Source organism: Clostridiisalibacter paucivorans DSM 22131 (assembly GCF_000620125.1).
In the GTDB taxonomy this organism is placed as follows: Bacteria; Bacillota; Clostridia; order Tissierellales; family Clostridiisalibacteraceae; genus Clostridiisalibacter; species Clostridiisalibacter paucivorans.
Genome location: NZ_JHVL01000022.1, coordinates 1 through 56,713, shown reverse-complemented (window position 1 = coordinate 56,713; position 56,713 = coordinate 1). Strand labels below are relative to the sequence as shown.

Sequence of the window (56,713 nt, the reverse complement as noted above, 5' to 3'; positions counted from 1 at the left end):
AGTTAGTGGTTATTATTTAGTAGTTAGTGGTTGGTGATAGAAATCTTGCAGATTTCATCATTGGACTGGGAACTATTAACTAATACCTACTAACTTTTTTATTTTTCACAATGAAATCTAATGAAATTTAAAGGTATCTATATAGTACAGGAGGAAATACATATAAAGATATATATAATATGTAATAGAGAAGTAATATGTCTATAAAAAATATTATATACAAATGAAAATACAATAAAAATAGGATTAAAAATGGGAAGGAAATATATTATAATATATATTGAAGGAGGAAAATATGAAATATATGAGATTAAAGAAAAAAACCATATTAGAAATAATGCTAATAATAGTAATTCTTTTTGGTTCATTCTATTTTTTAAAAGACAATATTATATATGGTATAGGAAAAGTATATAGTTTTATGGGTAAAGAGGATTTAGCTAATGTATATTATAATAAAGTAATAGAGAGATATCCAGAAAAGGATATGGCTATAAAATCTGCAATAAGTCAGATAAAGGATATATTAAAGCATGAAGATTTAGGATATTTTCGTAATAGAATAGTTATCAATTCCTTTGGTTCTTCAACGAAAGGTAGTGGCGATGTATTTTATGGAAGTTTGGAAGATATAAATGCAAAATATAATAAAATAAAACAAAACTATCCTCAAAATATATTGTTAGATGAATATACTCTAGTAGTATCCATGATGAATTGGTTTGGTGGAGAAGGAGATAAAGCCATATCTATGCTTGAAGATATGGAAAAAATAAAAAATAATGAATTAGAGGATATAAAGAGATTAAATTTAGCGGCAATGTATATGAATTCTGGTGAAATCAATAAAGGAAGAGAAATACTTATCAAAGATATAAATAAAAAAGATAAATATGAATATTTGAGAAGAGATATGTTGTCTTTTATATACTTTATGGATAAAGAATATATGAGTTTTTATGAATATAAAGTAGAAGAAATATTACAAATAAATAAAATAAAATCTTTATATATAGAGCCTATTAAAGATATTACTGATGCAGTAAGCGATATGGATAGATATATAAAAGATGAAAAAGATAAAAATAAGATTGATAATATAGTAAATGGTAGAATTACTATGGATAAAAAACCATTACCCTATACCATGGTATATTTAAAAGATGTTAAAGACATGGGTATGGACTCGGGATTTATAGAGTATAGTGATATATATATGGATATAACCAATGAGAATGGAGAATTTTCTATAGAAAATGTACCTAAGGGTCAATATACATTATCAGTAAGTGTTGATTGGCAAAGGGCAAAAGGAAAGCAGTTCAATATAAAAAATAATATGATAAGAGTAGATGAAAAGAATACTGAATTAGGGAATATAAGTTTTTTTGAATCCATAAAAGATGTAAATATAACCGAATTAGAAGATGGAAAGATTAAATTCCAATGGAATTATTTTAAAGATAAGGATATAGAGAAATATATTATATATCTAGGAGAAGTAAGAAAATTAGAAGATGGAAGTGAAAGGGCAATATTTTCATATATGTCTAAAGAAATTGATGGCAATTCTTTTATATTGGATATAGAAAAAGAGAAAAGAAATGCAATGATAGGATTTTTTTCCTATGGTTCCGATGGAGTAGATCCTTATTATATATTGGAGCCTTTATATCACAAAGGAGAGTATGCCTATAAAATAGTGGGATATAGTGGCAGTAATATAGTATCAGATAATTTAGGTCTCTATTCAAATAGATCATATGACAAGGTATATATAGATGGTAATGAGTGGACAGAAGCCGATAGACTTGTCTTAGATGGTAATATAGACAAGGCAATAGAATTATATGAATCAGAGGTAGATAAGGATAAAGGAAATATACATGCGTTAAAGCCTTTAGCAGCTCTGTATTATAATGGATGGAAATATGACGAAAACACTCAAGAACTCAAAGGTAATGACTATATAAAGGCTAAAAAATATCTACAGCTTTTAGATATAGAAATAGGACCTAATGATACAATAAATAATAGATTAGCATATATTTACCAATACAATAATGAGTATGATAAGGCATTGGAATTTTATCAGGATTTAGCTAAAAATGGTTACCTATATCACTATTCTAGTATTGCAGATATATATTTATATAAGGGAAATTGGGATAAGGCTATTTATTATTATAATAAATATTATAATAATAATGGAGGAAATAGTGGTATTACCGATCTAATGATGATATATATTTTAAAAAATGATATTAATGCACTTGAAGATATAGGCAATAAATATAGTATTAGGTATTATTATGCAGATTATAATGATGTAATAAAAAAATATATACAAACTTATGATGCTGAAGAATTTTCAGATTTCTTTAAAAAGATAAATGATGGTGAAATAGATGAAGCTGAGAAATTATTACAGGATAATAAAGATGATATATCAAAATTTTATAGAGGCATCATGATATTGCAAGACGATATATCATATGAAGAAAAAGAAGATAGATATACAGAAATATATAATTTAGTGAAAGATTCAAATATAAAGATGTTTATGAAGTATTTGGGAAAATCAGGACTCAATACAGGATTTGGTGATAGATAGAGTATTGATTTTTATTGAAAATGTTATAGTATTGTGATATGATTTATTTAGTGCTAAAGGGGAGTAGCTATGACATATAGTCATAAATAGGGTCAACATCATGACTTAGGTCTGGTCCTATTTATATTAGAATATTCTAATAGAGCGAGACTTTTAGCTTGGTAAAGGACATCTTTACTGGGCTAAAAGTCTCGTTTTTATTTTTAGAGAGGAGATAAATATCATGGAATATATAATTTTAATCTTAGGTTTTATATTTTTAATAAAGGGAGCAGATTTTTTTGTAGATGGTGCATCGTCCTTTGCAAAAATATTCAATGTACCTATGATTTTAATAGGTCTTACCATAGTAGCATTTGGGACAAGCGCACCAGAAGCAGCTGTAAGTATAAGTGCAGTATTAAAGGGTTCTAATAACATAGCTGTAGGGAATATAATAGGCTCTAGTATATTTAATATCCTCGTGGTAGTAGGTATATCAGCAATAATAAAGCCCATAAACATTAATACGAAGACAATATCAAAGGAATTTCCATTTTTATTACTATCTTTAATAGTATTTTATATACTGATATCTGATATTTCTCTTCAAGGGGATACTATCAATATGTTGTCAAAGGGAGATGGTATGATATTATTGGCACTGTTTATGGTGTTTGTATATTATCTTATTGAAATGGCTGTAACCGATAAGAATGCCTTTGAAGATGACATAAAAGGATTCTCAATGTCTAAAAGTGTTATATTAACTGTTATAGGATTAGTTGGCATAGTTATAGGAGGAAATATGGTAGTTGATTCCAGTAGCAAAATAGCCATGAATTTTGGTATGGGGGAAACTCTAGTAGGGCTTACAATAGTAGCTTTAGGAACATCTTTGCCTGAGTTGGTAACGTCTATAGTAGCAGCATATAAAGGAGAAAATGAAATAGCTATAGGAAATGTAATAGGGTCTAATATATTTAATATGTTACTAATTTTAGGCATAACATCTATTATTAAGCCTATTTATATAGAGAGTAAAATATTTTTTGATATGTCTTATTTATTGGGAGCAACTGTACTCACATATATACTTATAATAAAAGAAAAAAAAGCTACAAGATATAGTGGAATTGTAATGTCTATTTTTTATATAGGATATGTAGGGTATATAATTATGAGAAACTAGAATATATATAATAGAAAATATATATTCTAATCGTGATATTGTATACTAAATTTGGGTATATAGATAACATAACGAAAAATCAGAAAATTATGAAGGATTTTATTGAAGCTACATAGAAAGGATATATATAATAATGAATTGGAGGGGTTGGAAATGGTTAAATTTATTTGTGGAGAGAAAGGAACAGGAAAGTCTAAAAAACTTATTGTTATGGCCAATGAACATAGAGAAAATATAAATGGTGATATTGTGTTCATTGAAGCTGGACAAAAACATATGTTTGACCTTCATCGTAATATAAGATTTATTAATGCCATGGAATTCGATATAGAAGATATTGAATCTTTCCATGGCTTTTTATGTGGAGTTATAGCTAATAATTATGATATAGAAAAGGTTTTCGTAGATGGTTTGTATGAAATTTTTGATTTAGATTTTAAAATATATCCAGAACTAATAAACAAGCTAGAAAAAATAAGTGATAGATTTAACACCGATTTTATTTTAACCATGAGTAATAATCCCAAAGATGTACCAGAAGAATTAAGAAAATATATTTTGAAGCAATAGATAGTAATTAGTGGTTAATAGTTAGTAGTCTAATGATGAAATCCATAGGATTTCTGCCATGAACTACTAACTATTATTATTTTTTGTTATAATAAATAATAGGTGGTGATTTTATATGGATGCTAAGGAGAGAAGAAATGAAATATTAAGAACACTTATAAACACTGATAACCCTATAAAGGGTATTGATATAGCCAATATATTTGATGTGAGTCGTCAAGTAATAGTACAGGATATTGCAATATTGAGAGCAAAGGGAGAAGATATAATAGCTACACCTCAGGGGTATTTGATTGTTAAGAAAAGTAATAAAAAGTTACTAAAGGCTATAGTTTCAAAACATCAAGGCTATGATGAAATAGAAGATGAATTAACTACAATAGTAGACTTAGGGGGAAAGATAATCGATGTAATAGTTGAACATCCATTATATGGAGAAATTAAAAGTCCCCTTATGATAGGTTCCAGATTAGATGTAAAATCTTTTATGGAAAAAATAAAAGAAGTTCAGGCAGAACCCTTGTCTTCATTGACCGATGGTGTGCATATACATACCATAGAAGTTCCCAGTGAAGAAGTCTTTCAACAAATAAAAATAAGATTAAAAGAAAAAAAATACTTGATTGATATCAAATAAAATGATATATTTTTTTATATACAGGTGACAAGACATAAGTAAAGACAAAAAGAAAGGAAGAGGAATATGTCAGATAAAAACACAAATATCAAGTCATATTTTATTAAAATGTTAAATGGCATGGCTTTAGGACTATTTTCATCTCTTATAATTGGACTTATATTGAAACAGATAGGAACTTTGTTTAATTTGCAATCAGTTATTGTATTTGGTAAAGTAGCTCAATATATGATGGGTCCTGCAATAGGTGCAGGTGTTGCCTATAGTTTGGGAGCTTCTCCATTGGGTATATTTGCATCTATTATTACTGGAGCTATAGGGGCAAATACTGTAGTATTTCAAGAAGGAATAGTTATACTTAATATAGGGGAACCTGTTGGTGCTTTAATAGCTGCATGGGTTGGAACATTAGCTTCTAAATTAATACAAGGAAAAACTAAGGTTGATATAGTACTAGTACCAGCAGGCACTATATTGATTGGAGGAATTGTGGGAAATTATATCGGGCCAGTAGTAGCTGAAGTAATGACTATATTTGGAATGATGATAAACAGAGCTACAGAGCTTCATAGAGTACCAATGGGGATACTAGTATCCGTTATTATGGGAATAACATTGACATTGCCCATAAGTAGTGCAGCGTTGGCTATCTCTTTAAAATTAGATGGATTAGCAGCAGGGGCAGCCACTATAGGATGTGCAGCACAGATGATAGGATTCGCAGTAGCTAGTTACAGAGAGAATAGATTTGGAGGTCTTATATCTCAAGGGTTAGGAACATCTATGCTTCAGATACCTAATATAATAAAAAATCCTAAGGTTTGGATACCATCCATAATTACATCGGCTATATTAGGACCAATATCTACAGTAATATTTAAAATGGAAAATAACAAAATTGGGGCAGGAATGGGTACAAGTGGGCTTGTTGGACAATTTGGAACGGTAGAAGTAATGGGAAGTAATGGTATTTTAGGTATAGTGTTATTACATTTTATACTACCAGCTATAATAACATTATTTATATCTGAATATATGAGAAGGAAAAATTGGATAAAAGATGGAGATATGAAATTATTAGATTAGAGAAATAGTTAATAGGTAATAGTTAGTAGTTAGTAGTTTAGTGATGAAATCCTATGGATTTTATCATTAACTATTAACTTTTTTTCTTTTAAATTAAAACTTTTTCGTATATTCAATCGTCTTAATAGTGTAGGCACATTTAAGATACGTATCTGAAAAGGAGTTATAGTAAATATGACAAAAAAAGAAATTGAAAAAGCAATAAAAGAATATATTCTAAAAGATAAAGAAAATTACTATAGGCTAGCATATAGTTATGTAAAGAACCAACATGATGCTTTGGATATTGTCCAAGAGTCAATTTATAAGGCTATGATGTCCATGAACACTCTTAAGAATCCAAAGCATGTTAAAACATGGTTTTGGAGAATAGTAGTCAATACATCATTAGATTTTTTAAAAAAGAATAAAAGAATAAATTTAGTAGATGAAGAAACACTGGAATTTTATAGTGATGGGGAAGGTGATAGATATAAAGATTTTGACTTGGAAGATGCTCTAAATAAATTACCACCTAATTATCGGAATATAATAATTCTTAGATATTTTGAAGATTTGAAGATAGAAGAAGTTGCAGAGGTATTAGAAGAAAATATAAATACTGTAAAGACCAGATTATATTCTGCGCTAAAAAAATTACGAATTAGTATTGAAGATTAGGAGGTAAAAATATGAATGATAAAAAGCTTAAAGAGATAAAACAAAAGTATAAAGATATACCTATTCCAGATGAATTGGATTTTATAGTTAAGAAAAGCATAAAAGATGGAGGTAAAAAATATATGAAACGTAAAAATAGATTTAGATGGATAGCTTTAATTGCAGGAATGACAACAATATTTACTATTGGGATAAATTCAAGTGTAACAATTGCAAATGCATTGTCAGAGGTGCCAATAATAAATGGTTTAGTCAAGGTGTTAACCTTTAGAGAATATAGTATAGATGAGGAAGGATTTAATGCTGATATAAAGGTACCAGCTGTAGAAGGGTTAGAGAATAAAGATTTAGAGGAGAGTTTAAATGAAAAATATATAGAAGAAAACAAGAAATTGTATGAAGAGTTTACTGATGAGATGGAGAAAATGAAGGAAAAAAATTCTAAAAATTTAGGAGTAAGCAGTGGATATGAAGTTAAAACAGACAATGAAAAAATTATATCCATAGCAAGATATGTAGTAATGACTGCAGGTTCTTCTTATGAACAAATAAAATATGATACCATAGATAAAGAAAATGAAATTTTACTTACATTGCCTAGTCTATTTAAAGACGATAGTTATATTGATGTAATCAGTGAAAATATTAAAACTCAAATGGAAAAAGCAATGAAGTCAGATACTGGAAAGGTATATTTTATTGAAGAAGACGATATGGATCCATTTAATAAGATAGATAAAGAGCAAAGTTTCTATATAAATAATGATGGGAAGCTGGTTATTTCTTTTAATGAATATGAAGTGGCACCTGGTTATATGGGTGTAGTGGAGTTTGTAATTCCAACTAATGTAATATCAGATATATTAGTAAGTGATGAATATATTAAATAAGTAAGTATTGTAGAGACAGTTAGTAGTTATTTAGTTAGTAGCTAGTAGTTTATGGTAGAAATCCTATGGATTTCATCGTTAGACTACTAACTACGAACTATTAACTACTAACTGTTTTTTTTGTCAACAATCTTAATGAAATAATGCTTAGTTTTTTTATGAAAACTTTAATTAACATGTTATAATATGAATGTTAAATATTAGAGAGGAGTGATTAAATGATAAAGGATAATAAGATTAGAGGATATATTTTCCTTTTAATATTAATACTGAATATACTTTTAATGGCATCTACAAACAATAATAGTACTCCTTTTATAGATAGAATTTACTATTTTATTGGTATACCATCATGGAGTGGCAATGGTAATGGATTACATTATACTGGATTTTTATCTTTATTTATAATAATTATATGTGGTATAGGTATAAAGATAAATTGGCAGAAGGTATATCCTAAAATATCTAGATATATAATATTTTTTATAATGGGAGTAATGATACTCACTTTTACGGCATTTAATAAAGGAGAAAAACTTTATAAGTACTTTCAAGGAGATTTAAATAGTATATATTGTTATAAAGATGATATAGAGTTGTCGTATGAGAAAAAAGATGGTGATGACAAAATATACATAGAGTGCATAATACCTGTTAAGAATTATAGCAATGAAGATTTAGAGTTTGGAATTTCCATAGAAAATTTTTCAGAGGTTAAAGAGGACAAATTAGTGACTACAAATTTATCTGGCAAAGAGATTATTGGATTGGATCCAAAGGAAATGAAATTATTAAAATTAAAGGCAGTTGGAACAACCTTTGAAAAAGATTCCAGTGGAAGTGGATGGTATAGTTCTTTTAATTTTACAATATATAATAATAATGAGAAAGTGGAGTTTCTTTTAGATAATTAGATTTGTATATTAAAGAATATCATTCAGTTTATGGTAAACTATTATTAAATAGGATATACTATATATAAGAACTTTATTAAGGAGATGTTTTTTTGAATAATGTATATAAAGATATAAAAGGAACAAAAAGGTATTCAATAAAAGAAGAAATAGCAAATAGTATAACCCATGGTATAGGGTTCATATTCAGTGTTGTTGCATTAACTATTTTATTGATATATGCAATTTATGAAAAAAACACTGTCTCCATTGTGAGTTTCAGTATATATGGAGGTTGTTCCATATTTTTATATTTATTTTCAACTTTATACCATAGTATACAAAAAGAGAAGGCAAAAAAGGTTTTAAGGATATTTGATCATTCATCTATATTTTTATTTATAGCAGGGACATATACTCCAGTAGCATTGATTTCATTAGAGGGTTATTGGAGAATTGGCATTTTAACTGCTGTATGGAGTATAGCTATTTTAGGTATTTTATTTAAAATCATTACATTTAATAAATATGAAAAGCATAAAAAATTTTCACTATTTCTGTATATATTAATGGGATGGATAGTTATAATAGCTGTAAAACCTATGTTACAGGCATTACCAATGAATTTTTTCATGTGGTTATTGGCGGGAGGATTGGTATATACTTTAGGTACTATATTTTATGCTATTAAAAAGATACCTTATAATCATGCTATATGGCACTTATTTGTATTGGCAGGGACAGTTTTACATTTTTGTGGTATCTTTATATATCTTAGATAGAACAATATAAGGGAATACATGGTTTAAAAAGCTAAAAATGGGGTAGTATAATGAAAGAAAACGATTATACTGCCTTTTTTTATCTATATATGATAAAATGAAGTACTTAGACTTTTCGAAATATTGAAAGGAGATGTTTCTTTGAGAAAGAAAAGGGGTTACATAGTAGCTGTAGTTTTAATATTATTCCTAATTTTAGCAAATTCGTTTACTACTATAATAAATTTTATAACGGACTATAAGTGGTTTAAAGAATTGGGATATACAAAGACATTTTTAACTAAAATTTTAACACAATTGAAGATAGGAATTCCCACATTTGTAATAATTTTCGGGATTATATATTCATATATAATGTTTATCAAAAAGAGATATTATAAGAAATCAAATATTAATCCACCAAAGGATGGGGAAAAACGACTTAATTTAGTATTTGGTTTAGCAACAGCATTGATTTCACTTTTTGTATCTACGGTATTTTCTAGTAATTTGTGGTTCACAATACTTCAATTTATTAATGGAACTAATTTTAATTTAAAAGATCCTATATTTAGTAAAGATTTATCTTTCTATATGTTTAGACTGCCTTTATTTAAAGAGGTAGCCAGTTTGTTATTTTTAGTTATAATAATGATGATAATACTTACTGTTGGTCTATATATGGTTATGTTTACATTTAGAAGATCTTCTCAGAGTACTTTTGACAATGAAAATATATTTGATATGAATGGTAGACCAATAGGTAAAAATATAAACACTATTTTAAATAAAAAGGCATTCAAAAATGCATTATTTCAAATTGGTATACTAGGATTTTTAGTTTTTATAATTGTTGCTATTAATTATTTTCTCAACACCTATGAATTATTGTATTCTCCTAGAGGAGTTGCATATGGAGCCAGTTTTACCGATGTACATGTAACTCTATGGGTATATAGAATCATGACTGTAGTAGCAATTATTTCAGCTATAGGATTTTTATTAGGTATTATGAAGAAGGATATAAAAAAGGCATTGATAGGACCTGTGGTTCTTATAGCTATATCTATTATAGGCAATGTAGGTAGTGGTATTGTTCAAAAATTTATAGTTGAACCCGATGAGATATCAAAGGAACAAAAATATTTAGAATATAACATAGAGTATACTCAGAATGCATACGGGTTAAATGAAGTGGAACAGAAGCAATTTCCTGTTAGTCAAGATTTGACTAAAGAAGATTTAATAGAAAATCAAGATACGGTAAATAATATTAGAATAAACGATTATAGACCTATAATACAAGTATATAATCAATTGCAAGCTATAAGACTATACTATTCATTTAATAATGTGGATATAGACAGATACAATATTGATGGAAAATATACTCAAGTGTTTTTATCTGCCAGGGAATTAGACCAAAAGAATTTACAGACGAAGACCTGGATTAATAAACATCTAAAGTATACACATGGATATGGAATGGTATTATCCCCAGTCAATGCGGTGACATCTGATGGTCAGCCTGAACTGTTGGTTAGAAATATCCCACCAGTTACTGATGTTAATTTGGATATAAAAAGGCCTGAGATATATTTTGGAGAATCAACCAATGATTATATCATAACAAATACTGATGAGATGGAGTTCGATTATCCTCAAGGCTCAGACAATAAGCAGACCATTTATGAAGGAGATGCAGGGATAGAGCTTGGAGGTATAAATAAACTACTATATGCAATAAAGCAAAAAAGTTTTAAAATTCTCATATCTAATAATGTAAATACTGATAGTAGGATTGTATTATATAGGAATATAAATCAGAGAATAAGGAAGATAGCACCTTTTATTGAGTATGATGAAAATCCTTATCTTGTATTGAATCAAGATGATGGAAAATTATATTGGATTATAGATGGATATACGGTAAGTGATAAATATCCTTATTCAGAGCCTTTTGCTAAAGAATCAAGTTTAAACTATATAAGAAATTCTGTAAAAGTGGTAGTAGATGCATATAATGGTACTGTAAAATATTATGTATTTGATGAAAAAGATCCTATTATACAGACATATAGAAAAATATTCCCTGATTTATTCTTAGATAAATCAGAAATGCCAAAGGGTATAATGTCACATACAAGATACCCCAATCTGTTATTTAATATTCAGGCAGAGGTATATAGGACTTATCATGTAGATAATCCTATGGTATTTTATAATGAAGAAGACTTTTGGGATATAGCACAAGAAAAATATATGGAATCTATACAGTATGTAGAACCTACTTATTTAATGTTTAAACTTCCTGGAGAGGATAAAGTTGAGTTTTTACTTACAGTACCATATACTCCTAAGACTAAGCCAAATATGACATCCTTATTTGTGGCTAGAAACGATGGAGAAGACTATGGAAGATTATTTATTTATAAATTTCCTAAAGGAAAGACTATAGATGGACCGATGATGATAGAATCTAGAATAGACCAAAATACCGATATATCTCAGCAATTAACTCTATGGAGTCAAAAGGGCTCTGCTGTATTGAGGGGTAATGTAATAATAGTACCAATTGAAAATTCTTTATTATATGTAGAACCTATCTATCTTCAAGCAGATAATGAAAATAGTCTTCCAGAAATGAAGAGAGTAATAGTATCATTTAAGGATAAGATAGTAATGGAAAGAAATTTAGATGAGGCATTAATTAAAATATTTGGTGCAACTGAGGAAGATATTGACCAAGCTGAACAAGATCAGGATACTGATATAGATATAGAAGATCAAGATGTAAATAATCTTGTTAAAAAGGCAAATGAATTATTTAATAATGCAAAGAGAGCATCTCAAGATGGAAATTGGTCAGAGTATGGTAGATATATAGAAGAATTAGAGGGCGTTTTAAAACAATTAAACAATAATGTTGGCGTAGATGTAAATTATGAACAAAACTTAGAAGAAGATATAGAAGTACAATAGCTCTTGAAATATATTAATAATTGTGCTACAATTACTGATAATTAAATAATAAGTATGTGAAGAAGGGAAGTAGTAGATAAATAGATTATTTATAGAGAGCTGATATTTGGTGAAAATCAGTATAATCTTTTGTCGAATCCGTCCTGGAGCAGTTTACTATAAAAGTAAACCCGAATATCGGTTAAAATATTTTAAGAGAGCCAATTAGGCTAATTAGGGTGGCAACGCGGGAAAAGCCTCTCGTCCCTTATGATGTAGGGATGGGAGGTTTTTTAATATTTTTTGTGTTTGTGATAAATATGATTGAAAAATAAATTATATAGAGGGAGTGTAGATAAAAATGTTGGATATTAAAAGAGTAAGAAATAATCCAGAGGGGATAAAAGAGGGATTAAATGCTAGGGGACAGGATTATTCTCAACAGGTAGATAAGGTAATGGCTTTTGATCAGAAAAGAAGAGATCTTTTAAAAAAGGTTGAAGAAATGAAGGCCGAGCAAAACAAAGTCTCTAAAAGTATTCCTAAATTAAAGAAAGAGGGTAAAGATATTTCAGATATATTGGCAGAGATGAAAAAATTATCTCAACAGATAAAGGATATGGATGTAGAAGTAAAAGAAATAGAGATAGAACTGAAAAATACCCTTTTGGGAATACCAAATGTCCCAAACCCTAATATTAAAGTGGGATTAAGTGATGAAGACAATAAAGAGATTAGAAAATGGGGAGAACCGAGGGAATTTGACTTTGACAAGAAGCCCCATTGGGATGTGGGAAGTGATTTAGATATATTAGATTTTGAAAGGGCTGCTAAGCTCACAGGTTCAAGGTTTTCATTATATAAGGGCAAAGGTGCTCTTTTAGAGAGGGCATTGATAAACTTCATGCTTAACATCCATACTATTGAACATGGATATACAGAGATATTGCCACCATTTATGGTTAATAGGAATTCAATGATTGGAACAGGACAATTACCTAAATTTGAAGACGATATGTTTGGATTAAGTGGGGTTGATTATTTCCTTATACCCACAGCAGAAGTGCCTGTTACAAATATCCATAGAGATGAGATATTAGATGAGAGGGATTTACCTAAATACTTTACTGCATATACACCTTGTTTTAGAAGGGAAGCAGGTTCTGCCGGTAGAGATACCAGGGGACTCATTAGGAATCATCAATTCAATAAAGTAGAACTAGTAAAGTTAGCAAATCCAAAGAATTCTTACGAAGAGTTGGAAAAACTAACTAATAATGCAGAAAAAATATTGCAATTATTAGGATTGCCATATAGAGTAGTTGAACTTTGCACAGGAGACGTAGGATTTTCTTCAGCAAAAACTTATGACCTAGAGGTATGGATGCCTAGTTATGATAGGTATGTAGAGATATCTTCTTGTAGTAATTTTGAAGATTTTCAGGCTAGAAGGGCAAATATAAGATATAGAGATAGTGAAACAGGAAATACAGAATATGTTCATACTTTAAATGGTTCAGGTGTTGCAGTTGGAAGGACTACAGCAGCTATATTGGAAAATTATCAACAAAAGGATGGATCAGTGACAATACCAGAGGTTTTAAGACCATTTATGGGAGGATTAGAAAAGATAGATTAGAGGGGCATTTATGCCCCTAGTCTAATGATGAAGGTATATTTATGACAAAAACATAAAACAGTTAGTAGTTTAAGAATGAAGTCCATAGAATTTCCATCATCAACTACTAGCTGTTTTATATACCTTATTTCTGATAGCATCTGAGATCCTTGACAAAACAATCAAAATATTGTAGTATATATAAGTGATTTATTGTGCACCTATAGCTCAGTAGGATAGAGCAGTGCCCTCCTAAGGCATGTGCCGGGGGTTCGAATCCTCCTAGGTGCACCATTTTTATTTTTTGACAGGTTGATGATAGTATGGATAGTTATTTTATGGGATTGGCTCTAAAAGAAGCTATAAAGGCAAAGGAAATTTTAGAAGTTCCAGTTGGGGCAGTTATAGTAAGAGCTGGAGAAGTAATATCCTCTGGATATAATAAAAGGGAATTGTTAAATGATCCGACGGCCCATGCAGAGATGATTGCCATAAGAAAAGCTGCTGATATTTTAGGAGGTTGGCGGCTTATAGGTTGTACTATGTATGTTACATTGGAACCATGTCCCATGTGTGCTGGAGCCATAGTAAATTCTAGGATAGAAAGATTGGTAATAGGGGCTAAAGATAAGAAAAGGGGAGCCTGTGGTTCTGTAATGAATATAGTTCAAAACCAGTATTTGAATCATAATGTTGAAGTTTTATTTGGCGTATTGGAAGAAAAAAGCTCTTTAATGTTAAAGGAATTTTTTAAAAATTTAAGAAAAAAATAGATATAAAGAAGTTAGTAGTTGGTAGCCAGTAGTTAACTACTAACTTTTTTATGTCTTTATTATAATTATATATTTGTACTATTGTTGGCCTGTATTTCACTATGGTATAATTTTTATAAGGGGATAGTTAAAAACCAAAAAGGAGATGAGGGATATTGGGAAAAATTATTTATCCAAGGATAGAAATAAATATAGGAAAAATAAGAGAAAACACAGAATATGTTGTGGATTATTGTGGTAAAAAGGGTATTGAGATCATGGGAATAAGTAAGGGCATATGTGCTATGCCTCAATTGGTCGAGGCAATGGTGGAAGGTGGTATAAGGAAAATTGGTGATTCAAGAATTCAGAATATAGTGAATATGGTAGAATATGGCATAAATGCCCAGATGTATCTTATAAGGATTCCCATGCTATGCGAGATAGATGATCTGGTTAAATATACACTTGGTAGTTTAAATTCAGAATTAGATACTATAAAAGCTATATCTGAGTCAGCAAAGATGCAGAACAAGATCCATAATGTCATATTAATGGTAGATGTTGGTGATTTAAGAGAGGGTGTTTGGCCCGATAAAGTACTAGATATAGTGGGTGAGATAATAAAACTACCTAATATAAAATTAGAAGGTTTAGGAGCTAATGTAGGATGTTATGGAGGGGTACTTCCCACATATGAAAATACTAAAATACTTGTAGACCTAGCTAATGATATAGAAAAAGAGTATGGACTTAATATAGAAACTATATCTGGAGGAAGTACTTTGACATTGGATATTCTAGAGAAAGGTGAAATTGCAAAAGGTATCACACAATTTAGAATAGGTGAGGCAATCCTTCTGGGAAGAGATACGACGAATTTTAGAATAGTACCTGGAACCATACAAGATACTGTAAAATTAAAGGCTCAAGTGATAGAGGTTAAAACGAAACCATCTGTACCTATAGGCAAGATAGGTAGAGATGCCTTTGGAAATATACCTAATCATAAGGATATGGGAAATATAAAGAGGGCTATAGTAGCAGTGGGGAAACAAGATTGTAGGATTGAAGCCCTTACTCCTGTAGACGAAGATATAGAGATAATGGGAGGGAGTAGTGACCATTTGTTATTGAATATTTCCAACGCAAAATACGATGTAAATGTAGGAGATATAGTAGAATTTGATGTGTTTTATAGTGCTATGTTAAGCCTTATGACATCAAAGTATGTAAATAGGTCAATAGTAGGTTGACAAAAGGTTGAATATGGAAAATTATTGTGATATCATCTAATTATAAAAGAATAATTTATGTGCTAGGGGGGCTGGAAAGGCCAGCTGAGATAGAGACCCAAAAAAGTCTTTGACCCTTAACCTGATCTGGATAATGCCAGCGTAGGGAAGTGAAAACTTATGTTATTTATAGGCATAAATCCTCATGGTTTGAGATTTGTGTCTTTTTTTATATGCCCTTAGTACATAAAAATTAGGGGGTTTATATGGATATAAAAAAGATTACACTATCATCATTATTGGTAGCTATGGGAACTATTACAGGACATATTATTTATATACCAGTTGGAATAGCTAAATGCTTTCCAGTCCAGCATACCATAAATGTAGTATCAGCAGTATTATTGGGACCATGGTATGCATTGGCCAATGCTTTTTTAATATCAGTTTTAAGAAATATACTTGGTACAGGTTCCCTTTTGGCTTTTCCAGGTAGTATGATAGGAGCATTTATTGCTGGTATAACTTATATGATTAAAGGAGAAAGGGCATACGCTGTTATGGGAGAAATATTAGGAACAGGCATAATAGGCGGGATATTAGCATTTCCTATAGCAAAATTTATACTGGGTAAAGAAGTAGCAGCACTATTTTTTGTAACTCCCTTTATGGTAAGTACTATTGGAGGGAGTATTATAGGATATATGGTACTTAAAATAATAGATACTAATAAAGCTATAACTAAAATCAATGGATAGGGAGGTAGTAAGCATGAAAAAGGTACTTACTATAGCAGGTTCAGATAGTAGTGGTGGGGCAGGGATACAGGCAGATTTAAAAACATTTTCTGCCCATGGCACATTTGGAATGAGTATAATAACTGCAGTTACAGCTCAGAACACCCAAGGGGTATTTGCAGTACAAGATATCACTCCTGATATTATAAAGGAGCAGATAAAGGCAATTTTTGAGGACATATCAGTAGATGGATTAAAGATAGGTATGGTATCTCAAATAGAGACCATAGAGACTATAGCAGATGGTTTGAAATATTATAATCCTAAAAATATAGTTTTAGATCCAGTTATGGTGTCCAAAAGTGGATTTCATCTGTTAAAGACGGAAGCGGAAAATACTTTGATAGATAAGTTATTGCCATTGGCTACTATAATAACTCCCAATATACCTGAAGCAGAAGTCATAACAAAACTTAAGATTCAACGGCTAGAGGATATGGAATTAGCTGCTAAGAAGATATATAATATGGGCACTAAAAATGTTTTAATTAAAGGAGGACATCTAGATGGTGAGGCAATAGATGTATTATTTAATGGTAGCGAATTTAAATATTTTAATGCGAAGAGGATAAATACTAAAAACACCCATGGTACTGGGTGCACATTGTCAGCAGCTATAGCATCTAATCTAGCTAAGGGTTATGGGATAGAAAAGTCTGTACTCAATGCTAAAGAATACATAACTACAGCTATAGAGCATTCATTATCTATCGGAAAGGGAGTAGGCCCTACTAATCATTTTTATACACTTTATAAAAAGGCAGGTATGCTTAAATAGATATTTTATTTTCAGTATATAATCTGGTCATATAATTAAATCAGTGAAAATATCTTAATTAATAATGGAGCTATTAAAACGGTTATTACAGCTGAAATACCTATAGAAAGACCGCTCATGGCTCCTTCAGTTTCTCCCATCTCCAATGCCTTTGATGTGCCAAGGGCATGAGATGCGGTACCCATAGCTAATCCACGAGCGATACCATTATGAATATTTAATATTTTAAATACAAAGGGTGCTATTATGGCACCAGTAATTCCAGTAGTTATAATAAGCATAACAGTTATTGAAGGGATACCACCTATATTTTCAGACAATACCATTCCCACTGGTGTGGTTATAGATTTTGGTATTAGGGATAGCACTAATCTTTTATCTAATTTAAACAATATAGCTAAAGATATAACACTTATAATTGAAGCTATAACTCCTGAAAATATACCTATAAAAATCGTATGAATATGCTTTTTTAGTAACTCCATCTGTTTATATAATGGAACAGCTAGTATAACTGTGGCAGGGCCCAAGAAAAAAGAGATTATTTCGCCACCTTTATTAAATTTTTCAAAGGGTATATTAAATCCAACTAATAAAGCAATTATTAATGATATACTTATTAATAATGGGTTAAATAGAGAAATTTTAGTTTTTTTATAAATATATAAGCTCAATTGAAATGTCAATATAGAAAGTAATATACCAAAAGCAGGACTATCTAATAAGGGACTCATTTGTTCTTCCTCCATTTAATCATATTTTCTACTATTAATCCTGTAATTCCCATAACTATAAATGTAGTCAGTAAAGTTATAATTAGAAGAGATAACCAAGCATCCTTCAAGACACCTATTGAGCCTATCAATGCTACGCCTGCAGGTATAAAAAAGAAGGCTAGATTATTTAATAAAAAATCTGATGAAATTTTCAAATCTTCAATTTTAATAATTTTAGTATTTAATAAAATAAAAAGTATAATCATACCTAAAACAGTTCCAGGTATAGGTAAATTGGTCCAATAAGATATTAACTCTCCTATCTGCCATATGCCCACTATTATACCAAATTGTAATAATATATTCATGATTCACCTCTAGTTTACATAATGAACTTTTCTAAGATTTCTTTTAATAGAATAACAAATTTGTATGACTAAATCAACAGAATACATATTTATATTTAAATAAAATGAAAATAAAAATTCCCCAAAAGGTAATGGGGATACTAAAGTCTAAATATTATATCAATTGCTCTGGTTTTACACCCTTTATATCCCATATAGGGCCTATAATGGGTATATTATATTTAAGATTTATATCAATCTTTTTATTAGTCTTTAAGGTTTTTAGAATAAATACCTTTATACCTTGAAACTCATATTTGTTATACATATTAGTATCAGGGATACTGGATGATGAGCTAATACTTAGCTCCTTCATTGTACCTGTTCAACCACAACTTATAGTCTTAATAGATATTTTTAAATTATATTCTTTTTTCTTAAAAAATTTAATGCTTTTTCATTTAAAAAAATCATTTTATCACCTCCATACCCTAAAGGGGTATATATAAATAATATTATATCTGGGATAGATTGTCAATAAAAAGAATATGTATATAAAAAATGGGTCTATGTATATCATATATAGGGGGATAGCATTATGAAGAAGAATTATTTTTATAAAGTAATTATAATAATAATTTTGATCATAATAGTATTACTTTTAATAAAAGATGATGTTTCTGAAGCATTAACTATGAAAAATTTTAATAAATATAAGACGATAATAGTTGAGTATGCCGACTCAAGACCTTTATTTTCTGCACTTATTTATATATGCATAAATACATTATTTGTAGCATTAGGAGTACCTGTATTCATATTTTCAGCTATGATTTCAGGTTTTTTATTTGGGATGTTTAAAGGTCTAATATTTGCAGATATATCTGTAGTAATGGGTTCCACTATAACCTATATTTGCTCTAGATATCTGCTGAAAGATTATTTACAGACAAAAAAATTAAAATATATAGAAAAATTAACAGAAGAAATGGCTGAAAATGGGAAATTTTATCTTCTAACAGTGAGACTTATACCTATATTTCCATTTATATCTATAAGTATATTTTCTGCTATTACAATGGTGCCCCTACCAATTTTTATTGTAACTACAGCTATAGGAATAATACCTGAGACTTTCATATGTGTATATACGGGAATAAATATGGCCTCTGTGAATTCTATGGAAAGTATATTTACTACAAAGGTGATAATTGCATTTTTATTGATGGGTATTATGTCTATTGTTCCAGTGATAGTAAAAAAGTTAAAAAATAAAAGGGAGTTATAGTATTCACCATATATATAGCTGTTAGAATATACTATATATGAGGAAATAGCTAATAGGTGGTGTGAATTAGTATGAGTAAAGATATTAATTGTCTTAAAATAGGTATGAAGGCTCCAAATTTTAGTGCAGATACAACATTTGGCCCTATTAAATTTTCTGATTTTAAAGGAAAATGGGTGGTATTCTTTTCCCATCCTGGAGATTTTACTCCTGTGTGCACTACAGAATTTCTATCATTTGCCAGATATTATCCATATTTTAAAAAGAGAAATGTTGAGCTTTTAGGATTGAGCATAGATAGCAATCCTTCTCATTTAGCCTGGGTATACAATATATACCGCAATACTGGAATAGAGATCCCATTTCCTATTGTAGCTGACAGGGATGGTAGTATATCTAGATTATATGGCATGATATCTCCAGATGTTAGTGATAAGGAAACAGTTAGAAATGTATTCATAATAGATGAAAAGCAGATTATAAGGGCCATATTGATCTATCCATTGACCAATGGTAGAAACATATCTGAAATATTAAGATTAGTAGATGCATTACAAATTTCAGATAAAGATAAGGTTGCTACTCCAGCAAATTGGATGCCAGGTCAAAGAGTAGTTGTACCTCCTCCAAAGACATATAAAGAGCTGAAAAAGAGAATAAATTGTCCTGGTGATTTACAGTGTATAGATTGGTATTTATGTTTTAAATAGGCAGATAAAATAGGGACTACAAGTCCCGTTTTATCTTTCTTTTTTGATGCGTTAAATCTTGTTTTAACTCTGTATAAATGATAGCATATATAGTATAAATATATGCTATTAGAAGGGGGTTTTGATATGAAAAGAATCGCGGCTATGTTCATGGTTGTCATTATGCTTATTGCCTGTTTGGGAACAGATTTAGCGTTAGCAGAAAGTAAAGATAAATTAAGTACAACTGAAATGAAAGCAGATTTAGACTATTTAATAGATACATTAAAGTCTGTACATACTTCAACTATAGAAGGCTTTAATAAAGTTCAAAAAAATAAGATAGAAGATGCATACGATAAAATAGAAAGACCTCTTACTAAAGATGAATTTTTTTTCGTAGTTAACGATATAATAACGTCGTTAAATGATGCCCATACAGTATTGGAACTAAATAAAGAGGATACAAGATGGATAGATATGCCTTTTGTATGGACTGAGGAAGGGATGATTGTAACAGAGGATACAGATAAACTATCTAGGGGAGATAAGATTCTCTCCATAGGTAAAAAAACAGAAAAAGAACTATATGTTGAGGTAAATAGAATAATACCTGCCGAAAATATATATTGGAAAAGAAATATGGCCAGATTATATCTGACTAATGAATTAATATTGGACAATTTAAAACTTATTAAGGATGATAAGGTAAGTATAAAATTAGAGAGAAGCAAGAGAATAATCAATGAAGAATTACCACTAATCTCTATGGAAAATATAGTAGATAAAAATAAACAGAGAAATGCCTATGGATGGCATCTAGAAGAAGAAAATTCTTTAGCTATTTTTTATATCGATAAATGCATATATAATAAAAAATATGAAGAAACAGTAAGGGATTTTTTTACAGCAGTAAGCAAAAATGATATAGAAAATATAGGTATAGATTTAAGGAGAAATTCAGGAGGAGATAGTAAAGCTATAGAAATCTTCTTAAAATATTTAGATATAGACAAATATGATGGTTTTAGTACTCAAATAAGGTATTCAAAACAGGCTAAAGAAAAAATAGGATATACCAAGACATCGGGATATTATATAGAGAAGTTTAAAGATATAAAAAATACTAATGTGGATGATAAAAGTCTAATATATGAAGATGATATATATATCCTTACATCACCTGATACCTTTAGCACTGGAAATTTATTTGCATTATTATTTAGAGATAATAAATTGGCAGAAATCTTAGGAGAACCCACTGGGAATGCTACTACTGTTTATGGTAGTGTACTAGAATTTAAATTAGCAAATAGTGGGTACAAATTTACTGTTCCCCATAAGAAATTGATAAGACCAGACGAATCCAAGGGATATAAGGATTCTGTATACCCTGATATATCAGTATATACTAAAAGAAAAGATATAATAGATGGTATTGACTCTCAAATGGAAAAGTTAAGGAGTTTGGCTAGTAAAGATGGTCCAAATGAGTATATAAAAATATTATTAGATGAAAAAGATGTAACAGTTAAAAGTACATTTTCTAAGAAGAACATAATTATGTCTTCTAAGCCTAAAATTATAAATGGAAGTACATTAATAGATATCGAGGGATTAAAAAAGATTACAGATATAGAAGTGAATATAACTAAGGATAAAATAAAAATAGAGAATAAAGATTCAGAAATTATTCTTATAAAGGGGTCTAAAGGAGCATTGATAAATAGTGAATGGGAAAATTTAGTCCAAGGTCCTACAGAAATAGATGGGGTATTATTAGTTCCTTTAAGATCAATAGCAGAAGGATTGGGATACAATATAAAATGGAATGGAGTTCAAAGAAAAATATTACTTATAAAATAGGTGTGATAAAATTTTAAAAATCAATGTTTCACAAAATTATAGAAGTGGTAATTATATTATAAAGTAAAAAAATTAAAGGGAGTGATTTTGTGAGAAAGGTAGCTATTTTGGTTGAGAATATTTATGAAGATATGGAATTACAATATCCATTATTTAGATTGAGAGAGGAAGGATTTCAAGTAGATTTAATAGGCACTGAAAAAGGGGTAGTATATAAAGGAAAGAAAGGATATCCTGCTAAAAGTGATCTTGCATCTAATGAAATAAGTGCAGATGATTATGATGCAGTAATAATTCCTGGAGGATATTCACCTGATCATATGAGGAGATGTCCAGCAACAGTAGATTTTGTAAGGAATATGGATAAGAAAGAGAAGGTTATAGCAGCAATATGCCATGGACCTTGGATGATGGCATCCTGTTGTGATTTAAAAGGTAAAAAATTAACAGCCTTTTTTTCAATAAAAGATGATTTAGTTAATGCAGGTGGAGTATTTGTTGATGAAGAAGTCGTTATAGATGGTCACTTGATAACATCTAGAACACCTAAAGACTTAATACCATTTACTAAGGCTATAATAAATAAATTAAAATAAGAAATTGAGATTTTTGAGTACTTTGTTCTTAGCTCTTAGAAAAAATTTGTAGTTAATAGGAAATTATAGAAATTAGATATTGTTTAAATATGTAAAAATGGGAGAAAATAGAATTGCTAAGGTCTATAAACCAATTGAGCAATTCTAATAATTTTCTCCCTTATTTTATTACATAATGAGATTTAAGACATATAATGTTATTAAATATGGAAATAGTATATAATTAATTGATCAAATAGTATATAATTAATGTATAAAAAAATATTTTATTGTATAATTTTTATAGGTTTGGGATAGAGGAAATGGGGGAAACAAATTATATAATAAGAGGTGGTATATATGGCTGCAAAACATATTATAGAGGAAGCCAATAGATGTCTACAGTGCAAAAATCCTAGATGTATAAAGGGTTGTCCTGTAGAAACTCCTATAAAAGAATCTATAGCAATGCTTTTAAATGGGAATATATTAGAAGCAGGTGAAAAATTGTTTTTAAATAATCCTCTGTCAGTAGTTTGTTCATTGGTTTGTCCCCATGAAAAATTTTGTGAGGGAAGTTGTGTTCTATCTAACAAGGGAAATCCTATTCAATGGAGTTCCATTGAGCATTATATTTCTGATTATTATTTAGATAAAGTAGATTTAAAACCTAATATAGATAAAAATAAAAAAATAGCTATAATAGGTTCGGGCCCAGCTGGTATAACTATATCTATAATACTAGCCCTTAAAGGTTATGATATAACAATATTTGAAATGCATGACAAAATAGGAGGCGTATTAAGGTATGGAATCCCAGGTTTTAGATTTCCTAAGGATATAGTAGATAGGATAAAGAATCAGTTGATAGAAATAGGAGTGAAAATAAGACCTAATATAACAATAGGGCCAGTAATAACTATAGATGATCTATTTAACGATGGATATAAAGCTATATTTATAGGTACAGGGGTATGGAGTCCTAAACCTTTGAGGATAAAGGGAGAGAGTTTAGGGCATGTACATTATGCAATAGATTATTTAAAAAATCCAAATGTATATAATCTGGGAAAAAAATTGTGCATAATAGGTGCAGGTAATGTAGCTATGGATGTAGCTCGAACAGCATTAAGAAAAGGAGTAAGGGAAGTATATATTATGTATAGAAAAGGTGCTGAAGAAATGTCAGCCAGTGAAAATGAAATAGATTATGCTAAACTTGATGGGGTAAAATTTGAGTATTACAAGACACCTATTGAGATAGTAGATGAGGGTATAAAATATTTAAAGACATCAAAGGTAGTAAAAGATGAAAAAGTAGAATTTATATCTGATCCAAGTAAAGAGTATTTATTTGAATCTGATTCGGTTATTATAGCGATAAGTCAAGGACCAAAAGCCAATATAGTATCTAATACAAAGGGTATTTCCATAAATAATAAGGGATTAGTATCTACTGATGAAGAGGGAAATACAACTAGGGAAGGAGTATTTGCATCAGGAGATGTGGTAACTGGAGCAAAAACAGTAGTAGAGGCAGTTAAATTTTCTAAAGGTGTAGCAGAGGCAATAGATGAATATGTTAAGGAAAAGTACGATATCTGACAAGGGGATGAAATGATGGGAGTAGAGAAGGTAAGAAGTTATTTTAAAAGTAGGGGGATAGATTTTCCTATATATGAATTTGATATCAGCACAGCCACTGTAGATTTGGCTGCACAGGCATTAGGAGTTAAACCTGCTTTAATAGCTAAGACAATGGCATTTAAATTGAAAGACAGGTATATTGTAGTTGTAACAAAGGGGGATGCAAGGATAGACAATAGGAAATTCAAAGATACCTTTTTAAGCAAGGCAAAAATGGTAAAGGCAGATGAAGTGTTAAATGTAACGGGATACCCTGTAGGTGGGGTATGTCCCTTTGGTTTAAAAGAGGATCTAGATATATATTTAGATATGACACTAAAAGAATTTGAATATGTATATCCTGCTGCTGGGACTGCCAATTCTGCAGTAAAAATAACTCCAGAGGAGTTAATGGATGTAACAAGTGGGATTGAAGTAGATGTATGCAAATAATTTATAGGCTCTATAGTTTCCTTTAATATTACTGGAAATCTATAGAGCCTATTTAAAATAGAATCGGAAGTAGCTATACCAACCACCTGACGATTTAGGTGGATTATTTAATTCCATTATCTACTCTCCTTTACTTGTTATAATATATACTATTTACTTAAATCTTTAATCTCAATGCCTTTACTTAAATTTCAAAATACAAATATCTCAAACTTAATCTAGAAGCTTAAAATATCCTTATATCTTAATGTGTTTTTTTATAAGTGGTTGGTAGGGAGCTACCGGATTCTATTATTATTTATTATATACCACAAAACACATATAATAAACAAAAAAATAAAAAAATTCAAAAAATACTGATTATGTAAAATAAAAGCAACAATATAAAGGTCAGTTTAAATAATATTTGTTATAATATAGGTATAAAGTTCTATGGTGAAATATCTAAGAATACTATATAAGGGGAGATAAGTCATGCTTATAGGAAGAAAGGCACCAGAGTTTTCTGCTGTGGGTTATTATCAGGAAGATATAAGGGAGTTTAAGCTTAAAGATTTTATGGGCAAGTGGATAATATTATGTTTTTATCCAGGTGATTTCACCTTTGGATGTCCTACTGAATTATCCAGTATAGCGTTAAAATATAATGAATTATCTAAATTAGATGCACAAGTTATGACAATAAGTGTTGATAGTCCATTTTCTCATAAAGTATGGAATGAGGAAGAATTATCCAAGATGATAGGAAATGATATGCCATTCCCTATGTTATCAGACCCAGGAGGTAAAATAGGTGCATTATATAATGTATATGATGATGAGTTAGGTATTGATTTAAGGGGAAGATTTATTATTGATCCAGAGGGAATAATACAATCAGCTGAGATATTGACCCCATATGTAGGGAGAAATCCTGAGGAATTAATAAGACAACTTAAGGCATACAGACATCACTATATAACAGGTGAATTTACACCTTCAGGATGGACTGAAGGTGAAATTGCCATAAAGCCTTCTACTAAAATTGCAGGTAGGGTTTGGAAACTATGGGATCCTAAAAATAAAGGATGAACCATTCCACATATTGGGAGAATATCAAAGGAAACTTACGAATATTTAGTATAATGTCAATTATCATTCAATCATGCTAGAAAATTGATGGATATATTGCATTAGGGTATTTTTGGTTATATTACCAATATGATAAAATTTAATAGGGGAAGTTTTGTGTTATAAGATTGAGTTTTAACTCCTTATTTTTGGACTTGTAGTTCTAAAGATTTAGGAGTTTTTTTATTGTAAGGCAGATAATCTTTGGGGGAGGATATATGACATGATAGAAATTAAGAATGTAGTAAAGGAATATCCAAAAATGGAGAGACCAGCAGTAGATAATTTATCCTTAGATATTGAAGAGGGTAAAATATGCGTTTTTCTTGGCCCATCAGGTTGTGGTAAAACAACCACATTAAAGATGATAAATAGAATCATTGAACCTACATCTGGGGCCATATATGTCAACGGAATAAATGTCTTGGAGCAGAATCCCGATGAACTTAGAAGGGGTATAGGATATGTAATACAAAAGACAGGATTATTTCCACATCTTACCGTATATGATAATATTGCTACCGTACCAAGGCTTTTAAAATGGGACGAGGAAAAGATACGGGAGAGAGTAGACAATCTTTTAACTATGGTAGAATTAGATCCAGAAGAAAATAAGAATAAATATCCCAAGGCTTTGTCTGGGGGACAAAGGCAGAGAGTAGGGGTTGCTAGGGCATTAGCAGGGAATCCTCCTTGTATGTTAATGGACGAGCCATTTAGTGCTGTAGATCCTGTAACTAGAACTCAGCTACAGAATGAATTTTTAAGAATACAGCGAAAGTTGAAGAAGACTATATGTTTTGTTACCCATGATATAGATGAGGCTATAAAAATGGGAGACAAAATAGCTATTATTGATAATGGTAGCCTTGTACAATATGATACGCCAGAAAATATACTTTTAAATCCTGTCAATGAGTTCGTGGAAGATTTTGTGGGTTCTGATAGATCCCTTAAAGTATTGAGTCTGTTAAATATAAGATCTGTAATGAAAAAGAGAGTCAATGCTATAAAACTCAATTGGGATATGGGGGAAATAAAAGAGTATTTTGAAAATAGTAAAAGAAAATGGGGACTAGTTTCTAATGATCAAAATATGATAATAGGATATATAGCTAGACAGGACTTATCTAAAGGTTCTAGTAGCGAAGGATGGAGAAGGATAGTAAAGCCAATCCATTCAAGTCTATCTTTGGATTCCACATTAAGGGATGCAATGGCACAAATGTTACAACATGATATAAGTTCTGTACCAGTGATTGATGAAGATGATAAATTTGTTGGCATAGTAGATATGAATGATATACAAAAGCATATAGGGGAGGCCTATAATGAATATGGACAGGAAGAAATGAGTGATATAAATGTCAGTAGTTAATTATTTTATAAAAAATATAGATAAGATTTGGAGATTTACAGTAAATCACTTTATTTTAATAGTATTAGCTATTTGTGCAGCATTATTGATATGGGTGTCGGTAGGGATTGTCATAAGAAATAATGAAAAATTAGCAAATGGTATATTAGGTTTTGGAAGTTTGATGATGTCTATACCTAGTATTGCATTATATGGAATACTAGTAACGGTACCAGGGTTTGGACTATCAAGGAGGAGTGCTGTTTTTGGATTATTACTATACTCTATGTTACCTATAGTCAGAAATGTTTATATAGCACTTAATCAAGTAGATAAAAGTATATTGGAGGCAGCAAAGGGAATGGGCATGTCTTCTAAGCAGATACTATTTAAAGTACAATTGCCTTTAGCTATTCCTGTTATATTGGCAGGTGTTAGAGTAGCAGTTGTAATGATGGTAGGCATAGCAACTTTAGCTGTTTATATTGGAGAGCGGAATTTAGGAAGTCTTATTGAGCAAGGTATAAGGAGAACCCATTTTGATATGATTATGGTAGGTGCTGTCCTTGTATCAATGATGGCAATCGCTATAGATTTATTAATGGGTAAATTAGAAAATAAATTAGTTTCTCCAGGTCTTGTATCAGAGGACAAAGGTGACAAGGTGGTGTCTTAGATGGAATGGAATATTGTTTTGGAAACCCTTAGTACCCAAGGTATGAAATTGCTAAAAGAACATTTGATATTAGTTGGTATTGCACTGTCTATTGGTATAATAATAGCTTTACCATTGAGTATATTGTTGACAAGGTATCCATTTAAAAAGTGGACAAAGGAAATATTATCCTTTTTAAATACTGCTCAAGGAGTGCCTAGTCTTGCTGTAGTGGCAATTTTTCTACCGATAATGGGTGTAGGTTTTGTACCCAGTGTTATTGCATTGACTTTATATGGACTTTTACCTATCGTTAGAAACACTATAGCTGGTATAAATGATGTGGATGACGACATTCTAGAGGCAGCAAAGGGGATGGGTATGTCTAATAAAATGATTTTGAGAAAGGTGGAATTACCATTGGCATTACCTGTTATTATTGCAGGTATCCAGACATCAGCTGTATTAACGGTAGGCACAGCTACAATAGCAGTTCTAATTGGAGGAGGAGGGTTAGGCAATCTTATATTTACTGGAATAAGTACCTTTAACCCTGCATTAATACTTACTGGATCCATTATGACGGCAGCAATAGCAATAATTCTAGATCAATCTATAGGATTTTTGCAAAAAAGATTATCATCCCATAGGGGATAAAATATAAGGAGGGTGTATTGATATGAGAAAATTTAGAATTACTAAATTAATATCTGTGGCATTAGCCATAGTAATGATACTTTCTTTAGCAGCTTGTAGTGATGGAAATACTAGTCAGAAGGAAGGTACTACTATAAAGGTGGCATCTAAGCCATGGACAGAGCAACTTGTCTTAGGAAGTATATTTGTGGAGTATCTTAAAGCCAATGGATACCCAGTGGAAGATCGTACGGGCTTAGGAGAAACACCTGTTATAAGACCTGCGCTACATTCTGGACAAGTAGATTTATATTGGGAATATACAGGTACTACATTAGTAAATCAAATGGGAGAAAAAAAGATTACAGAATCTCAAGAGGCATATGACAAAGTTAAAGAATGGGACAAGAAAGAAAATAATGTAGTGTGGTTAGATTATGCACTGTCTAATAATACATATACATTGATGATGAGAAATGAAAACGCAGAAGAATTAGATATAAAATCTATAAGTGACTTGGCAGACTACGTCAATAATAATGGAGATATAAAATTTGCTTCAGGTCTGAATTTTTTAGAAAGACCAGATGGACTTTCAGGGGTAGAAGAAGCCTATGGATTTAAGTTTGAAGAAGGTGATATAATACCTATGGCAGAGGGATTAACCCATGGTGCCCTTAAGGATGGCAAGGCCAATGTGGCTATGGGGTTTGCTACAGATGGTAGAATAGCAGCATTTGATTTAAGAATACTCGAAGACGATAAGAGTTTCTTTCCAGTATATAACCCAGCCCCAGTAATAAGACAAGAGATACTAGATGAGTATCCAGAGTTAGAAGAAACCCTCAATAAATTGTCTCCTTTACTAGATAATGATACCGTGATAAAATTAAATGAAAAAGTGGATGTGGACGGTGAGGAACCAGAAGATGTAGCTAAAGATTTTCTCAAAGATAATGGATTAATTAAATAAATGTAAAAACAAATATTAGCGTTCATAGATTATAAATCTATTGGATGCTAATATTTTATGTAAAATTATATTTTAGATATAAAAGCTTATTAAACATATAGTAAAAATTATGTTATTATAGTATTACAAAGGAAAAAAGGAGTGGAAAAAAATGAAGAAGAGGGTTTTATTAATAACCTTTATAGTATTACTTATGATGACCAGTGTTTCCATTGGTGCAACCTATAGTAAAACCATAACTGCTTGGTTTTATGATATTAAAATACTTCTTAATGGTAAGAATGTACATATGTCTAAAGCACCATTTGTGTATGAAGGGACTACTTATGTTCCATTGAGGGATTTGGCTCAAGGATTAGGGCTTACTGTTATGTGGTCTGATGATGGAAAGACTATAAAGCTTTTTAGTAAAGCAGATCCTAATATGCCAGTTTATCCAGTAAATCCAGTCTATCCTGTAAACCCAATGAACCCAGTCTATCCTATGTATCAGTATGAAGATGAAAAAGATGAAGAGGATATTGAAGATACTCTAAATGAAGATTATGAGGAATATGATGAAGGCAGATATGATTTAGAGTTTGAATATAATGTAAAAGAGTATAGTAGTTATATAAAAGTAGAAATGGAAGGTAAAAATTTTGAAAGAGATTCTTCTAAATGGAGCAGAAGAGATGATAGTGAATTTGAAGATTTTGTAGAAGAGATTGCTGAAGAAGTAGCAGATGAATATGATGAGGATGTAAGAATATATGTTTATGATGAAGATGACGATAGGGTTGCTAAGTATGAATATGATAATGGAAGGGATAGGATAGAAGAATTATGGTTGGCCGATGAAGACTACGATGAAGATGACTATAAAGATTATTTGGAGGATGAGTACGAGGAATACACTGAAGGAAGAGAAGATATAGAATTTGATTACGAAGTAAAAGAGTATACAAGATATGTAAGAGTGGAAATGGAAGGAAAGGATTTTGATAAGAGAGATTCTGCATGGGAAGACAGAGATGATAGAGAGTTTGAAGACTTTATAGAAGAGATTGCTGAAGACACAGCAGAACAATTTGATAAAGATGTAAAAATATATGTAAAAGATGAAGATAATTATACTGTTGGTCAATATGAGTATGATGAAAGTAAAGATGATTTTGAAGTTAAAAATCAATATTAATGAAAACCTAGCTTAAATGCTAGGTTTTTTTATTTTAATGTAAAAGAAGGAATATTTTATTAAAATATAGAAATAAAGATATAATATCTATGAACGGATAACAAATTATATGAATCCAGTATATAATTATAAAATCATTTAAATCAGGAGGAGAATTTTTTGGAGGAAAATTTGGATAGGCCGAGTATTGCTTTTGACACTTGCAATTCAATTGATTTTATGAATCAGTCTTTGGATTTTACATTGGAGATAGAAGGGAGAATAGAAGGACAAAAACTCAAATGTTATGTAAATAATATCAGCAGTTATTATACAGATTATTTAAATGCTAAAAGAGATAATATTATAAATACTAATATATTTAATATAAAGGATGAACTAATATATATATATTATGATATAGTCAATCATTTATTTGACAATCCTAGCAAGGATAGTATCAATATCTATATTAAAAAAGAAGATAAAGATTTAAAAGTAGTTAGGTTTGAAGAAGTAAAAGAAGATCATAAATGCTGGCATATTATGGCTTATCCTTTTAGAAGAAATATAGACTCTATAAAAGTCTTTATTGTTATAAGAGATAAAAGGGTATATTTAAATAAAGTAAAAGCAAAAAAGATTAGACAAGATATAAAAAATTATAATGATAAAATAAAGAATTTATCAGATATTATATCTAATTTATCTCATGTATGGAGACAACCTTTGAATAGTCTAAATTTTTCTATTATCAATCTTATAGATGAGATTGATAGTGAAGAAGAATTAGACGTAATAGATAAATATTATAATGAAATATGGGAGATTATCAAAAGTCTTTCTATGAAAATAGAAAAATTCAAATCATTTTTTGAAATGGATTATAAAAAAATAGTTTTTGATATGAATAAATATTTGGATTTAGTTTTTGAGATTATGGATGAAAAGATAAAAAAAGATCATATAAAGGTTATCCTAAATAAGGAAGGTCAAGTAAAAAAATATGGCTCTCCCAATGAGTTTGTACAAATTATGTACTTTATATGTTTTGATATAGTAGGATGTTTGAAAAACAGGTTTGACATCTATAATAGGAAATTAAATATTAAAATAAAAGCTAATAAATCTGACGTATGTATTAGTATAAATCTGATATATGATATAGAAAAATATATGGATTTTAATTTGCATTTAAATCATTTATCTATGTTTAAGAATATTATAGAAAACAAAATGAGAGGCACTATTGATTTAATAAATGATAAAAAAGAAAACAAAGTTATAATAAGTTTTCCTTTAGAGATATAGGGAGGGTGGCTATGGAAGGAATAAATGTATTACAAAAAATAAAAATATTATATGTGGAAGATGAGCCTATTACTAGAAATCAAGTATATAGATTTTTAAAAAAGAGGGTAGGAAAGACAATTACAGCAGAGAATGGAGAAGATGGAATAAGAAAGTTTATTGAATATAAACCAGATTTGATTATAACGGATTTAGTGATGCCAGATATGAGTGGAATTGAAATGATGAGAAAGATAAGACAACAGGGATTTAGATGCCCATTTATCATTACCTCTGCATTATCGGATGCTAATACTATTTTAGAAACAGTAGATTTAAAAATAGAGAAGTACTTGATTAAACCTGTAAATATAGATATACTTATGAAAAATTTGGTACAAATTGCCACTGAAATTTTAGAAGAAAAGGATTTATTGGTAATAAATAACGATTTTATATTGACAGATGATGAGAGAAGAGAGCTAGAAATAGAGATTAGAAATTTATATTCCAAATATTTAAAGAGAGTTACAGGAAAGGGAGCAAAACTTATTAATGTCTTTATAAAAGGTAAAGAGATAGAGATTATTTTAAAAGAAAACCTTACTACTTTGGAAAAGAATTTATTAGTTACAGGAGAACACTATAAAAATATTGAGATTGTTAGAAAGACTGTCTATGAGAGTACTATGGATCAAGTAGAGAAACAGATAAGTGATTTGATAAATAGAAGGGTAAAGATTCAAAGGATAGAGATATGCCCTAAAGAAAAATATGAAAGATTATTAGTGGATATTATTTGAGATATTTAATTGAATAGAAATTGACAAGATTGTATATTTGAGTTATATTATAATTGGATGCATTAAAGCAAATCTTAATAAATGGAATCAGACATACATATGTATAAGCTGTTTCTATATTAATTTGCCATAGTTTATAAATAAATAGAGACTGATAATTATGGATTAACCATTTAAAACAAATGTTATATTTGCAATTTAAATGGCCCATAATAAAGAGTTTTATATAAAACCCTTTATTATGGGCCATTTTTATTTTCAGTAATAAAGAATGGAATTTTTTATGAGCTATGAAAAAATGTGCAAAGGGAGGATAGATTATATGGACTAAAAATTATGTATTGTTATTATGTTACAAAACAAATCTTACATTTTCTAGAAGACATAGTAAAAGATAAAAAAATGGAGGTATAAAAAATGAAGAAAAGAAGTAAAAGTATACGAGGACAGTTTCTTTTTATTTCAATGATCACAATATTAATTACTGTTATTATAATTGGAACTACAGTAAGCTATAAGATTAATGCACAGGCCAAAGAAGATTATTTGATTAATTCCCATGAGGAAATGAAAATAGTGGACAAGGCTATTAATATTTTTTATGGACAAATTGATAGAAATATCAATATGATGGCAAGTCATCCAATTATAATGCAATCTGATAATAGTATTACTACATATAAAAATAATATAGAAGAAACTAATATGACTTCTTCAATAAATGGTGGTATAGAGCAAGAAATTTATCAGGTATTTGAACAATATGCAGATAGTCATCCAGGAACTATGTATATATATTTAGCTACTGAAGAAGGTGGATATATAACCTGGCCTGAATCAACGGTATCTAGTAATTATGACCCTGTTGAAAAGGTGTGGTATAAGAAAGGCATGGAAGGTAATGGACAGGTAATAAGAACAGCCCCATATAGAGACGATACTGGTACTACAATTATAAGTAATGTTCGTTCATTTACTGATGAAAATGGTAAGTTGTTAGGTACTATAGGTATAGATGTTAAACAGTCGGTTATAAGTGATATGTTAAATGAGATGAGAACAGGGGAAACTGGATTTTTTATGATAGTACATAATTCGGGTCTTATCATGGCCGATGGAAATAATCCAAATAATAATTTTAAAAAAATAAGTGCAGTTGGGATAGATGGTATAGAAAAGTTATTGGAGAAAGATACAGAATCATTTGATGTAAAAATAAATGGGGAAAAATACATAGTCAATTCTGAAATTGTAGATGGCACCAATTGGATTCTAGCATCCCTTATGTCAGAAAAAGAATTGACAGCAGATGCCAAAAGAATATCATATATGGTCTTTATTATAGCCATAGCGATGTTAGGAATAACTACATTATTAATTATTATTAGTACAAAACGAGTTACTGACCCTATAATAAAATCTTCTCAGTATCTAGAGACTATTGCTGAGGGAGATTTCACCATAGATGTAGACTCTAAATATATAGATAGGAAAGATGAGATAGGAACAATTACCAATGGAATCAATGATATGAAGAATGCATTGAAGCATTTGGTTAATAGCATTAAAAATGAATCTTCGTCAATTGAAGGAGAAGTACATAATATAACAGATAATATTGATATATTAAATAATAGATTGGAAGAAATATCTGCGACCACAGAGCAATTGGCAGCTAATATGGAAGAAACAGCAGCTTCATCTGAGGAGATGGCAGCAACTTCTCAACAGATAGAAAAGGCGGTTGAGTCTATAGCTGAAAAGTCTCAAGAAGGAGCTATAGCCGCAGGAAAGATTAGTAAAAGAGCACAGGATACCAAGAAAAATTTTGATACTGCTCAGACAAAGGCATATGAAATAATGAATGATACCAAGGCAAACTTAGAAAAGGCAATAGAAGATTCAAAGGTAGTGGAACAAATAGAGATATTGTCTGAATCTATTATGCAGATAACTGAACAAACTAATCTATTAGCATTAAATGCTGCCATAGAGGCTGCAAGGGCTGGAGAGGCTGGAAAGGGATTTTCTGTTGTTGCTGAGGAAATAAGGACATTGGCAGAGCAATCAAAGGGTGCAGTCTTAGAAATCCAAGATATAACAAATAAGGTTACAAGTTCTGTGAACAACCTTTCAGATAATGCTAACAATGTGTTGAATTTTATGTCTACTAATGTGAACAATGATTACGATATTATGTTAAATGTTGCAGAAAAATATAATCAGGATGCAAATTTTATAGATGAATTGGTAGGAGAATTTAGTGCTACTTCCCAAGAACTTTTGGCTTCTATTCAAAATATTTTAGTAGCTATAGATGGTGTAGCTGAAGCAGCCAATGAAGGAGCAAGTGGAACTACTGACATAGCTAATCAAGTTAGTGAATTGAACAATAACTCTAAAAAGGCTATGGAACAAGTTCTAAGGTCAAAGGAAAGTGCAAAGAATTTAAAAGATGAGACATCTAAATTTAGAATAGAGTAATTTGATTAGTGGAAGGAGATATAATTGGTGGAAGATCAAATAATCAACACTTATAAAAAACTCAATAGAGTAAGTATATTGCCTAGGAAAAGTATAATTAAAAAAGATAGATATAATAAATTGACATCATATATCAACTGTACAATATCATTATTTATAGATGATAATTATATTGATTGTATATTGTTTGCAGGTAGAGCTAGAAGAGAGTTAGAAAAACTTAAAAGGTTTAAGCAAAATTTTGACGAAGAGTATTTCAGTTTGTGTGAAGAATATCTAGAATTATTATTTCAATTTATGTGGAGAGAATGTGTTTAGCAAAGAGGGATTGGAATTGATTATATCCAATCCCTCTTTTCGTTATTATTATTTAATAGATCTTTATAAAAAGAATAGGAATTTTTTCCGCTATTTTTACAACTATACATAGCCATATCAGCCATTTTTATAAGGGATTCTATTTTGTTACTATCATCGGGATATGTACTTATTCCAATACTTGTAGTCAAATATACCTCTTTATCATGTACAGTAATAGGTAAGCTGAATTCATCTATAATTCTATTGGCTATCCTAGTACCTTCTTCTATACCGGCATTTTTTAATACTATTATAAATTCATCACCTCCAAATCTACATATGAAATCACTATCTCTTAAAATATTTTGAAGTCTTTTAGATGCATTAATAAGGACAAGATCTCCGAAGTTATGTCCTTCATTATCATTTATATATTTGAAATTATCTAAATCCAATAGCATTAGGGATATTTTGGATTTGCAATCATTTATTAGATATTTTAAGTGTTCATTCATACGGGCTCTATTTGGTAATCCAGTAAGTATATCATGATATGCCATATGTTTGACCTTTACTTCTAACCTCTTTCTAGATGTTATATCTATAAATACAGCATTAAGTTTATTTATTGAATTATATTGATTTTTTAATATGTTGATACGTACTTGAACCCATTTTATTCCTGATTTTGGATGTTTTATTCTGAATTCTACATTAAGAATATTTTTGTTTAACAATTTATTTATTGAATCATATATTATGTAATGATCCTTTTCATGGACTATATTTTGCCATGGAATATTATTTATTAAATATCCATTAATATCAATACCTACAAGCTTTTCAAATCCTTTAGATGATTCAATATGTTTTGCAGACAGATCATATGTGACTGTTGCTATATGAGCTTCTTTTAATACATTTTCTAGTTGAGGTTGACTATTTAAAGCATTGATTTTCAGGTTTTTATTTATTTTAATAGAACAACTTAAAAACATAATAAGATATATTGTAAAAGATATAAAATATATTATATCTATATTACTAATATTTGTAGATATTAGACTTCTAAATTTTAAAAATGTATATAAACATATGAAAAGTGTATATATACTTGCCAAAATTATAGCTTTATAATTTTGATAAAAAGAACTTATTATTAAAATCATCCATAACAGCACGAAGTTTATTAGATATGGGAAATTTAATATCAATATAAAGACATATATGGATATAATAGTTATAGTTAGATACATGGCTTTAATAGCCCAATTTTTTTTTATAATCAAAACAGATAAAATGGCACAGAATAAAAATTCTATATGTTGATTTATAATCATTAAATCTTTATGTACAAATACATTAATTATTCCAGATACTAAAGCTACTATCCACAACAACTTAAGTATATTGATATTTTTCTTGTAAATGTCTTCTTTTATATTATCCACTTATATCGCAACCTTTCAAAAAATAGGACTATGAGACTATTTATATATAAATTTGACAATAGATATATAATTCCTCTTTTTTTTGGAAAACTTTAGATTAATTTTAGATTGAACAAGTGTATAAGGATAAGTATATATCTGAATATTACGAAAATAAAGTTTCTTGTTGACAAAGACATGTGAGTTATATATAATACTCATTAAAATATTAAAACAAATTAATATTTTAATGGCAAAGATGGAGAGAAAGATATCTTTATTTTAACTATAGAGAGCTGATGTATGGTGGAATTCAGTGTTAAGAGAGATATGTAATGATCACTCCAGAGCTTTTAGGGTGAAAGGTCTTAAGATTGATTAATTCTAAACGGTTGTTACCGATATATAACTATATGGTTATTTGACCTGATAAAGAGACAATGTTAGTTTGTGATTTAGGGTGGTACCGTGGAGACAATCCTTCACCCCTATGGAATATAGTGATATTCTATTGGGATGAAGGATTTTTTTATTATATAAAAGAGGAGGGAAATACTTAACAAAAGATATATTCAGAAAATAACAATTATTCAGAATGGAATATAGAAAGGATGATATGAATTGGGAAACAAAGGACAAAGGGATGGATTTGGTAGCAAATTAGGGATAATAGCAGCAGCAGCAGGATCTGCTATAGGTTTAGGGAATATATGGAGGTTTCCATATCTCACTGGAGAAAATGGAGGAGCAGCATTTTTATTTGTATATCTAATATGTATAATAGCTGTGGGGCTTCCTGTAATGCTTGCAGAGTTTGTAGTAGGGAGAAGATCTCAAAGGAATGCCATAGGTGCTTTTAAAAAATTAGTACCAGGAACACCATGGGTATTGGCAGGTTGGTTAGGAGTAGCAGCGGCATTTATTATTTTATCATTTTATGGTGTTATAGCAGGATGGACATTGGATTATATATTAAAGAGTTTAACAAATGGATTTGCAGGCAAAAGTCCAGTAGAATTAGAGCAGATGTTTACGACACTTATATCTAATCCAGTAAAACCTGTGGTCTTTCAGTTGATATTTATGGCATTGACAGCAGGCATAGTTCTTACTGGGGTCAGCGATGGTATAGAAAAATTTGCAAAGGTACTTATGCCAATGTTGTTAGTAATTATAATTATATTGGATATAAGGGCAGTAACTTTAAATGGAGCTTCGCAAGGACTAAGCTTTTTATTTAGTCCAGACTTTTCTAAGATTAAACCTGATATGGTATTGGCTGCATTGGGGCAGGCATTTTTCTCTATGAGTTTGGGTATGGGTATAATGATAACCTATGGATCATATATAGGGAAAAAAGAAAATTTAGGCACAACAGCACTCAGCGTAAGTATTGCGGATACACTTATAGCATTACTTGCAGGTATAGCTATATTTCCAGCAGTTTTTGCATTTGGGATAGATCCTAATAGTGGACCGGGATTAGTATTTATTACTTTACCAAATGTATTTAATCAAATGGCAGGGGGACAAATATTTGGAATATTATTCTTTATGCTATTGGCAGTTGCAGCTTTAACTTCTACTATGTCTCTGATGGAGGTAGTAGTTGCGTATGTAACAGAGGAATTTAATATGTCTAGAAAAAAGACTACTATATTGATAGCATCGTTGATATCACTATTGGGAGTTTTTGCATCACTATCCAATGGAACCATATCCCATATAGATTTCTTTGGATATAATTTATTTGATTTTCTCGATTTTGTGACATCTAGTTTCTTCTTAACAATAGGGGCATTTATTATAAGTATTTTTGTGGGATGGTTTATGGATAAAAATGCTATTAGAGATGAAATTACCAATGGTGGAACCCTTAAAGTGGCCTATATGGGAGCATTCAATGTATTAATAAAGATAGTAGCTCCAATAGGAATAGCATTAGTATTCTTAAAGGGTATTGGATTTATGTAAATTATTTAATAACTCTATTGTTTAAACCTTTACAAATCAATAGAAATGCAATAATATATTTCATATATAATTATGACATTTTTGAAATATGTGATTGAGGAGGTTAAACATGAGAGCTATAATAACTGTTGTAGGAAAAGATAAAAAAGGTATAATAGCAGGAGTAAGTAAAGAGTTGTCTAATGAAAATATAAATATATTAGATATTACCCAAACTATTCTTCAAGAATATTTTACTATGATCATGTTAGTAGATATATCTCAAATGAACATACCCTTTATGAATTTAAAGGACAGGCTTGAAGAAAAGGGAAAAGAACTTTCTGTTTCTATAAAAATACAGCGAGAAGATATATTTAATGAAATGCACAATATTTAAGAAGGAGTTATTGATATGAATACTAATAAGATATTAGAAACTATAAAAATGATAGAAAATGAAAAACTAGATATTAGAACAATAACTATGGGTATATCTCTTCTTGACTGCATTAATGGAAGTGGAGAAAGTACAAGGAGAAAGATTTATGATAAAATAACTACCCTTGCTGAAAACTTAGTAAAGACTGGTGAAGATATAGAGACAGAATATGGTATTCCCATAATAAATAAACGTATATCGGTTACGCCCATATCTATAGTAGCTGGTGCATCTAATGATAATAATTATGTAGAGTATGCAAAGATTTTAGATAAGGCAGCTAAAGAAGTAGGGGTGGATTTTATCGGAGGTTTTTCATCTTTAGTCCAAAAGGGTTATACTAACGGAGATAGGACCCTTATACAGTCTATACCCGAGGCGCTAAGTGTTACTGATGTAGTGTGTTCCTCTGTAAATGTGGCATCTACTAAAGAAGGTATAAATATGGATGCAGTAAAGGAAATGGGAAAGATTATAAAGGAAACAGCGGAGATAACCAAAGATAATGATGGATTAGGATGTGCTAAATTTGTTGTTTTTGCCAATGCAGTAGAGGACAATCCATTTATGGCTGGTGCATTCCATGGAGTAGGACAACCAGAGAATGTAATAAATGTAGGTATTAGTGGACCAGGGGTTGTTAAATGTGCATTAGAAAAGGTTAAGGGTCAGAGTTTTGATGTTGTATCTGAAACTATAAAGAAGACAGCATTTAAGATAACTAGGATGGGTGAATTGGTTGCTAAAGAGGCATCTAAAAGGCTAGATATGCCCTTTGGAATTATAGATTTATCATTGGCACCTACACCTGCAGTTGGAGATAGTGTCGCACATATATTAGAAGAAATAGGTATTGAAAGTTGTGGAGCCCATGGCACAACAGCGGCATTGGCATTATTAAACGATGCTGTAAAGAAAGGTGGAGTAATGGCATGTAGTCATGTTGGAGGACTTAGTGGTGCATTTATACCTGTAAGTGAAGATGCTGGTATGATAGATGCTGTTAATGCAGGTTCTTTGAATATAGAAAAACTCGAAGCTATGACTTGTGTATGTTCTGTGGGATTAGATATGATAGCTATTCCTGGAGATACACCTTGGGAGACCATATCTGCAATGATAGCTGATGAAATGGCTATAGGAGTTATAAATAATAAGACTACAGCAGTTAGGATAATTCCTGTTATAGGCAAAAAATCAGGAGAAGTAGTTGAATTTGGGGGTCTATTGGGAAGAGCTCCTATAATGGATGTGAGTAAATTCTCTAGTAAGGATTTTGTATATAGAGGAGGAAGGATTCCAGCACCTATTCATAGCTTTAAAAATTAAAGTTATAAGAAAAGTTAGTAGGTAATGGTTAGAAGCTAGTAGTTTAATGATGAGAACCTTTGGTTCTCTGATTATATCATTAACTACTAGCTTCTTTATTAAATAGCTTCATTTATAGTATCTATATTATTACCAAGCCTGAATTTATCATGAAGATATTGGAATGCATTAAGACTACCGTCTTTATCTATAATACATGAGATTTTTATTTCTGAAGTACTTATCATTTGTATATTTATTTTTAAATCATAAAGGGATTCAAAAAATGTGGATGCAACTTCTGAATTTCCTGCTATACCTGTGCCTACCACTGATAATTTAGAGACATTTTCATCATATATCACTGATTTTGCACCTATTTCACTGGCTATTTCATTGGCTATTCGTAGAGCTTCCTTTAAGTCATCATTATTGACAGTAAAAGTAATGTCATTAATTGATTTCCTATTTATATTTTGTATAATCATATCTACATGTATATTATTTTTTGCCAAAGTAGAAAACAATTTAAATGCAATACCGGGTTTGTCAGGAACTTCTAAAACTGCAATTTTTACTATTTCATTATCTATTGATATGCCTCTAACCAATACTTTTTCCACTTTATTCACCTCCACAATTTCTGTTCCTTTACTATCATTAAAACTAGATCTCACTGCTAATGGAATATTGAACTTCCTTGCCAATTCTACGGAACGGGGATGAAGTACCTTGGCTCCTAAACTGGCCAATTCAAGCATTTCGTCATATGAAATTTTATCTAATAATTGTGCATTTGGAACAAATCTAGGATCTGCTGTATATACTCCATCTACATCGGTATATATTTCACATTTTTTAGCTTTAACTGCTGCTGCTATGGCTACAGCTGTAGTATCAGATCCACCTCTACCCAATGTAGTTATATCCATATTTCTATTAACTCCTTGAAAACCTGCAACTATAACTATTTTATTTTCTTTTAATTCTCTTATAATCCTTTCATTATCTATTTTTTCAATTTTTGCTTTTTTATGGTTGCAATCTGTAATTATACCACATTGTTGACCAGTTAAAGAGACGACCTTTTCTTTTAAAGTCTCAATGGCCATAGCTAGTAAGGATATAGATATCTGTTCTCCTGTGGATAATAACATATCCATTTCCCTACTAGAAGGATTTGAGTTTATTTGGTTGGCCTTTTTAATTAAATTATTAGTGGTATTGCCCATTGCCGAGACAATTACGATTATATGATTTCCTTCTCTTTTTCTATTAACAATTTTTTTTGCTACAGCTTTAACTTTATCAACAGAACCTACAGAGGTTCCTCCATATTTTTGTACAATGATATTTTCCAAAGTTAATTCCTCCCTTAACTAGAGCACTATACTGCCAATTGAGATACGTTTGAAAGTTCAATTTTTTTCTCTATCCTTAAATAACAAAGAGCTTTATTAGGAACATCTAGTTCTTTGACTATATCTTCCATTACATTTGCAGAGATTGATTCAGTAAGTAATGCAAGATCTTTTTCCATATAGATAATAGAATATTCTATATCGCTTTTCTTTAATATATTTATAATTTTAGTATACTTGCTTTTATCATCGGTAGAGAGTCTTAAATAGTACTGTCCCTTGAATAGTCTAACTCCAGACGGAGTAAGATTATTAGAGTTTTTAAGAGAGTAGGATTTATATTCTTTATTCAGTATATCTAATATATCTGACACTACTGCATTGGCTGTAGGCCCCTTACCAGCACCTTGACCATAAAACTGTAATTCACCTACAAAATCCCCTTCCACAGAAACTACATTGAAGGCATCATTTACATTACCTAGTTGGGAATTTGCATCTACCAATACAGGCTCAACCGATGCAGAAAAATTGTTTCCACATTTAATAGAGTTACCCAATAGCTTTACTACAAGACCTAGAGATTTAAAGAGTTCTATATCCAGTATATTGACATTGGTTATTCCTCTACATACTACATCATTAAAGCCAACATAAGATTTAAATGCTATAGAAGATAATATGGCTACCTTTCTTGCTGCATCATATCCTTCTATATCATCGGTGGGATCTGCTTCAGCATATCCTAGCTTATGGGCTAAGTCCAATGCTTCATCAAACCCTAGATTTTCATCTGTCATTTTGCTTAATATGAAGTTGGTTGTTCCATTTAATATGCCTTGTATTTTTTCTATATTATTTATACTTGAGGCCTGCTTTAATGGCTTTAGAACAGGGATACCTCCACCAACACTGGCCTCAAACAATAATGCCCTATCATATTTATCTGCAAGTTCTATAAGCTCCTTTGTATGGTTTGCAATCACAGCTTTATTAGCTGTAACTACATGTTTACCATTTTTTAATGCTGTAGTTATATATTCCAAGGTGGGATGTATACCTCCCATGACCTCTACAACAATATCTATATCTGGATTATCTATTATATCCTTTGGCTCTTCTGTAAATAGAGATGAGGGAATGTTATTGTCTCTCTTTTTATTTATATCTCTAACTAGAATTTTTTCTATATTTATATCAGTACCTGTTAGGGATTCAAGTTCTGTTTTTCTTTCATTTAGTATCTCATATACACCTGACCCAACAGTACCTATTCCTAACAATCCTAAATTTGCCATAAAAAACATCCTTTCTTTTTCAGTAGTTGTTTTGTAATTAAAAAATTATGTACGCAAATAAAAAACACTTGTTTTTTTATGATAAACATTATAACATAATATATATATATAGCAACATATTTTTGTGAAAAAGTTATTAAAATTTTATGTTACACTAAGATATGAAGATTAAAACTGATAAAGGGTGATGTACATTGGATATGATATATGGAAGTACCAGAAGTGAAAATAAAGATGTAAAATCATCGGAGGCTATTATAAAGGGAATAGCCCATGATGGAGGATTATATATACCATTGAATATACCAAAAATAGATAGGGAATTGGGTGAATTAAAGAAATTAGATTACAAAGAGTTGGCATTTTATATATTGAAAAAATACCTTACAGATTTTGATGATCAGGAATTAATTGATTGTATAAATAATGCATACGATGATAAGTTTGATAATTATGATATAGTTCCTGTAGAGAATAGAGGTACAGTTAATTTTATGGAATTATACCATGGCCCAACATTGGCATTTAAAGATATGGCACTCACAATATTGCCCCATTTTATGAAGACAGCAGCTAAAAAGTTAGATATTAATAAGGAGATTGTAATACTTACAGCTACATCGGGAGATACTGGGAAAGCGGCCCTTGAAGGATTTGCCAACGTGACAGGAGTTAGAATTATAGTTTTTTATCCAAAAGATGGAGTAAGTGAAATTCAAAAGAGACAGATGATAACTCAAAAAGGGGAAAATACCCATGTAGTAGGTATCGATGGGAACTTTGATGATGCCCAAAATGCAGTGAAAGAAATATTTGGAGATAGGGATTTCAATAATAGATTGAATGATAAAGGATATATATTTTCATCAGCTAATTCTATAAATATAGGAAGATTAGTTCCACAGATAGTATATTATATATATGGATATCTGAATTTATTAAACAAGAATGAGATAAAAGAAAAAGAGAAGATAAATATAGTCGTTCCTACAGGTAATTTTGGAAACATATTGGCTGCATATTATGCCAAAATGATGGGTTTACCTATAAATAAACTCATATGTGCATCTAATGAAAATAAAATCCTTACCGATTTTATAAATACAGGAATATATGATATCAATAGAGAATTTAAGACTACAGTATCTCCCTCTATGGATATACTTATATCTAGTAATTTAGAAAGGCTATTATATCATATTAGTATGAATAACTATGATAAAATTAAGAGCTTTATGGAAGATTTAAAAAATAATGGAGTATATGAAGTAGATGAATCTATTAAGCATAATTTAAAAGATTTTTATGGGGCATTTGCAACTGAGCAGGAGACATATGAAACTATAAAAAATGTCTATGAAGAATTATCGTATGTTATAGATCCCCATACTGCAGTAGCATACAATGTATATAAAAAATATATAAAACAGACAGAAGATAATAACACTAAAACCCTTATAGCATCTACTGCAAGCCCATTTAAATTTACTAGAACAGTTTATACTGCAATAGATGGAAAAAGTGATTATGATGATTTTAGACTTATAGACATGTTAGCTGAAAAGACCAGTATAGATGTTCCCAAATCTATATTAGAATTAAAGAAAAAAGAGATACTTCATAAAAATACATGCAAAAGAAATAATATAAAAAATACTGTAGAAAAAATTTTGGGATTGTAGGTGATGAACATGATAGAAATAAAAGTACCAGCTACCAGTGCAAATATTGGTCCAGGATTTGATTGTTTAGGGATTGCACTTAATCTTTACAATAAATTTTATATAGAAGAGATTGAGAATGGGTTAATAATAGAAGGATGTGATCCATCCTTTGCAAATGAAGATAATCTAGTTTTTACATCAATGAAGAAATGTTTTGAAAAGATAGGGTATAGATATAATGGAATAAGAATAATTATAAAAGCAGATATACCTGTATCTAGAGGATTGGGAAGTAGTGCTGCATGCATATTGGGAGGAGTTGTAGCGGCCAATGAGTTGGGAGGCGATGTGCTTTCAAAAGAAGAAATTTTAGAATTGGCAACCAAGATAGAAGGGCATCCAGATAATATAACACCAGCATTATTTGGAGGAATGACTGTTTCAATTACTGAAAATAATAAAGTGTATTATGATAATATAGATATAGCTAAAGGTATTAAATTTTACACACTGATTCCTAATTTTAAACTCTCTACAGAAGAAGCTAGAAAGATATTACCTGATACAGTATCCCATAAGGATGCAGTATTTAATGTGGGAAGGACAGCCCTTATGCTGACAGCTATGATAAATGGGAATTTTGATTTGATGAAGGTAGGGGTTAAAGATAGGCTCCATCAAGAATATAGGGGGACATTAATAGAAGATTTCAATTATATATTGGATGAATGTAATAAGTTGAATACTTATGGAGTATTTTTGAGCGGTGCAGGCCCCACAATAATAGTTGCAGTACAGCAGGAAGATGATAATATATTAAAAGCAGTAAAAAAGAAATTAGAAGGGCTCAATAGTGTATGGGATTTAAAAGAGCTTAATGTAGATTATAAAGGTGTGTCTATAATTAAATAAAATTTTTTGTTGGAAAGGAGCAAATATGGACGGCAAATACTTGGTTATAGATAAAGAGATTCTTCCAGATGTTTTTGAAAAGGTACTGGAAGCTAAGTTTTTGATTAAGACTAATAAAGTTAAAGGTATAACTGATGCAGTGAAGAAAGTGGGCATAAGTAGGAGTACATTTTATAAATATAAGGATTATGTGTTTACATTGTCTGAAGGAACTAGGGGGAAAAAAGTTACAATATCATTGCTTTTAAGTCATAAAATGGGTGTACTATCAAGGGTATTAGAAATGATTTCAGAAAATAAGGCAAATGTGCTTACTATAAATCAAGATATACCTATAAACGAAATAGCCAATGTTAGTATAACCTTTGATATATCAAATTTGATGACTAATATTGACACTATATTAAAGATGATAAAGGCGATTCCAGGAGTAGAAAAAGTGGATTTGGTGGCAATGGAATAATAAAATAAAACGACTTATAAAACATGACAGTGATACTCTGTTTATATAAGGGTATTATATAATAGACATTTAGGGGGAGTGTGAAAGAAAGTGACATTGGAAAACTATATTAATAGGGAAAATGTAGAAGTATTATTAAGCCAATTAGTAAAAATCCATAGTCCATATTTTAAGGAAGAAAAGGTGATGGATTTTGCATATAATTGGCTAAAAAGCAAAGGATTACCGGCAGAGTATCATAGATATACCGAAGATAAAGTTACTAAATTTCAAGGTATAAATGTGATAGGAGAAGTTAATGGAAAAGAGGACGGACCAACAATATTATTAAATGGACACTTAGATACTGTAGGAATCTGTGAAGGTTGGACTAAAGAACCATTAAATCCAACAATAGAAGGAGATAAAATGTATGGTGTTGGTGCTTTAGATATGAAAAGTGGTTCAGCAGCCATAATGTTAGCCGTAAATGCCTTTAAAAACACAGTTAAACACTTTAAAGGAAATATACTATATACATTTGTGTCTGATGAAGAAGGACCATATGGATTGGGAACAGATGCTCTTATCTTAGATGGTATTACAGACCATGCTGATGTTGCAATAGTACCAGAGCCCAGTAGTGGATTTTCAGGAGTAAGTTTTCCTTGCCTATGTCTTGGAGCTAGAGGAGGATGGAACTATACAGTTCATGTAATGGGAAAATCAGCCCATGCAGCCAATCCACAGTTGGGAATAAGTGCCATAGTAGAGTCTGCAAAACTTATGTTAGAGCTTAAAAATACAGAACTAAGAGAGGATGATAAATTAGGCAAGGGTTCTATATGTATAATTTCATCTGATGGTGGCGGAGCAGCCTGTAGTGTAGCTGATACTGCATCTTTTACAGTATTTAGACATGTTGTTAGAGGAGAAGATAAAGAGTATATAAAACAGGAAGTATTAGATGCAGCTAAAAGGGCAGGCGTAAAAGGAGATATAGTAGTGACATTTAGGGATGCCCCTCATCCAGATAATGGTGGATTTGAACCTTATACAGTGGAGGAAGATAATCATTATACAAAGCTTATTAAAGAAAGTATATTGAAAGCTACAGGTAAAGATGCTAATATAGCCTATTTTTCTAGTATAGGAGACTTTAATTACTTGGGTTCTAGGGTAGGAATACCTACATTTGTATTTGGCCCTGATGGTGAAAATTATCATACGTCTGATGAATATGTAAACTTAAATACAGTGGTAGATACTGCCAAAGTTATATATGATTTTTTATTGAGGACCTTAGCTATATAATATGGTAAATATGTAATAAAGAAAAATTTATTAAATAGAAAAGCTGGAGTAGATTTTGAATTCAAAATCTACTCCAGCTTTTCTATTTAATAAAAAAATTATATGTCTATAAAATTGAGAAAATACAAACTCTTTCAATTGTGTAAAAAAAATATACAAAAATAATCATTGACATGTTATTTAATCATGTTATAATGAACTTAAGAAATTAGAACACGTTCTAGAATATGTTCTAGAACATATTCGAATATGTATAACACAAAGAAAAAAATAAAAATTTTTAAATAGTTTTGTTGCTTTTTTAACAATAAAATTTATAATTTAAAACTAAAAGTTATTATTATGCATTAGTTCCATTAGATTAAAATCACAATAAAAATTTCGGGGTGTTAGTATGGGTTTGAAGAATACCACAATTGGAAAATATCTCAAAGATACTGCCAACTCATTCCCGGATAATATAGCCATAATGTGTCAGGAAGAAGAAAAGGTTTTCACTTGGTCAATGGTAGATAAATTATCTGATGAGTATGCTAAAGGCATGATAGCCCTTGGCCTGAGAAAAGGTGATCATATGGCTATTTGGGCTAGTAACAAGTTAGAGTGGGTACTGTGTTTTTTAGCCGCTAGTAAGATTGGTGTATGTACTGTTACAGTAAATATTAATTATCGTCTAGAAGAAGTTGAAAGGTTGTTGGAACAATCCGATGCAAAGGCTATCGTTTTTATGGATGGTTTTAGAGATATTGATTATATAGATATTATACATAGGATTAGAGAGAGGGCTCTAAAAGGTCTTAATAAGCTGGGACCACTGTTAAAATATTTCATACATTTTGGATTGAGAAAATGTCCCAATGCCATAGAGATTGAAGAACTTCTTTATATGGCTAAAGATATTACTGAAGCCCAGTTAAATTATTATATGGATATGTTAGACACTCATGATGTCATTAACATTCAATTTACATCGGGAACTACCAGTACTCAAAAAGGGGTTATGTTGACCCACTATAATTTGATTAACAATTCTTATCATACAGGGAAGGTCCTTAATTTGTCATATGAAGATAGACTTTGTTTAGCAGTACCATTTTTTCATTGTTTCGGGTTATCAGCAGGGATTTTACTTTGTATAGGAAGTGGTACTACGATGGTGCTTGTTGAATGTTATAGAGCTATAAAGGTTATGGAAACCATCAGTAGTTTAGAGTGTACAGCTCTTCATGGTGTGCCAACGATGTTTAGTAGAATATTAGAGCATCCAGATTTTTATAAGTATGATTTTTCAACATTGAGAACTGGTATTGTAGCAGGTTCATCATGCAATGAAAAGACCATTAGAGGGATTATTGAAAAATTAGGTATGAAGGAAGTAGAGATTGGCTACGGACAAACGGAATCATCTCCAGGATGTACTCAGACCTTTGCTGACGACCCAATAGAAAAAAAGGTCAATACCATAGGAAAACCATTGCCCCATATAGAGATGAAGGTTGTGGATATAGAAACTGGAAAAGATTGTCCCAGCGGGGTTTTAGGAGAACTATGTACTAGGGGTTATCATGTGATGAAAGGTTATTATAAAAATGAGATTCTCACAAGAAGGGCTATCGATAGAGGTGGATGGCTACATACAGGAGATATTGGTTTTGTAGATGATGAGGGCTATTATCATATATGTGGAAGGCTTAAAGATATGATTATAAGAGGTGGAGAAAATATAAGCCCTATGGAGATCGAAGAATGTATAATCCAGCATCCAAAAATTAAGAATGCCCAAGTATATGGTGTACCTCAAGAGAGCTATGGTGAAGAGGTAGCTGCATCTATTCAGTTAAAAGATGGGTGCGAATTGGAGATACAAGAGATTAAAGATTTTTTATCAGATAGATTAGCTCATTATAAAATACCAAAATATATAGAATTTTGCGATGGATTTCCTATAACTGCCAATGGAAAGGTAAAGAAGTATGTTTTAAAAGAAAATATGATAAAGAAAATGAAAAATATTTCATTTTTTTAGCTATATATTGTTAATAAAATGACAATATATAGCTGTATAAGGGAAAAAAATTCAAAATTAGAACATAAGACTAGAGATTATTTAAGAGCTAACAAATAAGTAGATATAAAATAAAAAAACTTTTTCAAAACTTAATAGAGAAAAATAATAGAAAAGAATTAAAGAGATTGTTAATAAAACATTAAAATAAATATCATTAATTAAGTCAGTATTGTAATATCATTAAATATTATTTTATGGGAGGTAATGTAATGAGTACAAGAAAAAGACCATTAGAAGGAGTGAAAGTAATCGAGCTTGCGAGTTTTATTGCAGCTGCGACTACTGGGAGATTTTTTGCAGACTTAGGAGCAGATGTTATAAAGATTGAAAGTGCTAAAGGAGATCCACTAAGATATACTGCACCAACAGAAGGTAGGCCTCTTGATATGTATGAAAATACAACTTGGGAGCTAGAAAATGCTAATAAGAGATGTATATCATTAAACATGAAAGATCCAAAAGGTAAAGAAGCTTTCTTTAAATTACTTGATGATGCGGATGTTTTGATAACTAACTGGAGAATTCAAGCTTTACAGAGAGCTGGTATTGATTATGAAAGTTTAAAAGATAAATATCCAAGTTTAGTTTATGGTATATGTACAGGTTATGGTGAATATGGTCCAGACAAAGATCTTCCTGGATTTGATTTTACTGCTTTTTTTGCAAGAGGGGGGTATTTGGAAAATCTAAGACAAAAATCAGATGTGCCTATGAATGTTGCTCCTGGACTTGGTGATCATAATGTAGGTTTAAATTTAGCAGCTGGTATTTTAGCAGCATTATATCATGCTAAATTAACTGGTGAAGGAGAAAAAGTTGAAACAAGTTTATTTGAAAGTGCTGTATTTAATATGGGTATGATGATTCAAGCAGCTCAATATACTGATTATGGAGTTAAGTATCCTATAAATATAAGAGAGGCTAGCAATCCTTTAAATGCTTGTTGGTTAACTAAGGATAACAGATATGTTCAGACTTGTATGCCTGATTATAACACATATTTTAAAAAATTCCTTAAAGCGCTTGGATTAAATGATATGGCTGAAGATGAAAAGTATTTTCCAGTTCAAAATTTACACGAAAATAATTTAGGGACTACTGTTTATGACAAAGTTATGGCTAAATTTGGAGAAAAAGATTATTCTGAATGGTCAGAAATATTAACTAAAGCTGATATTCCTTTCTCATTGGCTAAGAATTGGGAAGAATTACTTGAAGATGAACAGGCATGGGCAAATGATTGTTTCTATAAGATGAAATATCCAAAAGGCGAAAGAATATTAGTTAAACACCCGGTTAAATTCCAAGAAATGGGACCAACACCTTACAATAGAGGACCTCTTATAGGTGAACATGGGCCAGAAATACTTAAAGAGATTGGATATTCAGAAGATGAAATCAAGTCAATGATGGAAGATAATACTTTATATGTATGGGAAGACAAATAATATCAAATAAGAGTATTACAAGTTTTGTTATTTAAGCATATTGTAATAATTATGCCTATAAAATAAATTTAAGTAAAAGGATGGAGTATATGAGTGATATATATACAATGGGAGTTGACATAGGTTCAACGGCATCAAAGTGTATTATCTTAGAAAATGGAAAAGAGATTGTGGGGCAGTCTGTTATATCTGTAGGTGCAGGTACTACGGGACCCAATCGTGCTATGAAAGAATGTCTTGAAAAGGCTGATAAGACATTTGAAGACATAGACTCTATAGTAGCTACAGGATATGGAAGAAATACATTAAAATTAGCGGATAAGCAGATGAGTGAATTAAGCTGTCATGCCAAGGGAGCCAATCTTATATTTCCAAAGGCCCAAACCCTTATAGATATTGGAGGACAAGATGCCAAGGCATTGAGAATTTCCTCAAATGGCAGATTGATGAACTTTGTCATGAATGATAAATGTGCTGCAGGGACAGGTAGATTTTTAGATGTGATGTCCCGTGTACTAGAAATAGATGTTTCTAATCTTGCAGATACAGGTGAAAAGTGGAAGAATCGTATAGATATAAGTTCTACATGTACAGTATTTGCAGAGTCTGAGGTTATATCTCATTTGTCTAATGAAGTTGATGTGTGTGATATTGTAGCGGGAATACATCGTTCTGTTGCAAGCAGAGTAGCAGGACTTGTGAAAAGAGTAGGTGTAGTACCTCCAGTGGTTATGACAGGAGGGGTTGCACAAAATTCAGGTGTTTTAAAGGCCCTTGAAGATGAATTAAAGGTTTCAATAGAGACAACTGAGTTAGCCCAGTTGATAGGGGCTCTAGGAGCATCATTATATGCCTATGAACTTTTAAAAAGTTAGTAATGATCTATCAATAAAAGGGAAAAGGAGTGGAAAAAATGTCAGAACAAAAATCAAAGAGTCCTAAGGCAAAATATCTCTTAAGAGATATTTTGGCAGACCATTATAAGATTGCATGGGATGCAAAAAAAAGAGGTGAAAAAGTAGGATGGTGTGCATCTAACTTCCCTCAAGAAATTTGTGAAACATTGGGAGTTCCAGTAGTCTATCCTGAGAACCAAGCTGCAGCAATAGCTGCAAAGGGTGCAGGACAGAGGATGTGCGAACATTCAGAGGCAAATGGTTATTCAAATGATATTTGTGCCTATGCAAGAATAAGTCTTGCTTATATGGATCTGAAGGAATGTAAAGAGCTTGATATGCCTCAACCAGATTTCATGCTTTGTTGTAACAATATCTGTAACCAAATGATTAAATGGTATGAAAATATTGCAAAAGAGTTAGATATACCAATGATTTTAATAGATATACCATATAATACAGAATTTGAAACATCTGAAGATAGAGTTAAATATATAAGGGCTCAATTTGATGAAGCTATTGTAAGACTTGAAAGAATAACAGGAAAGAAATTTTCTCGAGAGAGATTTGAAGAAGTCATGAAGATATCTCAGGAATCTTCAAAAGCATGGCTTGAAGCTACAGAATACACAAAATATAGCCCATCACCTTTAAATGGATTTGATTTATTTAATCATATGGCAGTTGCTGTTTGTGCAAGGGGAAAACAAGAAGCAGCTGATGCATTTAAGCTTTTAGCTGAAGAATATGAACAATCAGTAAAAGAAGGTAAGTCAACATATAGAGGCGAGGAAAAGCATCGTATTCTTTTTGAAGGGATTGCTTGCTGGCCATACTTAAGACATAAATTGACGACTTTGATGGAATACAATATCAACATGGTAGGAACTGTCTATGCAGAGGCCTTTGGTGTAATTTATAACAATGTAGATGAGATGATGAAAGCGTATTCCTATGTACCAAATGCCATATCCTTTGAAAGGGCATTAAAGATGAGAGTAGATGCTGTAACTAAGAATAATTGTGAGGGAGCAGTTATCCATACTAATAGAAGTTGTAAACAATGGAGTGGATTTATGTATGAATTAGAAAGAAGACTTCGTGAAGAAACTGGCATCCCTACTGTAACATTTGATGGAGATCAAGCAGATCCTAGAAATTTCTCTAAGGCACAATATGACACTAGAATACAAGGGTTATATGAAGTTATGGAAGCCAATAAGAGAGGGGGAAATCTATAATGAGCAACGTAAAAGACCTTTTAAAACAGTTTGATACAATCGTTTCTAATCCTAAGGCTAGATTAGATAAATACATAAGTGAAGGGAAAAAAGTAATAGGCTGTATGCCTGTTTACTGTCCTGAAGAACTTGTATATGCAGCAGATATGGTTCCCTTTGGTGTTTGGGGATCGGAAATTGAGGTTTCTCAAGCAAAGAAATATTTTCCTGCATTTATTTGTTCAATATTACAGACAACTTTAGAGATGGGATTGAGAGGCGATTTAGATCAATTATCAGGCATGATGATTCCTGTACTTTGTGACTCGTTGAAATGTATGGGTCAGAACTGGGATCAAGGAATAGAAAATGTTGAATTTATCCCAGTTATTCATCCCCAAAACAGAAAGATGGAAGCTGGCGTTGAGTTCTTGAGAGCCCAATACACTAAGATAAAAGATAAATTAGAACAAATTTCTGGGAATAAAATAACAGATGATAAATTAAAAACTGCAATTAATGTATATAACAAGCATAGAGAAGTGATGAGAGAATTTGTTGTTATAGCTGGAGAACATCCACATCTTATAACACCCAGTGAAAGAAATGCAGTAATAAAGAGTGGCTATTTCATGGATAAACCAGCACATACAAAAATAGTTCAAGAATTGATAGATGCATGTAAAGAACATCCTAAAGAGGAATGGGATGGGCTTAAAGTAGTTATAACTGGTATTATTGCAGATAGTCCAAGTATTTTGAAGATATTTGAAGAAAATAAGATAGCTATTGTTGCTGATGATATTGCACATGAATCTCGTCAGTTTAGGACAAATGTGCCAATATGCGAAGATCCCATGGAATCTCTTGCAAAGCAAATCTCAGTTATGGAAGGATGTTCAGTATTGTATGACCCAGATAAAAAACGTGGTCATATGATAGTAGACGAAGTGAAAAAATACAATGCAGATGGAGTAATCGTATTGATGACTAAATTCTGTGACCCCGAAGAATATGATTATCCTATAATGAAAAAATTATTTGACCAAAATGAGATACCATCTATAATGATTGAAATTGATCAGCAGATGAGAAATTATGAACAGGCAAGAACTATGGTACAGACATTTACAGATATGTTGGGAGCTTATTGCTAAATATAGAGTTAACAACAGATTAATTATTAGGTATGTATAGAAAACAGAATAAATTTTAGGGGTGAAATTAGAATGAAAAACAAATCAGCTTTACCAGTATATATAGCAGTTGCATTCGTATGGTTTACAACACAATTTGGTGGTGGATTTGCTGCTGGAAGACAGATTATTGATTATTTTATTAATTATGGTTGGTATGCAGTGTTTACACCAATACTTGTACAATTAATTTTAGCAGTTATTTTTTACAAAGTATTTAAATTATGTTTTGAAAATAAATTAAATGACTATAGAGAATTTACTGATGAGCTTTACGGAAAAACAAAAAAAGTGATGTCACCAATATTCGAGTTTAGTTATAACTTGACATTATGTGTAGCAACAGCTGTAGCATTTGCTACAGGTGGCGCTACTCTTACTCAGTTAATAGGCATACCTTATTTATTAAGTACGTTTATTATTGCAGTAGCAATATTTTTATTAACAATTTTTGGTGCTGATCTTGTTAGAAAGGCTGCTACTATAGTATCTATATTAATTATAGTTGGTATACTAGCAGTGTTTATCCCTAATATTATATACTTTGCACCTAAGATAAGTGCAAACTATGCAGTACTTAAGGCTGGATCAGCTCCTGTTGGTTCAGCTTTATGGAAAATGTGTTTATATGCTGGATTCCAAGTATTTGCTATAGGAGCATATATAGGACATGCCAAAGCATTTAAATCAGTTGGGGAGATTAAAAAAAGTATGACTTTAGGTTTTTTAGTTAATGCAGGTATAATTATGCTTGCTGTATTTGGTATCATTTCTGTTTATGATACAGAAGGAATATTGACAGAAGCTGTACCAAATCTAGTTATGGTGCAAGCTGGTGTAGGGGGTGCATTTCTTACTCCATTAATCTCATTCTTGATTCTAATAGGTTCTCTATCGACAGGTGTTAACTTTATATATGGTATTGTTAGTAGAATTGTGAACTATTTAGGAAGAAATGAATCGGAAGAAGTTAGAGCGTCTAAAGAGCAAAAGAGAAGTATTATATCTTCAATTGTCTATGTAATAATAACTTTTTCCATTGCTCAGTTTGGACTAATTCCTTTAGTAGCTAAAGGTTATTCATATCTAGGATATATTGCAATTGTTACTGTTATTATTCCGGTATTATTTAGATGGATTAAAGATATGTCATCAAAAAAAGAAGTGGCAATAAGTAAATAAGCATTTTAAAAATCTATATGGAATAATTAAGATAATTATTCCATATAGATGTCTTCAAATTTTAAGGGATGCTATTATTACAGCCAACTTGTAATCATAAGGAGGTAAATATGATTTTCACAGAAAAGCATGAACTAATTAGAAAGCTGGCAAAGGAGTTTGCTGAAAAAGAGTTGGCACCTATTGCAGCTGAAGTAGATGAAACAGGAGATTTTCCTAAAGAAGTCATTGAGAAGATGGCAAAAGCCAATTTCTTCGGTATAAAGATGCCTAAAAAATATGGTGGCGCTGAAGCAGATTTTCGTTCTTATGTCATGGTTATGGAGGAAGTATCAAGGAAGTCAGGGGTGGCAAGTATATTTTTATCTTCCCCAAATTCATTGATGGGTACACCATTTTTGATCTCTGGAACAGAAGAACAGAGACAAAAGTATTTAGTTCCAATGATTAGCGGAGAAAAGATATTTTCCTTTGGACTTACAGAGCCTGGAGCAGGATCTGATGCAGGTTCCCTTCAAACAACTGCAAAAGAAGATGGAGACTACTATATATTAAATGGAAGAAAGACCTTTATTACAGCAGCACCCATAGCAGATTATGTTGTTGTCTTTGCAAAAACAGATATGTCAAAGGGAACGAGAGGGATTACAACATTTGTTGTAGATACCAAACTTCCAGGGGTTTCCACAGGCAAGCCAGAGAAGAAATTAGGTATGATAGGCTGCCCCACAAGTGATGTAATACTGGAAAATGTAAGGGTACATAAATCAGATATATTGGGAAATGTTAATGAAGGATTTATCACAGCGATGAAGACCTTGGATATTGGACG

The 56,713-nt window shown here is 30.7% G+C and carries 51 protein-coding genes, 1 tRNA gene, 1 riboswitch and 2 other annotated features; of the genes, 46 read left to right on the top strand and 6 right to left on the bottom strand.

The features are described 5' to 3' along the window. Nucleotides 1-295 precede the first annotated feature (295 nt). The 16 genes from Q326_RS0108135 to thiD all read left to right on the top strand — a co-directional run bounded on the left by Q326_RS0108135 (nucleotide 296) and on the right by thiD (nucleotide 17,423). Nucleotides 296-2,614 carry a tetratricopeptide repeat protein gene (locus Q326_RS0108135; protein ID WP_026894932.1) on the top strand — a complete coding sequence of 773 codons (2,319 nt, stop codon included), beginning with the start codon at nucleotides 296-298 and terminating at the stop codon, nucleotides 2,612-2,614. A gap of 223 nt (nucleotides 2,615-2,837) precedes the next feature. Further along, entirely contained in the window at nucleotides 2,838-3,785 is a 948-nt protein-coding gene (locus tag Q326_RS0108130; RefSeq protein ID WP_026894931.1) for a calcium/sodium antiporter, read from the top strand. A gap of 153 nt (nucleotides 3,786-3,938) precedes the next feature. Further along, nucleotides 3,939-4,355 carry a hypothetical protein gene (locus Q326_RS0108125; protein WP_026894930.1) on the top strand — a complete coding sequence of 139 codons (417 nt, stop codon included), beginning with the start codon at nucleotides 3,939-3,941 and terminating at the stop codon, nucleotides 4,353-4,355. Between the two features lie 115 nt (nucleotides 4,356-4,470). Continuing rightward, on the top strand, nucleotides 4,471-4,992 hold the full coding sequence (locus Q326_RS0108120; protein ID WP_026894929.1) for a transcription repressor NadR: 522 nt from the start codon (nucleotides 4,471-4,473) through the stop codon (nucleotides 4,990-4,992). A gap of 66 nt (nucleotides 4,993-5,058) precedes the next feature. Next, nucleotides 5,059-6,078, top strand: coding sequence for a PTS sugar transporter subunit IIC (locus Q326_RS0108115; RefSeq protein WP_026894928.1), 1,020 nt, complete (start codon nucleotides 5,059-5,061; stop codon nucleotides 6,076-6,078). Nucleotides 6,079-6,252: 174 nt separating this feature from the next. Beyond that, nucleotides 6,253-6,738: an RNA polymerase sigma factor SigV gene (gene sigV, locus Q326_RS0108110; protein WP_026894927.1), complete on the top strand. Its 486-nt coding sequence runs from the start codon at nucleotides 6,253-6,255 to the stop codon at nucleotides 6,736-6,738. 11 nt (nucleotides 6,739-6,749) lie between these two features. Continuing rightward, entirely contained in the window at nucleotides 6,750-7,628 is an 879-nt protein-coding gene (rsiV, locus tag Q326_RS0108105; protein ID WP_026894926.1) for an anti-sigma-V factor RsiV, read from the top strand. Nucleotides 7,629-7,846: 218 nt separating this feature from the next. Further along, nucleotides 7,847-8,542, top strand: a complete 696-nt coding sequence (locus Q326_RS0108100; RefSeq protein WP_026894925.1) for a hypothetical protein — start codon at nucleotides 7,847-7,849, stop codon at nucleotides 8,540-8,542. A 92-nt stretch (nucleotides 8,543-8,634) separates the two neighbouring features. Continuing rightward, on the top strand, nucleotides 8,635-9,303 hold the full coding sequence (trhA, locus tag Q326_RS0108095) for a PAQR family membrane homeostasis protein TrhA (protein WP_205687661.1): 669 nt from the start codon (nucleotides 8,635-8,637) through the stop codon (nucleotides 9,301-9,303). 141 nt (nucleotides 9,304-9,444) lie between these two features. Next, complete coding sequence (locus Q326_RS0108090) at nucleotides 9,445-12,264, top strand: UPF0182 family membrane protein (protein ID WP_026894923.1); 2,820 nt, start codon at nucleotides 9,445-9,447, stop codon at nucleotides 12,262-12,264. A 50-nt stretch (nucleotides 12,265-12,314) separates the two neighbouring features. Continuing rightward, nucleotides 12,315-12,515: a binding site (T-box leader), on the top strand. Between the two features lie 89 nt (nucleotides 12,516-12,604). Continuing rightward, complete coding sequence (gene serS, locus Q326_RS0108085) at nucleotides 12,605-13,882, top strand: serine--tRNA ligase (RefSeq protein ID WP_026894922.1); 1,278 nt, start codon at nucleotides 12,605-12,607, stop codon at nucleotides 13,880-13,882. A gap of 196 nt (nucleotides 13,883-14,078) precedes the next feature. After that, nucleotides 14,079-14,155, top strand: a tRNA-Arg gene (locus Q326_RS0108080). Between the two features lie 29 nt (nucleotides 14,156-14,184). Beyond that, nucleotides 14,185-14,634, top strand: a complete 450-nt coding sequence (gene tadA, locus Q326_RS0108075) for a tRNA adenosine(34) deaminase TadA (protein WP_026894921.1) — start codon at nucleotides 14,185-14,187, stop codon at nucleotides 14,632-14,634. A 155-nt stretch (nucleotides 14,635-14,789) separates the two neighbouring features. Next, nucleotides 14,790-15,869 (top strand): alanine/ornithine racemase family PLP-dependent enzyme, encoded by a 1,080-nt coding sequence (locus tag Q326_RS0108070; RefSeq protein WP_245592074.1) that lies wholly within the window; start codon nucleotides 14,790-14,792, stop codon nucleotides 15,867-15,869. A 54-nt stretch (nucleotides 15,870-15,923) separates the two neighbouring features. Continuing rightward, nucleotides 15,924-16,034, top strand: a riboswitch (TPP riboswitch). 80 nt (nucleotides 16,035-16,114) lie between these two features. Continuing rightward, nucleotides 16,115-16,606, top strand: a complete 492-nt coding sequence (gene thiW / locus Q326_RS0108065) for an energy coupling factor transporter S component ThiW (RefSeq protein WP_026894919.1) — start codon at nucleotides 16,115-16,117, stop codon at nucleotides 16,604-16,606. 13 nt (nucleotides 16,607-16,619) lie between these two features. Then, on the top strand, nucleotides 16,620-17,423 hold the full coding sequence (gene thiD / locus Q326_RS0108060; RefSeq protein ID WP_026894918.1) for a bifunctional hydroxymethylpyrimidine kinase/phosphomethylpyrimidine kinase: 804 nt from the start codon (nucleotides 16,620-16,622) through the stop codon (nucleotides 17,421-17,423). A gap of 35 nt (nucleotides 17,424-17,458) precedes the next feature. Here the strand turns inward: thiD and Q326_RS0108055 are convergent, their stop codons facing one another. The 3 genes from Q326_RS0108055 to Q326_RS0108045 all read right to left on the bottom strand — a co-directional run bounded on the left by Q326_RS0108055 (nucleotide 17,459) and on the right by Q326_RS0108045 (nucleotide 18,862). After that, nucleotides 17,459-18,157, bottom strand: a complete 699-nt coding sequence (locus Q326_RS0108055) for an LrgB family protein (protein ID WP_026894917.1) — start codon at nucleotides 18,155-18,157, stop codon at nucleotides 17,459-17,461. After that, nucleotides 18,154-18,507 (bottom strand): CidA/LrgA family protein, encoded by a 354-nt coding sequence (locus Q326_RS0108050; RefSeq protein WP_026894916.1) that lies wholly within the window; start codon nucleotides 18,505-18,507, stop codon nucleotides 18,154-18,156. Before Q326_RS0108050 ends, Q326_RS0108055 begins: the two co-directional genes overlap by 4 nt. Before the next feature lie 154 nt (nucleotides 18,508-18,661). Further along, entirely contained in the window at nucleotides 18,662-18,862 is a 201-nt protein-coding gene (locus tag Q326_RS0108045; RefSeq protein WP_026894915.1) for a hypothetical protein, read from the bottom strand. A gap of 222 nt (nucleotides 18,863-19,084) precedes the next feature. Between Q326_RS0108045 and Q326_RS0108040 the strand changes: the two genes are divergently transcribed. The 16 genes from Q326_RS0108040 (at nucleotide 19,085) to Q326_RS0107965 (ending at nucleotide 35,765) form a co-directional block, all read left to right on the top strand. Further along, nucleotides 19,085-19,774, top strand: coding sequence for a TVP38/TMEM64 family protein (locus Q326_RS0108040; RefSeq protein WP_026894914.1), 690 nt, complete (start codon nucleotides 19,085-19,087; stop codon nucleotides 19,772-19,774). Nucleotides 19,775-19,845: 71 nt separating this feature from the next. Continuing rightward, nucleotides 19,846-20,484, top strand: coding sequence for a peroxiredoxin (locus Q326_RS0108035; RefSeq protein ID WP_026894913.1), 639 nt, complete (start codon nucleotides 19,846-19,848; stop codon nucleotides 20,482-20,484). Between the two features lie 126 nt (nucleotides 20,485-20,610). Further along, nucleotides 20,611-22,329 (top strand): S41 family peptidase, encoded by a 1,719-nt coding sequence (locus Q326_RS0108030; protein ID WP_026894912.1) that lies wholly within the window; start codon nucleotides 20,611-20,613, stop codon nucleotides 22,327-22,329. 89 nt (nucleotides 22,330-22,418) lie between these two features. Then, nucleotides 22,419-22,925 (top strand): type 1 glutamine amidotransferase domain-containing protein, encoded by a 507-nt coding sequence (locus Q326_RS0108025; protein ID WP_026894911.1) that lies wholly within the window; start codon nucleotides 22,419-22,421, stop codon nucleotides 22,923-22,925. A 339-nt stretch (nucleotides 22,926-23,264) separates the two neighbouring features. Beyond that, on the top strand, nucleotides 23,265-24,509 hold the full coding sequence (locus Q326_RS0108020; protein WP_026894910.1) for an NAD(P)-dependent oxidoreductase: 1,245 nt from the start codon (nucleotides 23,265-23,267) through the stop codon (nucleotides 24,507-24,509). Nucleotides 24,510-24,524: 15 nt separating this feature from the next. Next, nucleotides 24,525-24,983 carry a YbaK/EbsC family protein gene (locus Q326_RS0108015; RefSeq protein ID WP_026894909.1) on the top strand — a complete coding sequence of 153 codons (459 nt, stop codon included), beginning with the start codon at nucleotides 24,525-24,527 and terminating at the stop codon, nucleotides 24,981-24,983. A 474-nt stretch (nucleotides 24,984-25,457) separates the two neighbouring features. Then, the gene (prxU, locus tag Q326_RS0108010) at nucleotides 25,458-26,054 is read left to right on the top strand and encodes a thioredoxin-dependent peroxiredoxin (protein ID WP_026894908.1); all 597 of its coding nucleotides are present in this window, start codon (nucleotides 25,458-25,460) and stop codon (nucleotides 26,052-26,054) included. 262 nt (nucleotides 26,055-26,316) lie between these two features. After that, a complete protein-coding gene (locus Q326_RS0108005; protein WP_026894907.1) occupies nucleotides 26,317-27,471 on the top strand; it encodes a betaine/proline/choline family ABC transporter ATP-binding protein in 1,155 nt (384 codons plus the stop codon). Beyond that, entirely contained in the window at nucleotides 27,458-28,126 is a 669-nt protein-coding gene (locus Q326_RS0108000; RefSeq protein ID WP_026894906.1) for an ABC transporter permease, read from the top strand. The genes Q326_RS0108005 and Q326_RS0108000 overlap by 14 nt, the downstream gene beginning before the upstream one ends. Further along, entirely contained in the window at nucleotides 28,127-28,762 is a 636-nt protein-coding gene (locus tag Q326_RS0107995) for an ABC transporter permease (protein WP_026894905.1), read from the top strand. A 22-nt stretch (nucleotides 28,763-28,784) separates the two neighbouring features. Further along, on the top strand, nucleotides 28,785-29,714 hold the full coding sequence (locus tag Q326_RS0107990; protein WP_034601601.1) for an ABC transporter substrate-binding protein: 930 nt from the start codon (nucleotides 28,785-28,787) through the stop codon (nucleotides 29,712-29,714). 151 nt (nucleotides 29,715-29,865) lie between these two features. Continuing rightward, nucleotides 29,866-30,891, top strand: a complete 1,026-nt coding sequence (locus Q326_RS0107985) for a stalk domain-containing protein (protein ID WP_026894903.1) — start codon at nucleotides 29,866-29,868, stop codon at nucleotides 30,889-30,891. Nucleotides 30,892-31,062: 171 nt separating this feature from the next. Further along, nucleotides 31,063-32,181 (top strand): sensor histidine kinase, encoded by a 1,119-nt coding sequence (locus Q326_RS0107980; protein WP_156936274.1) that lies wholly within the window; start codon nucleotides 31,063-31,065, stop codon nucleotides 32,179-32,181. A gap of 11 nt (nucleotides 32,182-32,192) precedes the next feature. Beyond that, entirely contained in the window at nucleotides 32,193-32,963 is a 771-nt protein-coding gene (locus tag Q326_RS0107975; protein WP_026894901.1) for a response regulator, read from the top strand. Nucleotides 32,964-33,380: 417 nt separating this feature from the next. Beyond that, entirely contained in the window at nucleotides 33,381-35,447 is a 2,067-nt protein-coding gene (locus tag Q326_RS0107970) for a methyl-accepting chemotaxis protein (protein WP_026894900.1), read from the top strand. Between the two features lie 27 nt (nucleotides 35,448-35,474). Next, nucleotides 35,475-35,765 (top strand): hypothetical protein, encoded by a 291-nt coding sequence (locus Q326_RS0107965; RefSeq protein ID WP_026894899.1) that lies wholly within the window; start codon nucleotides 35,475-35,477, stop codon nucleotides 35,763-35,765. 20 nt (nucleotides 35,766-35,785) lie between these two features. Here the strand turns inward: Q326_RS0107965 and Q326_RS17935 are convergent, their stop codons facing one another. Then, nucleotides 35,786-37,198 carry a sensor domain-containing diguanylate cyclase gene (locus Q326_RS17935; RefSeq protein ID WP_051531310.1) on the bottom strand — a complete coding sequence of 471 codons (1,413 nt, stop codon included), beginning with the start codon at nucleotides 37,196-37,198 and terminating at the stop codon, nucleotides 35,786-35,788. 226 nt (nucleotides 37,199-37,424) lie between these two features. Then, nucleotides 37,425-37,670: a binding site (T-box leader), on the top strand. Nucleotides 37,671-37,798: 128 nt separating this feature from the next. Between Q326_RS17935 and Q326_RS0107955 the strand changes: the two genes are divergently transcribed. The 3 genes from Q326_RS0107955 to Q326_RS0107945 all read left to right on the top strand — a co-directional run bounded on the left by Q326_RS0107955 (nucleotide 37,799) and on the right by Q326_RS0107945 (nucleotide 40,901). Continuing rightward, entirely contained in the window at nucleotides 37,799-39,151 is a 1,353-nt protein-coding gene (locus Q326_RS0107955; RefSeq protein ID WP_026894898.1) for a sodium-dependent transporter, read from the top strand. Between the two features lie 109 nt (nucleotides 39,152-39,260). Beyond that, the gene (locus tag Q326_RS0107950) at nucleotides 39,261-39,530 is read left to right on the top strand and encodes an ACT domain-containing protein (protein ID WP_026894897.1); all 270 of its coding nucleotides are present in this window, start codon (nucleotides 39,261-39,263) and stop codon (nucleotides 39,528-39,530) included. Between the two features lie 15 nt (nucleotides 39,531-39,545). Continuing rightward, nucleotides 39,546-40,901 (top strand): PFL family protein, encoded by a 1,356-nt coding sequence (locus Q326_RS0107945; protein WP_026894896.1) that lies wholly within the window; start codon nucleotides 39,546-39,548, stop codon nucleotides 40,899-40,901. A gap of 98 nt (nucleotides 40,902-40,999) precedes the next feature. Here Q326_RS0107945 and Q326_RS0107940 read toward each other — a convergent pair whose 3' ends face one another. Together Q326_RS0107940 and Q326_RS0107935 are read right to left on the bottom strand one after the other, a co-directional pair. Then, on the bottom strand, nucleotides 41,000-42,241 hold the full coding sequence (locus Q326_RS0107940) for an aspartate kinase (RefSeq protein ID WP_026894895.1): 1,242 nt from the start codon (nucleotides 42,239-42,241) through the stop codon (nucleotides 41,000-41,002). Between the two features lie 26 nt (nucleotides 42,242-42,267). Further along, nucleotides 42,268-43,539 carry a homoserine dehydrogenase gene (locus tag Q326_RS0107935; RefSeq protein ID WP_051531305.1) on the bottom strand — a complete coding sequence of 424 codons (1,272 nt, stop codon included), beginning with the start codon at nucleotides 43,537-43,539 and terminating at the stop codon, nucleotides 42,268-42,270. Between the two features lie 200 nt (nucleotides 43,540-43,739). On the opposite strand from Q326_RS0107935, the gene thrC reads away from it, so the two are divergent. The 11 genes from thrC to Q326_RS0107880 form a co-directional block, all read left to right on the top strand. Beyond that, the gene (gene thrC / locus Q326_RS0107930) at nucleotides 43,740-45,221 is read left to right on the top strand and encodes a threonine synthase (RefSeq protein ID WP_026894893.1); all 1,482 of its coding nucleotides are present in this window, start codon (nucleotides 43,740-43,742) and stop codon (nucleotides 45,219-45,221) included. Nucleotides 45,222-45,224: 3 nt separating this feature from the next. Then, a complete protein-coding gene (gene thrB, locus Q326_RS0107925; protein WP_250160325.1) occupies nucleotides 45,225-46,115 on the top strand; it encodes a homoserine kinase in 891 nt (296 codons plus the stop codon). A gap of 25 nt (nucleotides 46,116-46,140) precedes the next feature. Further along, nucleotides 46,141-46,578, top strand: a complete 438-nt coding sequence (locus Q326_RS0107920) for an ACT domain-containing protein (RefSeq protein WP_026894891.1) — start codon at nucleotides 46,141-46,143, stop codon at nucleotides 46,576-46,578. Nucleotides 46,579-46,668: 90 nt separating this feature from the next. Then, nucleotides 46,669-47,871 carry a M20 family metallopeptidase gene (locus Q326_RS0107915; protein WP_205687660.1) on the top strand — a complete coding sequence of 401 codons (1,203 nt, stop codon included), beginning with the start codon at nucleotides 46,669-46,671 and terminating at the stop codon, nucleotides 47,869-47,871. Nucleotides 47,872-48,265: 394 nt separating this feature from the next. Next, nucleotides 48,266-49,897 (top strand): AMP-binding protein, encoded by a 1,632-nt coding sequence (locus Q326_RS0107910; protein WP_026894889.1) that lies wholly within the window; start codon nucleotides 48,266-48,268, stop codon nucleotides 49,895-49,897. A 251-nt stretch (nucleotides 49,898-50,148) separates the two neighbouring features. Further along, nucleotides 50,149-51,387, top strand: a complete 1,239-nt coding sequence (locus Q326_RS0107905; protein WP_026894888.1) for a CaiB/BaiF CoA transferase family protein — start codon at nucleotides 50,149-50,151, stop codon at nucleotides 51,385-51,387. A gap of 89 nt (nucleotides 51,388-51,476) precedes the next feature. Further along, the gene (locus tag Q326_RS0107900; protein ID WP_026894887.1) at nucleotides 51,477-52,262 is read left to right on the top strand and encodes an acyl-CoA dehydratase activase; all 786 of its coding nucleotides are present in this window, start codon (nucleotides 51,477-51,479) and stop codon (nucleotides 52,260-52,262) included. A 38-nt stretch (nucleotides 52,263-52,300) separates the two neighbouring features. Next, entirely contained in the window at nucleotides 52,301-53,524 is a 1,224-nt protein-coding gene (locus Q326_RS0107895; protein WP_026894886.1) for a 2-hydroxyacyl-CoA dehydratase subunit D, read from the top strand. Beyond that, entirely contained in the window at nucleotides 53,524-54,660 is a 1,137-nt protein-coding gene (locus Q326_RS0107890; protein WP_026894885.1) for a 2-hydroxyacyl-CoA dehydratase subunit D, read from the top strand. The genes Q326_RS0107895 and Q326_RS0107890 overlap by 1 nt, the downstream gene beginning before the upstream one ends. Before the next feature lie 72 nt (nucleotides 54,661-54,732). Next, nucleotides 54,733-55,881 (top strand): YkvI family membrane protein, encoded by a 1,149-nt coding sequence (locus Q326_RS0107885; protein ID WP_026894884.1) that lies wholly within the window; start codon nucleotides 54,733-54,735, stop codon nucleotides 55,879-55,881. A 110-nt stretch (nucleotides 55,882-55,991) separates the two neighbouring features. After that, on the top strand, nucleotides 55,992-56,713 hold a 722-nt coding region (locus tag Q326_RS0107880), incomplete at its 3' end, for an acyl-CoA dehydrogenase family protein (RefSeq protein WP_026894883.1).

What these genes read in the sequence shown, in the direction of transcription:
- Q326_RS0108135 (WP_026894932.1), top strand. Translation starts at nt 296, where the DNA reads ATGAAATATATGAGATTAAAGAAAAAAACCATATTAGAAATAATGCTA.
- Q326_RS0108130 (WP_026894931.1), top strand. Translation starts at nt 2,838, where the DNA reads ATGGAATATATAATTTTAATCTTAGGTTTTATATTTTTAATAAAGGGA.
- Q326_RS0108125 (WP_026894930.1), top strand. Translation starts at nt 3,939, where the DNA reads ATGGTTAAATTTATTTGTGGAGAGAAAGGAACAGGAAAGTCTAAAAAA.
- Q326_RS0108120 (WP_026894929.1), top strand. Translation starts at nt 4,471, where the DNA reads ATGGATGCTAAGGAGAGAAGAAATGAAATATTAAGAACACTTATAAAC.
- Q326_RS0108115 (WP_026894928.1), top strand. Translation starts at nt 5,059, where the DNA reads ATGTCAGATAAAAACACAAATATCAAGTCATATTTTATTAAAATGTTA.
- sigV (WP_026894927.1), top strand. Translation starts at nt 6,253, where the DNA reads ATGACAAAAAAAGAAATTGAAAAAGCAATAAAAGAATATATTCTAAAA.
- rsiV (WP_026894926.1), top strand. Translation starts at nt 6,750, where the DNA reads ATGAATGATAAAAAGCTTAAAGAGATAAAACAAAAGTATAAAGATATA.
- Q326_RS0108100 (WP_026894925.1), top strand. Translation starts at nt 7,847, where the DNA reads ATGATAAAGGATAATAAGATTAGAGGATATATTTTCCTTTTAATATTA.
- serS (WP_026894922.1), top strand. Translation starts at nt 12,605, where the DNA reads ATGTTGGATATTAAAAGAGTAAGAAATAATCCAGAGGGGATAAAAGAG.
- tadA (WP_026894921.1), top strand. Translation starts at nt 14,185, where the DNA reads ATGGATAGTTATTTTATGGGATTGGCTCTAAAAGAAGCTATAAAGGCA.
- thiW (WP_026894919.1), top strand. Translation starts at nt 16,115, where the DNA reads ATGGATATAAAAAAGATTACACTATCATCATTATTGGTAGCTATGGGA.
- thiD (WP_026894918.1), top strand. Translation starts at nt 16,620, where the DNA reads ATGAAAAAGGTACTTACTATAGCAGGTTCAGATAGTAGTGGTGGGGCA.
- Q326_RS0108055 (WP_026894917.1), bottom strand. Translation starts at nt 18,157, where the DNA reads ATGAGTCCCTTATTAGATAGTCCTGCTTTTGGTATATTACTTTCTATA.
- Q326_RS0108050 (WP_026894916.1), bottom strand. Translation starts at nt 18,507, where the DNA reads ATGAATATATTATTACAATTTGGTATAATAGTGGGCATATGGCAGATA.
- Q326_RS0108045 (WP_026894915.1), bottom strand. Translation starts at nt 18,862, where the DNA reads ATGAAGGAGCTAAGTATTAGCTCATCATCCAGTATCCCTGATACTAAT.
- Q326_RS0108040 (WP_026894914.1), top strand. Translation starts at nt 19,085, where the DNA reads ATGAAGAAGAATTATTTTTATAAAGTAATTATAATAATAATTTTGATC.
- Q326_RS0108035 (WP_026894913.1), top strand. Translation starts at nt 19,846, where the DNA reads ATGAGTAAAGATATTAATTGTCTTAAAATAGGTATGAAGGCTCCAAAT.
- Q326_RS0108030 (WP_026894912.1), top strand. Translation starts at nt 20,611, where the DNA reads ATGAAAAGAATCGCGGCTATGTTCATGGTTGTCATTATGCTTATTGCC.
- Q326_RS0108020 (WP_026894910.1), top strand. Translation starts at nt 23,265, where the DNA reads ATGGCTGCAAAACATATTATAGAGGAAGCCAATAGATGTCTACAGTGC.
- Q326_RS0108015 (WP_026894909.1), top strand. Translation starts at nt 24,525, where the DNA reads ATGGGAGTAGAGAAGGTAAGAAGTTATTTTAAAAGTAGGGGGATAGAT.
- prxU (WP_026894908.1), top strand. Translation starts at nt 25,458, where the DNA reads ATGCTTATAGGAAGAAAGGCACCAGAGTTTTCTGCTGTGGGTTATTAT.
- Q326_RS0108005 (WP_026894907.1), top strand. Translation starts at nt 26,317, where the DNA reads ATGATAGAAATTAAGAATGTAGTAAAGGAATATCCAAAAATGGAGAGA.
- Q326_RS0108000 (WP_026894906.1), top strand. Translation starts at nt 27,458, where the DNA reads ATGTCAGTAGTTAATTATTTTATAAAAAATATAGATAAGATTTGGAGA.
- Q326_RS0107995 (WP_026894905.1), top strand. Translation starts at nt 28,127, where the DNA reads ATGGAATGGAATATTGTTTTGGAAACCCTTAGTACCCAAGGTATGAAA.
- Q326_RS0107990 (WP_034601601.1), top strand. Translation starts at nt 28,785, where the DNA reads ATGAGAAAATTTAGAATTACTAAATTAATATCTGTGGCATTAGCCATA.
- Q326_RS0107985 (WP_026894903.1), top strand. Translation starts at nt 29,866, where the DNA reads ATGAAGAAGAGGGTTTTATTAATAACCTTTATAGTATTACTTATGATG.
- Q326_RS0107975 (WP_026894901.1), top strand. Translation starts at nt 32,193, where the DNA reads ATGGAAGGAATAAATGTATTACAAAAAATAAAAATATTATATGTGGAA.
- Q326_RS0107970 (WP_026894900.1), top strand. Translation starts at nt 33,381, where the DNA reads ATGAAGAAAAGAAGTAAAAGTATACGAGGACAGTTTCTTTTTATTTCA.
- Q326_RS0107950 (WP_026894897.1), top strand. Translation starts at nt 39,261, where the DNA reads ATGAGAGCTATAATAACTGTTGTAGGAAAAGATAAAAAAGGTATAATA.
- Q326_RS0107945 (WP_026894896.1), top strand. Translation starts at nt 39,546, where the DNA reads ATGAATACTAATAAGATATTAGAAACTATAAAAATGATAGAAAATGAA.
- Q326_RS0107935 (WP_051531305.1), bottom strand. Translation starts at nt 43,539, where the DNA reads ATGGCAAATTTAGGATTGTTAGGAATAGGTACTGTTGGGTCAGGTGTA.
- thrC (WP_026894893.1), top strand. Translation starts at nt 43,740, where the DNA reads ATGATATATGGAAGTACCAGAAGTGAAAATAAAGATGTAAAATCATCG.
- thrB (WP_250160325.1), top strand. Translation starts at nt 45,225, where the DNA reads ATGAACATGATAGAAATAAAAGTACCAGCTACCAGTGCAAATATTGGT.
- Q326_RS0107920 (WP_026894891.1), top strand. Translation starts at nt 46,141, where the DNA reads ATGGACGGCAAATACTTGGTTATAGATAAAGAGATTCTTCCAGATGTT.
- Q326_RS0107910 (WP_026894889.1), top strand. Translation starts at nt 48,266, where the DNA reads ATGGGTTTGAAGAATACCACAATTGGAAAATATCTCAAAGATACTGCC.
- Q326_RS0107905 (WP_026894888.1), top strand. Translation starts at nt 50,149, where the DNA reads ATGAGTACAAGAAAAAGACCATTAGAAGGAGTGAAAGTAATCGAGCTT.
- Q326_RS0107900 (WP_026894887.1), top strand. Translation starts at nt 51,477, where the DNA reads ATGAGTGATATATATACAATGGGAGTTGACATAGGTTCAACGGCATCA.
- Q326_RS0107895 (WP_026894886.1), top strand. Translation starts at nt 52,301, where the DNA reads ATGTCAGAACAAAAATCAAAGAGTCCTAAGGCAAAATATCTCTTAAGA.
- Q326_RS0107890 (WP_026894885.1), top strand. Translation starts at nt 53,524, where the DNA reads ATGAGCAACGTAAAAGACCTTTTAAAACAGTTTGATACAATCGTTTCT.
- Q326_RS0107885 (WP_026894884.1), top strand. Translation starts at nt 54,733, where the DNA reads ATGAAAAACAAATCAGCTTTACCAGTATATATAGCAGTTGCATTCGTA.